Annotated in this window: 54 protein-coding genes and 1 riboswitch (2 of these 55 running past the window's edge); of the genes, 38 read left to right on the forward strand and 16 right to left on the reverse strand. The window is 67.5% G+C overall.

Features of this window, described 5'->3' with window-relative positions:
• The 3 genes in view from ACSFA7_RS23540 to ACSFA7_RS23550 are tightly spaced (at most 9 nt apart) and all read left to right on the forward strand, a layout consistent with a single transcriptional unit that may run on beyond the window.
• A protein-coding gene (locus ACSFA7_RS23540; protein ID WP_435501585.1) for an efflux RND transporter periplasmic adaptor subunit crosses the window boundary here: on the forward strand, positions 1–1,074 show its 3' portion. The gene continues 150 nt to the left of window position 1, outside the view; only the last 1,074 of its 1,224 coding nucleotides appear in the window; its start codon lies beyond the left edge, outside the window; the stop codon is at positions 1,072–1,074.
• Between the two features lie 9 nt (positions 1,075–1,083).
• Positions 1,084–4,263 (forward strand): efflux RND transporter permease subunit, encoded by a 3,180-nt coding sequence (locus tag ACSFA7_RS23545; protein WP_435501586.1) that lies wholly within the window; start codon positions 1,084–1,086, stop codon positions 4,261–4,263.
• On the forward strand, positions 4,263–5,702 hold the full coding sequence (locus ACSFA7_RS23550) for an efflux transporter outer membrane subunit (protein ID WP_435501587.1): 1,440 nt from the start codon (positions 4,263–4,265) through the stop codon (positions 5,700–5,702). Before ACSFA7_RS23545 ends, ACSFA7_RS23550 begins: the two co-directional genes overlap by 1 nt.
• Here the strand turns inward: ACSFA7_RS23550 and ACSFA7_RS23555 are convergent, their stop codons facing one another.
• Together ACSFA7_RS23555 and ACSFA7_RS23560 are read right to left on the reverse strand one after the other, a co-directional pair.
• Positions 5,703–7,010 carry a hypothetical protein gene (locus ACSFA7_RS23555; protein WP_435501588.1) on the reverse strand — a complete coding sequence of 436 codons (1,308 nt, stop codon included), beginning with the start codon at positions 7,008–7,010 and terminating at the stop codon, positions 5,703–5,705.
• 9 nt (positions 7,011–7,019) lie between these two features.
• Positions 7,020–7,559 (reverse strand): hypothetical protein, encoded by a 540-nt coding sequence (locus tag ACSFA7_RS23560; RefSeq protein ID WP_435501589.1) that lies wholly within the window; start codon positions 7,557–7,559, stop codon positions 7,020–7,022.
• 168 nt (positions 7,560–7,727) lie between these two features.
• Here ACSFA7_RS23560 and ACSFA7_RS23565 point away from each other — a divergent pair, with 168 nt between their 5' ends.
• From ACSFA7_RS23565 to ACSFA7_RS23575, 3 genes are read left to right on the forward strand one after another with little or no spacing between them, the layout of a single operon-like run.
• Positions 7,728–8,303 (forward strand): RNA polymerase sigma factor, encoded by a 576-nt coding sequence (locus ACSFA7_RS23565; protein WP_435501590.1) that lies wholly within the window; start codon positions 7,728–7,730, stop codon positions 8,301–8,303.
• A gap of 22 nt (positions 8,304–8,325) precedes the next feature.
• Positions 8,326–9,084 carry an anti-sigma factor gene (locus tag ACSFA7_RS23570; protein ID WP_435501591.1) on the forward strand — a complete coding sequence of 253 codons (759 nt, stop codon included), beginning with the start codon at positions 8,326–8,328 and terminating at the stop codon, positions 9,082–9,084.
• A 31-nt stretch (positions 9,085–9,115) separates the two neighbouring features.
• Positions 9,116–9,889: an SGNH/GDSL hydrolase family protein gene (locus tag ACSFA7_RS23575; protein ID WP_435501806.1), complete on the forward strand. Its 774-nt coding sequence runs from the start codon at positions 9,116–9,118 to the stop codon at positions 9,887–9,889.
• Between the two features lie 6 nt (positions 9,890–9,895).
• On the opposite strand, the gene ACSFA7_RS23580 is transcribed toward ACSFA7_RS23575, so the two are convergent.
• Together ACSFA7_RS23580 and opgC are read right to left on the reverse strand one after the other, a co-directional pair.
• On the reverse strand, positions 9,896–10,714 hold the full coding sequence (locus ACSFA7_RS23580; RefSeq protein WP_435501592.1) for an SEL1-like repeat protein: 819 nt from the start codon (positions 10,712–10,714) through the stop codon (positions 9,896–9,898).
• Positions 10,715–10,743: 29 nt separating this feature from the next.
• On the reverse strand, positions 10,744–11,886 hold the full coding sequence (gene opgC / locus ACSFA7_RS23585) for an OpgC domain-containing protein (RefSeq protein ID WP_435501593.1): 1,143 nt from the start codon (positions 11,884–11,886) through the stop codon (positions 10,744–10,746).
• A 181-nt stretch (positions 11,887–12,067) separates the two neighbouring features.
• Here opgC and ACSFA7_RS23590 point away from each other — a divergent pair, with 181 nt between their 5' ends.
• The 19 genes from ACSFA7_RS23590 (at position 12,068) to ACSFA7_RS23680 (ending at position 30,331) form a co-directional block, all read left to right on the forward strand.
• The gene (locus tag ACSFA7_RS23590) at positions 12,068–18,082 is read left to right on the forward strand and encodes an alpha-2-macroglobulin family protein (RefSeq protein WP_435501594.1); all 6,015 of its coding nucleotides are present in this window, start codon (positions 12,068–12,070) and stop codon (positions 18,080–18,082) included.
• A gap of 10 nt (positions 18,083–18,092) precedes the next feature.
• A complete protein-coding gene (locus tag ACSFA7_RS23595) occupies positions 18,093–18,815 on the forward strand; it encodes a hypothetical protein (RefSeq protein WP_435501595.1) in 723 nt (240 codons plus the stop codon).
• A gap of 46 nt (positions 18,816–18,861) precedes the next feature.
• Complete coding sequence (locus ACSFA7_RS23600; RefSeq protein WP_435501596.1) at positions 18,862–19,365, forward strand: hypothetical protein; 504 nt, start codon at positions 18,862–18,864, stop codon at positions 19,363–19,365.
• Positions 19,362–19,766, forward strand: a complete 405-nt coding sequence (locus tag ACSFA7_RS23605) for a VOC family protein (RefSeq protein ID WP_435501597.1) — start codon at positions 19,362–19,364, stop codon at positions 19,764–19,766. The genes ACSFA7_RS23600 and ACSFA7_RS23605 overlap by 4 nt, the downstream gene beginning before the upstream one ends.
• 51 nt (positions 19,767–19,817) lie before the next feature.
• Positions 19,818–20,252 carry a hypothetical protein gene (locus tag ACSFA7_RS23610; RefSeq protein ID WP_435501598.1) on the forward strand — a complete coding sequence of 145 codons (435 nt, stop codon included), beginning with the start codon at positions 19,818–19,820 and terminating at the stop codon, positions 20,250–20,252.
• A 24-nt stretch (positions 20,253–20,276) separates the two neighbouring features.
• A complete protein-coding gene (locus ACSFA7_RS23615) occupies positions 20,277–20,621 on the forward strand; it encodes an NIPSNAP family protein (RefSeq protein ID WP_435501599.1) in 345 nt (114 codons plus the stop codon).
• 89 nt (positions 20,622–20,710) lie between these two features.
• Positions 20,711–21,076 carry a SnoaL-like domain-containing protein gene (locus ACSFA7_RS23620; protein WP_435501600.1) on the forward strand — a complete coding sequence of 122 codons (366 nt, stop codon included), beginning with the start codon at positions 20,711–20,713 and terminating at the stop codon, positions 21,074–21,076.
• 33 nt (positions 21,077–21,109) lie between these two features.
• Positions 21,110–21,541, forward strand: coding sequence for a GNAT family N-acetyltransferase (locus ACSFA7_RS23625; protein WP_435501601.1), 432 nt, complete (start codon positions 21,110–21,112; stop codon positions 21,539–21,541).
• A 115-nt stretch (positions 21,542–21,656) separates the two neighbouring features.
• Positions 21,657–22,535, forward strand: a complete 879-nt coding sequence (gene blaOXA, locus ACSFA7_RS23630) for a class D beta-lactamase (RefSeq protein WP_435501602.1) — start codon at positions 21,657–21,659, stop codon at positions 22,533–22,535.
• A 51-nt stretch (positions 22,536–22,586) separates the two neighbouring features.
• Entirely contained in the window at positions 22,587–23,504 is a 918-nt protein-coding gene (locus ACSFA7_RS23635; protein WP_435501603.1) for a LysR family transcriptional regulator, read from the forward strand.
• A gap of 144 nt (positions 23,505–23,648) precedes the next feature.
• Positions 23,649–24,326, forward strand: a complete 678-nt coding sequence (locus tag ACSFA7_RS23640; protein ID WP_435501604.1) for a hypothetical protein — start codon at positions 23,649–23,651, stop codon at positions 24,324–24,326.
• 46 nt (positions 24,327–24,372) lie between these two features.
• Positions 24,373–25,683, forward strand: coding sequence for an MFS transporter (locus tag ACSFA7_RS23645; RefSeq protein ID WP_435501605.1), 1,311 nt, complete (start codon positions 24,373–24,375; stop codon positions 25,681–25,683).
• A 7-nt stretch (positions 25,684–25,690) separates the two neighbouring features.
• Positions 25,691–26,404 carry a DUF2848 domain-containing protein gene (locus ACSFA7_RS23650; protein WP_435501606.1) on the forward strand — a complete coding sequence of 238 codons (714 nt, stop codon included), beginning with the start codon at positions 25,691–25,693 and terminating at the stop codon, positions 26,402–26,404.
• Positions 26,404–27,747, forward strand: a complete 1,344-nt coding sequence (locus ACSFA7_RS23655) for an amidase (RefSeq protein WP_435501607.1) — start codon at positions 26,404–26,406, stop codon at positions 27,745–27,747. The genes ACSFA7_RS23650 and ACSFA7_RS23655 overlap by 1 nt, the downstream gene beginning before the upstream one ends.
• Before the next feature lie 23 nt (positions 27,748–27,770).
• Complete coding sequence (locus ACSFA7_RS23660) at positions 27,771–28,355, forward strand: GNAT family N-acetyltransferase (protein ID WP_435501608.1); 585 nt, start codon at positions 27,771–27,773, stop codon at positions 28,353–28,355.
• Positions 28,352–28,846, forward strand: coding sequence for a GNAT family N-acetyltransferase (locus ACSFA7_RS23665; protein WP_435501609.1), 495 nt, complete (start codon positions 28,352–28,354; stop codon positions 28,844–28,846). Before ACSFA7_RS23660 ends, ACSFA7_RS23665 begins: the two co-directional genes overlap by 4 nt.
• A 34-nt stretch (positions 28,847–28,880) precedes the next feature.
• Positions 28,881–29,159 carry a DUF2277 domain-containing protein gene (locus tag ACSFA7_RS23670; RefSeq protein WP_013539925.1) on the forward strand — a complete coding sequence of 93 codons (279 nt, stop codon included), beginning with the start codon at positions 28,881–28,883 and terminating at the stop codon, positions 29,157–29,159.
• 87 nt (positions 29,160–29,246) lie between these two features.
• On the forward strand, positions 29,247–29,648 hold the full coding sequence (locus ACSFA7_RS23675; RefSeq protein ID WP_435501610.1) for a GFA family protein: 402 nt from the start codon (positions 29,247–29,249) through the stop codon (positions 29,646–29,648).
• A gap of 56 nt (positions 29,649–29,704) precedes the next feature.
• Positions 29,705–30,331, forward strand: coding sequence for a LysE family translocator (locus tag ACSFA7_RS23680; protein WP_435501611.1), 627 nt, complete (start codon positions 29,705–29,707; stop codon positions 30,329–30,331).
• Positions 30,332–30,389: 58 nt separating this feature from the next.
• Here ACSFA7_RS23680 and ACSFA7_RS23685 read toward each other — a convergent pair whose 3' ends face one another.
• On the reverse strand, positions 30,390–30,593 hold the full coding sequence (locus ACSFA7_RS23685; protein ID WP_013539922.1) for a thrombospondin type 3 repeat-containing protein: 204 nt from the start codon (positions 30,591–30,593) through the stop codon (positions 30,390–30,392).
• Between the two features lie 263 nt (positions 30,594–30,856).
• Between ACSFA7_RS23685 and pbpC the strand changes: the two genes are divergently transcribed.
• The 5 genes from pbpC to ACSFA7_RS23710 all read left to right on the forward strand — a co-directional run bounded on the left by pbpC (position 30,857) and on the right by ACSFA7_RS23710 (position 37,729).
• Positions 30,857–33,106, forward strand: coding sequence for a penicillin-binding protein 1C (gene pbpC, locus ACSFA7_RS23690; protein ID WP_435501612.1), 2,250 nt, complete (start codon positions 30,857–30,859; stop codon positions 33,104–33,106).
• Positions 33,107–33,162: 56 nt separating this feature from the next.
• The gene (locus ACSFA7_RS23695; protein WP_435501613.1) at positions 33,163–34,629 is read left to right on the forward strand and encodes a TPM domain-containing protein; all 1,467 of its coding nucleotides are present in this window, start codon (positions 33,163–33,165) and stop codon (positions 34,627–34,629) included.
• Positions 34,630–34,717: 88 nt separating this feature from the next.
• Positions 34,718–35,638: a hypothetical protein gene (locus ACSFA7_RS23700; protein WP_435501614.1), complete on the forward strand. Its 921-nt coding sequence runs from the start codon at positions 34,718–34,720 to the stop codon at positions 35,636–35,638.
• Between the two features lie 103 nt (positions 35,639–35,741).
• Positions 35,742–36,422, forward strand: a complete 681-nt coding sequence (locus ACSFA7_RS23705) for a FadR/GntR family transcriptional regulator (protein ID WP_435501615.1) — start codon at positions 35,742–35,744, stop codon at positions 36,420–36,422.
• Entirely contained in the window at positions 36,419–37,729 is a 1,311-nt protein-coding gene (locus ACSFA7_RS23710; protein ID WP_435501616.1) for a CynX/NimT family MFS transporter, read from the forward strand. Before ACSFA7_RS23705 ends, ACSFA7_RS23710 begins: the two co-directional genes overlap by 4 nt.
• A 19-nt stretch (positions 37,730–37,748) precedes the next feature.
• Here the strand turns inward: ACSFA7_RS23710 and ACSFA7_RS23715 are convergent, their stop codons facing one another.
• From ACSFA7_RS23715 to ACSFA7_RS23740, 6 genes are read right to left on the reverse strand one after another with little or no spacing between them, the layout of a single operon-like run.
• The gene (locus ACSFA7_RS23715; protein ID WP_435501617.1) at positions 37,749–38,933 is read right to left on the reverse strand and encodes a M20 aminoacylase family protein; all 1,185 of its coding nucleotides are present in this window, start codon (positions 38,931–38,933) and stop codon (positions 37,749–37,751) included.
• A gap of 40 nt (positions 38,934–38,973) precedes the next feature.
• Positions 38,974–40,476, reverse strand: a complete 1,503-nt coding sequence (locus tag ACSFA7_RS23720; RefSeq protein WP_435501618.1) for a M81 family metallopeptidase — start codon at positions 40,474–40,476, stop codon at positions 38,974–38,976.
• 38 nt (positions 40,477–40,514) lie between these two features.
• On the reverse strand, positions 40,515–42,137 hold the full coding sequence (locus ACSFA7_RS23725; protein ID WP_435501619.1) for an ABC transporter ATP-binding protein: 1,623 nt from the start codon (positions 42,135–42,137) through the stop codon (positions 40,515–40,517).
• Between the two features lie 2 nt (positions 42,138–42,139).
• Positions 42,140–43,096, reverse strand: a complete 957-nt coding sequence (locus ACSFA7_RS23730) for an ABC transporter permease (protein WP_435501620.1) — start codon at positions 43,094–43,096, stop codon at positions 42,140–42,142.
• A 20-nt stretch (positions 43,097–43,116) separates the two neighbouring features.
• On the reverse strand, positions 43,117–44,058 hold the full coding sequence (locus tag ACSFA7_RS23735; protein ID WP_435501621.1) for an ABC transporter permease: 942 nt from the start codon (positions 44,056–44,058) through the stop codon (positions 43,117–43,119).
• Between the two features lie 25 nt (positions 44,059–44,083).
• Positions 44,084–45,670, reverse strand: coding sequence for an ABC transporter substrate-binding protein (locus ACSFA7_RS23740; RefSeq protein WP_435501622.1), 1,587 nt, complete (start codon positions 45,668–45,670; stop codon positions 44,084–44,086).
• Between the two features lie 162 nt (positions 45,671–45,832).
• Positions 45,833–45,957, reverse strand: a riboswitch (glycine riboswitch).
• Positions 45,958–46,107: 150 nt separating this feature from the next.
• Between ACSFA7_RS23740 and ACSFA7_RS23745 the strand changes: the two genes are divergently transcribed.
• The 5 genes from ACSFA7_RS23745 (at position 46,108) to ACSFA7_RS23765 (ending at position 50,664) form a co-directional block, all read left to right on the forward strand.
• Positions 46,108–46,752 (forward strand): ABC transporter ATP-binding protein, encoded by a 645-nt coding sequence (locus tag ACSFA7_RS23745; protein ID WP_435501623.1) that lies wholly within the window; start codon positions 46,108–46,110, stop codon positions 46,750–46,752.
• Between the two features lie 149 nt (positions 46,753–46,901).
• Positions 46,902–49,139, forward strand: a complete 2,238-nt coding sequence (locus ACSFA7_RS23750) for an NADP-dependent isocitrate dehydrogenase (RefSeq protein ID WP_435501624.1) — start codon at positions 46,902–46,904, stop codon at positions 49,137–49,139.
• Positions 49,140–49,278: 139 nt separating this feature from the next.
• A complete protein-coding gene (locus tag ACSFA7_RS23755) occupies positions 49,279–49,677 on the forward strand; it encodes a GNAT family N-acetyltransferase (protein ID WP_435501625.1) in 399 nt (132 codons plus the stop codon).
• 41 nt (positions 49,678–49,718) lie between these two features.
• Entirely contained in the window at positions 49,719–50,054 is a 336-nt protein-coding gene (locus tag ACSFA7_RS23760) for a DUF1161 domain-containing protein (RefSeq protein WP_435501626.1), read from the forward strand.
• Positions 50,055–50,073: 19 nt separating this feature from the next.
• A complete protein-coding gene (locus tag ACSFA7_RS23765; protein ID WP_435501627.1) occupies positions 50,074–50,664 on the forward strand; it encodes an NADPH-dependent FMN reductase in 591 nt (196 codons plus the stop codon).
• On the opposite strand, the gene ACSFA7_RS23770 is transcribed toward ACSFA7_RS23765, so the two are convergent.
• Both ACSFA7_RS23770 and ACSFA7_RS23775 read right to left on the reverse strand, forming a co-directional pair.
• Positions 50,658–51,200, reverse strand: a complete 543-nt coding sequence (locus ACSFA7_RS23770; protein ID WP_435501628.1) for a nucleoside 2-deoxyribosyltransferase — start codon at positions 51,198–51,200, stop codon at positions 50,658–50,660. The two genes, ACSFA7_RS23765 and ACSFA7_RS23770, sit on opposite strands and share 7 nt — an antisense overlap.
• Before the next feature lie 64 nt (positions 51,201–51,264).
• Complete coding sequence (locus ACSFA7_RS23775) at positions 51,265–51,666, reverse strand: YbaN family protein (protein ID WP_435501629.1); 402 nt, start codon at positions 51,664–51,666, stop codon at positions 51,265–51,267.
• 201 nt (positions 51,667–51,867) lie between these two features.
• Between ACSFA7_RS23775 and ACSFA7_RS23780 the strand changes: the two genes are divergently transcribed.
• The 3 genes from ACSFA7_RS23780 (at position 51,868) to ACSFA7_RS23790 (ending at position 53,628) form a co-directional block, all read left to right on the forward strand.
• Positions 51,868–52,218, forward strand: coding sequence for an Atu4866 domain-containing protein (locus ACSFA7_RS23780; protein ID WP_435501630.1), 351 nt, complete (start codon positions 51,868–51,870; stop codon positions 52,216–52,218).
• An 82-nt stretch (positions 52,219–52,300) separates the two neighbouring features.
• Entirely contained in the window at positions 52,301–52,666 is a 366-nt protein-coding gene (locus tag ACSFA7_RS23785; RefSeq protein ID WP_435501631.1) for a glutaredoxin domain-containing protein, read from the forward strand.
• Positions 52,667–52,878: 212 nt separating this feature from the next.
• The gene (locus tag ACSFA7_RS23790; protein ID WP_435501632.1) at positions 52,879–53,628 is read left to right on the forward strand and encodes an SDR family oxidoreductase; all 750 of its coding nucleotides are present in this window, start codon (positions 52,879–52,881) and stop codon (positions 53,626–53,628) included.
• Between the two features lie 28 nt (positions 53,629–53,656).
• Here ACSFA7_RS23790 and cynS read toward each other — a convergent pair whose 3' ends face one another.
• The 3 genes in view from cynS to ntrB are tightly spaced (at most 50 nt apart) and all read right to left on the reverse strand, a layout consistent with a single transcriptional unit that may run on beyond the window.
• Positions 53,657–54,100 (reverse strand): cyanase, encoded by a 444-nt coding sequence (gene cynS / locus ACSFA7_RS23795; RefSeq protein ID WP_093440303.1) that lies wholly within the window; start codon positions 54,098–54,100, stop codon positions 53,657–53,659.
• 50 nt (positions 54,101–54,150) lie between these two features.
• The gene (locus tag ACSFA7_RS23800; protein WP_435501633.1) at positions 54,151–54,978 is read right to left on the reverse strand and encodes an ABC transporter ATP-binding protein; all 828 of its coding nucleotides are present in this window, start codon (positions 54,976–54,978) and stop codon (positions 54,151–54,153) included.
• Positions 54,979–55,000: 22 nt separating this feature from the next.
• On the reverse strand, positions 55,001–55,386 hold the 3' portion of the coding sequence (gene ntrB / locus ACSFA7_RS23805; protein WP_435501634.1) for a nitrate ABC transporter permease. The gene runs 487 nt beyond the window's last position; the window shows 386 of its 873 coding nt (coding positions 488–873); its start codon lies beyond the right edge, outside the window — the gene reads right to left on this strand; its stop codon occupies positions 55,001–55,003.

Here is a 55,386-nt window from a genome sequence, read left to right on the forward strand (position 1 = left end):
AAGCATGAAACCCTCGCCCTGAGCACCGAGCTCCCTGGCCGCACCGCCGCGCCGGTGATCGCCGAGATCCGCCCGCAGGTCGGCGGCATCCTGAAGGAACGGCTCTTTACAGAAGGCTCGCAGGTCAAGGCCGGACAGGTGCTCTACCAGCTCGACCCGGCCTCGCTGCAGGCGGCCCATGCGAGCGCACAAGCCAGCGTGCGCAAGGCCGAGTCCGCCCTGGCCACGGCCCGCACGGTGGCGAAGCGCAACGCCGAGCTGGTGAAGATCGATGCCATCAGCCGCCAGGTGTTCGACGAATCGCAGGCCGCCGAGCAGCAGGCCGAAGCCGACCTCGGCGTGGCCCGCGCGGCCGAGCAGACCGCGCGCATCCAGCTGGGCTACACGCGCATCACCTCGCCGATCACCGGCTGGGCCGAACTCTCGACCGTGACCCCGGGCGCGCTGGTCACCGCCAACCAGGCGGCGGCCATGACCACCGTGCAGCAGCTCGACCCGATCCACGTGCATGTCACGCAATCGAGCAGCGAACTGCTGCGCCTGAAGCGCGAACTGGCCAGCGGCCGGCTGCAGCGCGCGAGCGGCGCCGAGGCGAGCATCCAGCTGCTGCTGGAGGACGGCAGCAAGTACCCGCATGCCGGGCGCCTGACCTTCAGCGGCGTCACGGTCGATGCCGGCACCGGCAGCGTCACGCTGCGCGCGGTGGTGCCCAACCCCGACCGGCTGCTGATGCCCGGCATGTACGTGCGCGCGGTGCTGCAGGAAGGCGTGAACCAGGCCGCGCTGCTGGTGCCGCAGCAGGCCGTCACGCGCTCGCCGGACGGCAGCGCCTCGGCGCTGGTGATCGACACCGAGAACAAGGTGGCGAAGCGGCCGATCAGCGTGGGCCGCGCGGTCGGCACGCAGTGGCAGGTGATCGACGGCCTGGCCGCGGGCGACCGCGTGATGATGGAAGGCTCGCAGCGCGTGAAGGTCGGCGACAAGGTGCGCGTGGTCGACCTCGGCGCGAAGCCGGTGACAAGCCCCGTGGCGGCTGCAACGCCCGACGCCGCCTCCGCCACCGTCGCGCGCTGAGGCCCCGCCATGGCCCAGTTCTTCATCGACCGCCCCATCTTCGCGTGGGTGCTTTCCATCGTCATCATGCTCGCCGGGCTGATGGCCATCCGCACGCTGCCGCTGGAGCAGTACCCCGATATCGCGCCGCCGCGCGTGTCGATCAACGCCACCTACACCGGCGCCTCGGCCAAGACGGTCGAAGACTCGGTCACCCAGGTCATCGAGCAGCAGATGAAGGGGCTGGACAACCTGCTCTACATGCAGTCGACCAGCAACTCCTCAGGCGTGGCGCGCCTGTCGCTCACCTTCAACGCGGGCACCAACATCGACGTGGCCCAGATGCAGGTGCAGAACAAGCTGCAGCAGGCCATGTCGCGCCTGCCGCAGCAGGTGCAGAGCCGCGGCGTCACGGTCACCAAGGGCGGCAACGACTTCTTGCTGATCGTCTCGATGTACTCGGGCGACGGCAGCGCCTCCGCGGTGGACGTGGGCGACTACATCAGCAGCAACCTGGTCGACGTGATCAGCCGCATCGACGGCGTGGGCGAAGTGCAGACACTCGGCACCGGCTACGCGATGCGCCTCTGGCTCGACCCCGACAAGCTGCGCAAGTACGCGCTCATGCCCTCGGACGTGGGCAGCGCCATCACCGCGCAGAACGCGCAGGTCTCGGCCGGCCAACTGGGCGCGCTGCCGGCCGGGGCGCAGCAGCAGCTCAACGCCACCATCACCGCCCGCAGCAAGCTGCAGACCGTCGAGCAGTTCGAGAACGTGGTGCTGCGCGCCACGCCCGACGGCGCCGTAGTGCGCCTGCGCGACGTGGCGCGCGTGGAGCTGGGCGCCGAGAACCTCACGGTGCGCTCGCAGCTGGGCGGCCGCCCCGGCGCAGGCCTGGGCGTGGTGCTGGCCGACGGCGCCAACGCGGTGCAGGTGGCCGAGGCGGTAAAGGCCAAGGTGGCCGAGCTGCAGCCGCTCTTTCCGAACCAGCTGCAGACCTTCGTGAGCTACGACACCACGCCCTTCGTGAGCGCGTCGATCGACGAGGTGGTCAAGGCGCTGGCCGAAGCGATGCTGCTGGTCGTGCTGGTGATGTACATCTTCCTGCAGAACTTCCGCGCGACGCTGATCCCGGCCATCGCAGTGCCGGTGGTGCTCCTGGGCACCTTCGGCGTGCTCTCCATTGCGGGCTACTCGATCAACACGCTCACCATGTTCGGCATGGTGCTGGCCATCGGCCTGCTGGTGGACGATGCCATCGTGGTGGTCGAGAACGTCGAGCGCGTGATGCATGAAGAGGGCCTCTCGCCCAAGGAAGCCACGCGCAAGTCGATGGCCGAGATCACGCCCGCGCTGGTGGGCATTGCGCTGGTGCTGTCGGCGGTGTTCATCCCGATGGCCTTCTTCGGCGGCTCGACCGGCGTGATCTACCGGCAGTTCTCGATCACCATCGTCTCGGCGATGGCGCTGTCGGTTCTCGTGGCGCTCACGCTCACGCCGGCGCTGTGCGCGACGCTGCTCAAGCCTGTTGCCAAGGGCCAGCACGCGGTGCCGCGGAAGGGCATGCTGGGAGCAGTCGACCGTTTCTTCGCAGGCTTCAACCGCAACTTCGACAAGGGCGCCGACCGCTACCAGGGCATCGTGGGCGGCATCGTGCGGCGCGGCAAGCGCAGCCTCGTGGTGTACCTGCTGATCGCGGCCGCGATGGCGGTGCTGTTCATGCGCCTGCCCACCTCCTTCCTGCCCGACGAGGACCAGGCCTTCCTGCAGGTGCAGGTGACGCTGCCGCCGGGCGCTTCGGACGCGCGGCTGCAGCCGGTGGTCACGCAGATGCAGGACTACTTCACCAGGCAGCCCGAGGTGGTGAGCGTGAACGTCATCACCGGGCAGAACGGCGACCAGAGTTCGGCGCGCGCCTTCGTCAAGCTCAAGGACTGGGCCGAGCGCGAAGGCGACGGGCAATCGGCCGCCGCGCTCGCGCGCCGCGCCAACAAGGACCTGTCGACCATCCGCGATGCGCGCGTGTTCGTGCTGCTGCCGCCGGCGGTGCGCGGGCTGGGTGCCAACGCGGGCTTCAACTTCCACCTGAAGGACGTCAACGGCCTCGGCCACGACGCGCTGGTGAAGGCGCGCGACCAGGTCATCGAACTGCTCTCCAAGCGCTCCGACGCGGTCGTGAACGTGCGCAGCAACAACCTGGACGACACGCCGCAGTTCGCGGTGGACATCGACGACGCCCGCGCCGGCGCGGCGAGCCTGGCCACCGCCGACATCGACAGCACGCTCTCGAGCGCGATGGGCGGCACCTACATCAACGACTTCCTGGACAACGGCCGCGTCAAGCGCGTGTACATGCAGGGCGACACCGCCTTTCGCATGCTGCCCGCCGACATCGACCGCTGGAGCGTGCGCAACAGCCTGGGGCAGATGGTGTCGTTCCCGGCGTTCTCGAGTTCGCGCTGGACGTATGGCTCGCCGCAGCTTCAGCGCTACAACGGCAGCCCGAGCTACGAGTTCGTGGGCGATGCCGCACCGGGCGTGAGTTCGGGTGACGCCATGGCCGCGGTGGACGAAGTGATGAAGCAGATGCCGCCCGGCATCGGCTACGAATGGACCGGCGCGTCGTTCCAGGAACGGCTCTCGGGCGCGCAGGCGCCGGTGCTCTACGCGATCTCGATCCTGTTCGTGTTCCTGTGCCTGGCGGCGCTCTACGAGAGCTGGTCGGTGCCGTTCTCGGTGATCCTGGTGGTGCCACTGGGCATCGTGGGGGCGCTGCTGTTCACCAGCTTCCGGGGCCTGAGCAACGACGTGTACTTCCAGGTCGGCCTGCTGACGACGGTGGGGCTCTCGTCGAAGAACGCGATCCTGATCGTGGAGTTCGCCAAGCAGTTGCAGGAGCAGGGCAAGGGCGTGATCGAGGCGACGCTGGAAGCGGTGCGCCTGCGGCTGCGCCCGATCCTGATGACCTCGCTGGCCTTCGGCTTCGGCGTGCTGCCGCTGGCCATCGGCACCGGCGCGGGCGCGGGTGGCCGCCAGTCGATCGGCACCGCGGTGCTGGGCGGCATGGTGGTGGGCACCGCGCTCGGCATCTTCTTCGTGCCGTTGTTCTTCGCGCTGATCCGCGGGTGGCTGGAGGGCAGGCGCAAGCCGGCCAAGGCCGAATCGACGGACGCATTGCCTGCGTCCACGGTGGAACAGGGAGGCCACTGATGCGACGCACATCCCTTTCCCGCTTTCCGCTGCGCACGCTGGCCTGCGCGGCCATGGCTTCGGTGGTGCTCTCGGGCTGCATCAGCCTCGCGCCAGCGTATGAAACGCCGGCCTCGCCCGTACCGCAGGCCTTGCCTTCGGGCGGCGTCGCCACGGCCACGCCGCTCGACGTCAACTGGCGCGATTTCTTCGTCGACAAGCAGCTGCAGGGCGTGATCGAACTCGCGCTCGCCAACAACCGCGACCTGCGCGTGGCGGCGCTCAACATCGAGCGCGCACGCGCCCAGTACGGCATTGCGCGCGCGGGCCTGTTCCCGACCATCGAGGCCGGCGCGGGCGGCAGCCGCTCGCGCACGCCGGGCAGCCTCTCGACCAGCGGCGAGGCACGCATCTCTTCGCAGTACAGCGCCGACCTCGGCATGACGGCCTACGAGCTCGACCTGTTCGGCCGCGTGCGCAACCTCGGCGAATCGGCGTTGCAGAGCTACTTCCAGACCGAGGAAACCCGGCGCAGCACGCAGATCAGCCTGGTGGCTTCCGTGGCCACGGCCTGGCTGCAGCTGGCCGCGGACGAGCAGCGCCTGGCGCTCGCGCGCAGCACGCTCGAGAGCCAACGCAAGTCCTATGACCTGATCCAGCGCAGCCATGCGCTGGGTTCGCAATCGGGCCTGGCGCTCGCGCAGTCGCAGAGCACGGTGGATGCCGCGCGGGCGGACGCCGCCGCGTTCGACAGTCTGGTGGAACAGGACCGCAACGCACTCGCCCTGCTGGTAGGCACCACGCCACCGGCAGAGCTGCTGCCGACCACGGCGACGGCCGAAGCCGCGCAACTGCTCGTGCCCCCGGCAGGCCTCTCGTCGAACGTGCTGCAGCAGCGCCCCGACGTGCGCGCCGCCGAGCACGCCCTGCGCGCAAGCAACGCCGACATCGGCGCGGCGCGCGCGGCCTTCTTTCCGCGCATCGCGCTCACGGCTTCGGCGGGTACGGCGAGCAGCACGCTCTCGGGCCTGTTCACGAGCGGCAGCAAGGCGTGGAGCTTTGCGCCATCGATCAGCGTGCCGATCTTCGACGGCGGTGCGAACCGCTCGAACCTGAAAGTGGCCGAGGCGCAGCAGAAGATCCAGCTCGCGACCTACGAGAAGACGGTGCAGACCGCCTTCCGCGAAGTGGCCGATGCGCTGGCCGAGCGCCGCACGCTGGCCGAACGGCTCGATGCGCAGCGCTCGCTGTTGGGTGCGACCTCGCGCAGCTTCGAGCTGTCGCAGTCGCTCTTCAGGAGCGGCGCGAGCAGCTTCCTCGATGTGCTGGACGCGCAGCGCGCCCACTACGCGGCGCAGCAGACGCTGATCGGCCTGCAGCTCACCGAGCAGACCAACCGGCTCACGATCTACAGGACGCTGGGTGGCGGCTGGAGCGAAGGCGCGGACGGGAACGGCTGACTAGGCTGCTGCGGCCGGCCGCAGCAGCCAGCGCACTTCCTGCGTCTGCTCGCTGTCGGGGTAGCGCGACTCCATCGTGGTGAGGATGGGCTGCGCCATGTCGGCGCGTCCCAGGCCCTGCACAAGCGCGCGCGCCGCGAGTTCATAAGCTTGCGGAATCGCCTCGTGCCCACGGAAGCGCCGGTCGAACCCCGACAGCAGCGCCAGCGTGGCGTGCGCATCGCCGTTGCGCCATTCGGCGCGCGCCATCGCGATCACCATGACAGCGTCGTCGAGCGAGAAGGCCTTGTCCTTTTCGCGGCAGGCCTTGAAGACCTTGAGTGCTTCGGACGACAGATCGCGCCGCATCAGCAGCGGAATGAAGCGCTTGGCCTGGTCGAGCATCGTGCTCTGCTTGTCCGGCATCATCGACAGTACCCGGTAATAGCGGCGCTGCGCGGCCAGGTCGTCGATGGGGGCGGTGCGCTGCGCCTCGTAGGCGGTGCCCAGCGCCGCGGGCAGGTCGCCTTCGGTGATGAACTGCGCCACCTCGGCATCGATGCGCTGCGCGGCGATCTGCGCGGGCGTGCGGCGGTCCACCGGCATGCCATCGCCCACGCCGCCGCCGGGCACCACGTCGATGCCGAAGGCGTCGTGGTGCTGGTACATCACGTAGCCCAGCAGGCTCGCCATGACCCAGCCGAAGTAGATGAACGCGAAGTTGACGATCGGCAGGATGATGCGGCCGTCGAACATCGGCACCACCATCGAAATGGCGATCTGCGCACCCGTGCTCAGCATGAACAGGAACAGGCACAGCAGCGCATAGGGCCAGCCGACGGTGCGGATCGCATCCCACACATGCCCGGGGTTCATCGCCTGGAAGAAGCTGCCCGACTGCACCAGCACCAGCACCGCGGCCGGGAAGCTGAACGACATGACGAACAGCGCGACGGTGCCCAGCACCGGCTCGTACCACGCGAGCCAGCCGATCAGGAAACCCTGCACCAGCGAGATGGCGAAGAGCTTCCACGGCAGGTAGGTCCACTCGTCGCTCGATTCGCGCGCGAAGTCGGCCGACTGCCAGATGCCGCGCGCACCGAGCGCGGTGATCTTGAAGCCGTAGCGGCTGGCCGCCAGCATGATGCCGATCTCGATGACGATGAACGCCAGCGCGTCGGGCAGGAAGAACACCGCCTCGAAAAGCAGGCTGCAGAACGACAGCACGAGGCCATAGGCCAGCGGCCGCAACTGGAGCGGAAAGGCGAAGAAGCTGTTGAGGCGGTGCCAGAACGGCGGCGGGGGTGGCAGTGAATCCTGGACGATCATGGCCGACCCTTATTTGCGGAAGAAGTCGCTCTGGCTCATGGCGCCGCGGCCGCCCACGCGCACCACGGTGGCCTCGTCGGCATGCACGAGGCGCACCTGGCCCAGCTCGCGCTCCAGGCGCTGGGTGAAGCTGGTCTTGAACTGGAGGATCGACTCGCCCATCTTGAGCACGCTGGTGCCCTGGACGGTGGCGCTCTTGCGGTCTGGCGCAAGCTCGACGCTGTCGATGTGGTAGTCGTACTCGATGGCGAGGATGCTGCCGACCTGGTCGCTGATCCCGCGCAGCTTCTCGAAGGTCCGGTGCTGGGCCTCGCAGGCCTCGTCACGGTTGTGCGTGGTCTCCACCGTCTTGCCCATCATCGTGGTCTTGCTCTCGATGACGGCCTTGCGGCTGAGCTGCTTGCACAGCTTGTCGGCGTCGTTGGCGGAAATGGCGCGCGCTTCCTTGTAGTAGTAGTCGCGCACCATCGGCTCGTCGAGCTTGCGGCCGCCGACAAAGAAGTACCACGCGCCCACGCAGAGCACGATGACGATCGCAATTTGCTTCATTCCGCCTCCCGCGCATGCGCGGCCCCGCTCCGATTTTGCGGGGCAGTATACGTTAACGAATGTTTCCAAAACCGGGGTTGGCTGGGGTTCTGGAGGTCTGTTGTTTGAATCCGGCGACCCGGCGGGGCCGTACCTTGTCCATGCCCAGCGATGCCCGACAATCCGCCGATGACAGCACCCAGCCCCGACGCCGAACTGATGGCGCTGATCGATCGGATCGGCCATCGCGACGAAGCCGCCCTGCGCCAGCTCTACGACCGCACTGCGCCCAAGCTCATGGGCCTGGCGATGCGCGTGGTCCGGCAGCGCGAGTGGGCCGAGGATGTGCTGCAAGAGGCTTTTCTGACGGTCTGGCGCGTGGCCGGCGACTACCGCGCCACGCTGAGCCCGCCGCTCGCCTGGCTGGGCCTGATCGTGCGCAGCCGTGCGCTCGACCTCTTGCGCCGCCGCACCGCCGACCGCGCCCAGCTCACGCAGGAGTTCGACGAGCTGATGGCCGACACCCTCGAATCGGATGCGCCCAACCCCGCCGACACGGCCGATGCGAGCGAACAGGCCTGGGCGCTGCACCAGTGCCTTCGCCAGCTCGAAGGCAAGCAGCGCGAAGTGGTCAGCCTGGCCTACCTGCGCGAGATGAGCCACGGCGAACTGGCCGAGCAGCTCAAGCTGCCGCTGGGCACGGTCAAGACCTGGATCCGGCGCGGCCTGGAAAAACTGCGCGTCTGCATGGGACGCTTTGCGTGACGGTGAAGAAAGCAGCCCCCTCATGAACCTCACCGCCCACCCCGAACTGCTCGAACTGCTGGCCGCGAGCCATGCGCTCGGCACCCTGCGCGGCGGCGCCCGCCGCCGTTTCGAAGCCCTGGCGCGCGAACAGGCGCCGGTGCGCGCCGCGGCGCTGGTCTGGCAGAGCCGGCTCGCGAGCATGACCGAGCTGCAGAGCCCGATCGTTCCCGACGCCGCCGTCTGGACCCGCATCCGCAACATCATCGATGCCGAGAAGGCGCAGCACGCCATCGAGCGGCAGCGCGACGATGCCAATGCCCGGGACGCCGCCAAGCCGCAAGGCGGATGGCTCAGCAGCCTGGCGCTCTGGCGCGGCGCCACGGCCGCCGGCGCGCTGGCCACCGTGCTGGCGGTGGTGGTGGGCCTGAACCTGCGCGACCAATTGATCAACGCGCCGGCCGTGCAGTACGTGGCCGTGCTGTCCGACGACCAGGCCGCCGCCTCGCTGCTGGTGACCTTCGATCCGAAGAAGAAGCAGCTGGTGCTGCAGCGCGTGGGCAGCTACAGCGAAGGCACCGACAAGTCGCTGCAGCTCTGGGCCCTGCCGCCCGGCGGCGCGCCGCGTTCGCTCGGCGTGCTCGACAACGCACCGGCCCTGCGGCTGGCTGCGTCAGAATCCGATGTGCACCAGGTGCCGACCCTGGCCGTTACCCTGGAAGCCAAGGGCGGCGTGCCACCGGGCAGCGCTCCGAAGGGTCCCGTCGTGTTCAAGGGCGCCCTGATCGAAAAAACAATCTGATTTGCTTTCTTCCGTCTTTCCGATGCCTTCGATGAAATCCGCGCTGGCCGCGGCCGCGCTGCTGATGGCGGCGCTTGCCTCCCACGCCCAGACCGCCTCGGCCGCCTTCCCCTACGAGGCGGACGGCGCCACCGCCGCGGACGCCACCTCCGACTACCTCGCCGCCAAGGCCCGCTGGCACAACGAGCTCGCGGCCTTCGCACGCGCCGACCAGGAGCGCCTGCCGCCCCCGGGCGGCGTGGTGTTCGTGGGCAGCTCCACCGTGCGCATGTGGACCCGCCTTGCGCAGGACTTTGCCCGCGTGCCCGGCGGCGTCGTCAACCGCGGCTTCGGCGGCTCGACGCTGGCCGACTGCAGCCTGTTCGCCCGCGAACTGGTGGTGCGCTACAAGCCGCGGCAGGTGGTGGTGTATGCCGGCGACAACGACCTGGCCGAGGGCCGCACGCCGCTGCAGGTGCTCGACAGCTTCGCGCGCTTTGCCAACGCGGTGCGCGCCGAGCTCCCGGATGCGCGCATCAGCTTCATCTCGGTCAAGCCCAGCCCGTCGCGCGAGCAGCTGATGCCGCAGATCCGCGAGACCAACCACGTGATCTCGGCCTACCTCAACCTGCTGCCCAACAGCGAGTTCATCGACATCTACACGCCGATGCTCGGCGCCGACGGCCGGCCGCGGATGGAGTTGTTCCGCGGGGACAGGCTGCACATGACGGATGCGGGCTACCGGCTGTGGCACTCGGTGATTGCGTCGCACCTGCCAGGTGCCGACGTACCGGTCACGGGAACGCCCGCCTCCAGCCTGCCTTGAACGCCATCAGGGCGGCGGCAGGAGATCCTGGTATTCGGGGAGCGTGAGCAGCTCCAGGTCCGGAAATTTTTGCGCCGCTTCCCGGATGTTCTTCAGCGTCTGAACCATGCGTGCGCGCACTTCCCTGCGCACCTCGACCTGCTCGGCAGCGGGCAAGCTACCCAGGTAGTAGGTGCCCGGCACGCAGCCGCGCAGGAAGTTTGCTGCTTTCGATTCAGCTTCCCGCAGAAGCACCGCGTGCCTCTGCGCCACCGTCTGCGCAAAGTCCACGCTCGGTGACGCCTTGCGCGCCTCGTACAGCCTGAACGTCATGTGGCCACCGGTATCGAACGAGGCCGGGTGACAGGAAATCCAGGAAAGGAACATGCGATCGGCCACCGACTTCCGGTCCCGGCCGTCAAGGCCGATGCGCCCGCCCAGCTGTTTCGCCGCATCTGCGATGCCATGCTCGGCCGCGAGCCAGCGCCAACGAAGGCTCTCGCTTCTGTCGGAACCTCGCTCGAGATGGATTGCGAGGGCTTCATAGGCGGGGGGATAGCCTTGCGCCGCCGCGAAGCGGAAGTCTTCCATCGCGCGCGCACGGACAGTCGCATCGACCTTCGAACTCAGCATGAGCGCATGACCGCGATAGACACGCCCGAACGGTGTGCCACTGTCGCCAAGCGCGATTTCGCACGCGCCCTGATCGGCGGTGCCGTAACAGGCCAGGCGTTGCTGCACTTCCTGCTGAACCGCGTCCGACAGGGCTGACTGCGCCATTCCACCCCAAGCCAGTACCCACGCGGCCAGCACATATCTGGAGAAAGCAGAATCGATCATCGTCATCACGCCCCCGAAAAAAGTTACCGCGATGGCTAGACCCGCACCGGCTCGGTCGGCACGTCATCCGCCGGCGGCGGCACATCGGCACCGCGCGTGAACCGCGCCACGAAGTACATCCCCGCGTACACCGCGAGCAGCAGCAGCCCGTCGCCCCACCAGGGCCGCGCGGTCTGGCTGTCGCCGTAGAAGGCCAGCACCAGCAGCACCGCCACCAAGTGCGCGCAGAACACCGGGAGCGACGCCGAACCCATCGCCTCCAGCCAATGCAGCCGCGGAATCCTGCGCATCAGCCAGGGCCCGAAGCGCACCGCCAGGATGCCCAACGCCACGAGGTTCACGAGCCGCAGCGGGCCGAGTTGCCACTTGTCGAACAGCAGGTTCAGCTCCACGTCGCCGCCGAACGGCGCCTGGCCATTGATGCCTGTGTGGCGCCAGTAGACCCCGTAGAGCGCGATGCCGGCCGCCAGCACCAGCAGCCACCACGGAAAGCGCAGCGGCCGCGCCTGCGGTCCGTTGCGGGTGGCGCCGATGCACAGGCCCGCGAACCAGAGGAACTGCCAGGCGTAGGTGTTGAAAGCACCCATCTCGTGGAACGGCACCGGAATGTGCAGGTAGTGCACGGCGAGGCCGTAGATCCATTCGCTGATGCCGAATTGCGCCGCCGCCCACACGGCCACGCTCGCAACCATCACCAGCGTCCAGCCGTGGCGCATGGCGAAGGCCAGCACCCACGGGCTCATGAGCATGAAGAAGATGTACATCGGCAGGATGTCGAGCAGCGCCGGCTCGTAGATGAGCAGCAGGCCGAAGAAGAAACCGTCGCGCGGCTCCGCCAGGTAGTACGACACCAGGTTCTTCACCGCCGGCTGGTCGATGTGCAGCCCAAGCGCCGCAATCACGGTGAACAGGAACAAAAGGATCGCCGCCTGGCACAGGTAGACCTTGACCACGCGCCGCCAGAACGCGACGCGCATCGACTCGACCCCACGGACATGGCCGATGCGGCTGTAGACCAGCCCCGCCACGAAGGCCGAGAGCAGCACGAAGCCCTCGGCGGCCGAGACGAACCCGAAAGGCTGGCCCAGCGGATCGGTCAGCCGCGTGGGAAGGTGGGTGACGGTCATCAGCACGAGCATCAGCCCGCGCAAGGCGTCTATTTCCCAGTAGCGTTTCATCGGTCGGCGGCGAGGTCTTGGTGGCGGTCTGCGCGGCGCACGCACGACGGGATGGATTGTAAGAAGGCTGATGTAAACCGCGCCTGACCAGGGCCCGGCCGCGAACGACATATGACGGTTGGCACTGCCGTACTGACGCGCAAATCGGCTACGCTGCGCGCTGCCCCAAGGAGGAGATTCCGTGACCCGTTTCGTTCCCTCGTTGCTCCTGGCCGCAGGTACCCTGCTGGCCGGTCCGAGCCTTGCACTCCAGATCACCAGCCTGACCCCGCAAGGCGAAGTGGCCCGCGTGCGCCAGATCGTCGCCAAGTTCGACCAGGCCGCCGTCAACTTCGGCGACCCCAAGGCGCCCGCCCCGCTCTCGGTGAGCTGCTCCGATGCACAGGCCGGCAAGGGCACCGGCCGCTGGACCGACGCCAAGGCCTGGGTCTACGACTTCGAGAACGACCTGCCACCCGGCGTGCGCTGCACCGTCACCCGCATTCCCACCTTCAAGCCCAGCGCGGGCGGCGAGCTGACCGGCCCGGAGCGCTACCAATTCAATAGCGGCGGCCCGTTCGTGCGCAGCTACATGCCGGGCACCTATTCCCGCATCGACGAGCAGCAGATGTTCGTGCTGGAGCTCAACGGCGCGGCCACGCTGGAGAGCGTGCGCCAGAACGTCTGGTGCGCGGCCGACGGGGTGGGCGAGCGCATTCCCGTCAAGCTGCTCGACGGCGAGCAGCGCGCGGGCGTGCTCAAGGCCTTCAACCGCGACAAGGCGGCCGAGAAGGAGCCGCTGCGCTTCATCACGATGCAGTGCAACCGCACGCTGACGCCGGGCGCCAAGGTGCAGGTCGTCTACGGCAAGGGCGTGGCCACGCCGTCGGGCGTTGCCAACAACGTCGAGCGCCGGCTCGATTACCAGGTGCGCGAACCCTTCGCGGTGTCCTTCAGCTGCGAGCGCGAGAACGCACAGGCCGCCTGCCTGCCGCTGCGCCCGATGGAGCTGCGCTTCAACGCGCCGGTGTCGCGCCACCTGGCTTCCCAGATCAAGCTGGACACCGCCAAGGAAATGTTCAGCCCCGAGATCGACGGCAACCTGGCCAATCCGGACACGGTGATCGAGTCCGTCACGTTCAAGCCGCCTTTTGCCGAGCAGACGGAGTTCTCCATCAGGCTGCCGGCGGACTTCCAGGACGCCTCGGGCCGGCCGCTGGCGTCGCCCGGCAACTTTCCGATGAAGGTGGCGACCGGCGCGATGCCGCCGCTCGCCAAGTTCGCCGCCTCGCCCTTCGGCGTGGTCGAGCGTCTCGCCGAGCCCGGCACCCCGGCCATGATGCCGGTGACCGTGCGCCGCGTGGAGCCGCAGCTGATGGTGCAGGCGCTCACGCCCGGCAAGGTCAGCGACATGAACCCGAAGACCGACGCGGAAATCATCGCGTGGTTCCGCAAGGTGCGGCGCTACGACAGCTACACCGTCTCGCGCGAACAGGCACGCAAGGACGTCAAGGGTCCGCTGCCCCCCGTCATCGACAAGGACAACCGCACCAGCCTGCAGACCCGCATGCTGTCGCTGCTGGCGGGCCAGCCGGGCGTGAAGGCGCTCGACATGCCGAAATCCGACGCGGGCGATCCGCGCCCCTTCGAAGTCATCGGCATTCCGCTGACGCCCGGCTTCCATGTGCTGGAAATCGCCTCGCAGAAACTGGGCGAAACCCTGCTCGACGAGCGCTACCCCGACGGCCGCACGATGTACGTGCGCACCACCGCGCTGGCCACCAACCTGGCCGTGCACTTCAAGCTGGGCCGCGAGAACTCGATGGCCTGGGTCACCACGCTGGACAAGGGCAAGGTCGTCGCGGGCGCCGAAGTGCGCGTCTCCAGCTGCGACGGCAAGGCCGTGGCCACCGGCACCACCGACGCCAACGGCATCGTCACGCTGCAGGGCGTGTCGCCGCAGGCACCCAGCTGCAACGGCCCGAACGAATACGACAGCGGCGCCTGGTTCGTGAGCGCCCGCGCCAAGGACGACAAGGGCGTGGAAGACCTCGCCTTCACTTTCAGCGACTGGCAGCGCGGCATCGAGCCCTGGCGCTTCAACGTACCCACCAACCTGCAGCCCGAGCCCGACCGCATCGCCCACACCATCTTCGACCGCACGCTCCTGCGCGCCGGCGAAACGGTGTCGATGAAGAGCCTGATCCGCACGCAGACCAGCAAGGGCTTCGGCCTGCCGGAGAGCCGGCCCGACACGCTCGTCGTCACCCACACCGGCAGCGGCCAGCGCTTCACGCAGCCGCTCACCTGGCGCAAGACAGCCACCGGCGGCCTGAGCGCGGAGAACAGCTTTGCCATTCCGCCCGCCGCCAAGCTCGGCGTGTACGAGGTGATGCTGCGCAGCGGCGGCGGCAAGGACGCCAACGGCGACGGTGAAGATGGCGACGAAGGCGGCGGCAGCCGCAGCTTCAGCACCGGCACGTTCCGCGTCGAGGAATTCCGCCTGCCCGTGCTCGAAGGCCGCATCGCGCCCACCGAGAAGAAACCGCTGGTGGCCGCAACGAGCGTGCCGACCGACGTGCAGATCAACTACGTGGCCGGCGGCGGCGCCGCCAACCTGCCGGTGCGGGTGTCGGCGATGGTGCGCGGCAAAGCCTTAAGCTTTTCCGACTACGACGCCTTCAGCTTCAACCCGCCGCGCGCCGACCAGGGCGACGGCACACAGGCAGCCGCCGCAGCCGATACCGCGGGCGCCGACGAAGACATCAACAGCGCCAGCGACACCCGCGTCATCGCCGACAAGCTGCCGCTCACCCTGAACAAGGATGGCGCCGGCAAGGTCACGATCGACAAGGTGCCGAAGGTGAAGTCCGCGCGCGAGCTGCTGCTCGAAGCCACCTACGCCGACCCGAACGGCGAGGTGCAGACCATCCGCAGCACGCAGACGCTGTGGCCCGCATCGGTCATCGCCGGCATCAAGACCGAAGGCTGGGTCTCCACCAGCCAGAAGCTCAAGTTCCAGGCGCTCGCGCTCGACCTCACGGGCAAGCCCCAGGCCGGCGTGACGCTCAACGTGCGCGCCGTGGCGCGCATCACCACCACCAGCCGCAAGCGCATGGTGGGCGGCTTCTACACCTACGACAACAAGACCGAGACCAAGGACATCGGCACCGTCTGCAGCGGCAAGAGCGATGCGCGCGGGCTGCTGCTGTGCGAATCGGAGCTGAAGGAAGCCGGCGAAGTCGAACTCGTGGCGAGCGCCACCGACAGCGACGGCCGCGACAGCAAGGCCGTGAGCTCCGTCTACGTGACCAAGCAGGGCGAACTCTGGTTCGGCGGCGAGGACAACGACCGCATCGACGTGCTGCCCGAGAAGAAGAGCTACCAACCCGGCGAGGTCGCCAAGTTCCAGGTGCGCAGCCCCTTCCGCTTCGCGACCGCGCTGGTCTCGGTGGAACGCGAAGGCATCATCGAAACCCATGTCGTGCAGCTCGACGGCAAGGACCCGACGGTCACCCTGCAGGTCAAGCCCGAATGGGGGCCGAACGCGTACATCAGCGTGCTCGCGCTGCGCGGCCGTTTGCGCGAAGTGCCGTGGTACAGCTTCTTCACCTGGGGCTTCAAGGCCCCGCGCGAGTGGTGGACCGCCTTCTGGTACGAAGGCAAGGAATACGTCGCGCCCACCGCGATGGTCGACCTGAGCAAACCCGCCTATCGCCTGGGCATGGCCGAGATCCGTGTCGGCACGCGCGCCCACCAACTGGACGTGACAGTCACCAGCGACAAGCCCAGCTACCCGATCCGCAGCAAGGCGCAGGTCACCATCACCGCCAAGCTGCCCGACGGCAAGCCGGCCGCCGGCGCCGAAGTGGCGCTGGCCGCGGTCGACCAGGCGCTGCTGGAGCTGATGCCCAACGACAGCTGGAACCTGCTGAACGCGATGCTGCAACGCCGCAGCTGGGGCGTGAGCACCTCCACCGCGCAGATGGAAATCGTCGGCCGGCGCCACTACGGCCGCAAGGCCGTGCCCGCGGGCGGCGGCGGCGGCAAGGGCCAGACGCGCGAACTGCTCGACACCCTGCTCGTGTGGAACCCGAAGGTGGTGCTCGACGCCAACGGCCAGGCCGTGGTGACGGTGCCGCTGAACGACGCGCTCACCACCTTCAAGATCGTGGCGGTGGCCGATTCGGGCACGAGCCTCTTCGGCACCGGCCAGGCGAGCATCCAGGCCACGCAGGACCTGCAGATCATCAGCGGCCTGCCGCCGCTGGTGCGCGAGGACGACCAGTTCCGCGCCCAGATCACGCTGCGCAACACCACGCAGAAGCCGATGAAGGTCGAGGCCACGCCGCGCGCCACCCTGCTCACGCTGGAGACGCAGACCGTGGACATCCCGGCCGGCGAAGCGCGTGAAGTCGCATGGACCGTGACCGCGCCCGCGCAGCTCGCGCAGACGCGTGCCGAAGCCATCCTGTGGGAGATCGAGGCGAAAGACACCCTCGGCGGCGCGCGCGACGCGCTCAAGGTGCGCCAGCGCATCGTGCCTGCGGTGCCGCTCACGGTGCAGCAGGCCACGCTGGTGCAGATCGACGGTCCGTTCACGCTCGACGTGGCGCCGCCCGCCGACGCCCTCCCCGGCCGCGGCGGCCTCAAGCTCTCTCTGCAGCCCAAGCTCGCCGAAGGCCTGCCGGGCGTGCGGGACTGGTTCGCGAACTACCCCTTCATCTGCCTCGAACAGAAGGCCAGCAAGTCTGTGGGCCTGCGCGACGCGAAGATGTGGCAGGGCGTGCTGGCGACGTTGCCGACATACCTCGACGGCGACGGCCTGGCCAACTACTTCCCGCCGCGCGACGGCGAAGCCAACCGCGGCAGCGACATCCTCACCTCGTACCTGCTCGCAGCGACGAACGAGGCCGCGCAGCTCAACCCCGCCTTCGCGCTCGCCGACGACGTGCGCGCGCCGATGGAGTCGGGCTTGATCGCGTTTGTCGAAGGCCGCATCACGCGCGAGTTCTGGAGCCCGCGCAAGGACCTGGACGTGCGCAAGCTCGCCGCGCTCGAAGCGCTCTCGCGCTACGGCAAGGCCAAGGGAAGCATGCTGGGCAGCATCACCATCGCGCCGGACCAGTGGCCCACCAGCGCGGTGATCGACTGGCTCAATATCCTGAAGCGCGTGAACGACGTGCCGCAGCGCCAGCAGCGCCTGGACGAGGCCAACAACGTGCTGAAGGCGCGACTGTCGTACCAGGGCACCAAGCTCATCTTCAGCACCGAGCAGGACGACTACTGGTGGTGGCTCATGACCAACGGCGACGTCAACACCGCCCGCCTGCTGCTCAGCGTGATGGACGACCCGAGCTGGAAGGACGACATCGGCAAGCTCGCCAACGGCTTCATCGGCCGCCAGCAGAACGGCGCCTGGCACACCACCACCGCCAACCTGTGGGGCGGGCTTGCGCTGGAGAAATTCAGCAAGGTGTTCGAGAGCACGCCGGTGGCAGGCGTCACGGCCGCCACGCTCGGCGCGGTGAAGGCGCAGGTCGACTGGAGCAAGGTCGAGCGCGTAAAGACCACCGACGCCGCCGGTGCACCGAACCAGACCACGATGTTCGGCGCGCCCGCATCGCCGGGCAACCTGAAGAACAACACGATGTTCCTGCCGTGGGCTGCATCGCCTTCGGGCGCGCCGGTGCGCGACACCCTGCTGGTGACCCAGCAAGGCACCGGCAAGCCGTGGCTCACGCTGCAATCGCTTGCCGCCGTGCAGCTGAAGGCACCGTTCGCGGCCGGCTATGCGATCAAGAAGACCATCACCCCGGTCGAGCAGGCCACAGCCGGCAAATACACCCGCGGCGACGTGCTGCGCGTGACGCTGGAAGTGAACGCCAGCGCCGACATGACCTGGGTGGTGATCAGCGACCCGATTCCTGGCGGCGCGACCATCCTCGGCGGCGGCCTCGGCCGCGACTCGCAGATCGCCACGCAGGGCGAGAAGAAGTCCGGCGCCGGCTGGGCCGCTTTCGAGGAACGCAGCTTCGAGGCCTTCCGCAGCTACTACGAGTACCTGCCCAAGGGCGTAGTGAAGATGGAATACACGGTGCGCCTGAACAACGTCGGCGACTTCGCGCTGCCGCCCAGCCGCGTCGAGGCGATGTATGCACCCGAGATGTTCGGCGAGACGCCGAATGCGCGGGTGAAGGTGGAGGCGGCGAAGTAACGACGCAACGGTGAAGGTCGGCCGTCATGCCGCCTTCACCGGCTCTCGCCACCATCGCAGCGAATCCGCCAACAAACTGGAGAACCCCATGGGCCTGGCCGTTTCCGTCGGCATCCTCGCCGACCTGATCGAAAACGATCCCGAGAGCGTCGAGCAGTTCGATGAAGACTTTGCGGTCGTGAACCGCAAGCTCGCCGAGGCGGGCCTGCCGCCGCACGTGGAGCCCCGCGTGTTGCCGCCGCTCGATTCGCGCGCACCGATCGACGGCCTGCCCTACTCGTTCATCCACTACCTGCGCCGCGCCTATGCGCATCGCGTGACGACGCCCGGATGGATAGCAACGCCCCTGCCGGAGGACACCGATCCCACGGAAGACGAGACGCTCGAAGACGTGGCCAGCACCTTCGAGAGCCACCTGCTCTGCCATTCGGACGCGGAAGGCTTCTATGTACCGGTCGACTTCGAGGAGGTGATCTTTGCCGAAGAAGACGAGACCGACCTGCCCGGCGGCATGCTCGGCTCGTCGTACCGGCTGCTCGAGGAGCTGGTGCTGGTCGCGCCCGCCCTGGGCATCGCGCTCACGGACGGCCAGCTGTCGGACGAGGAAGCTGCGCGGCTGAGCGACGGCATGGGCGACGACGAAGGCCTCTACCGGGAAATCGAATCGTGGCTGCTGCTCTATGAAGCGGCTCGCTTGAGCATTGCGCACAAGACGGCGATTGTTTTCACCTGATCGGAATCGCCGTTTCGAGTCGCAGGCTGCGCACCGAATTTCCCGCATGAGCATGTCGCCCGCATTGATCCGGCACCTTGTCGAGGCGGAGGTGTGCCGCATCCGCGATGCGCGTGTCCAGGCGCACATCCGAAGCCTCCTCGTGGAGCCGGTGGCGATCATGCGTCATTGGGACTACGGATTACCGGATGAAGCGTATCTGTGCTGGGCTGTGCTGGACCACGCGACATCGAACACCGGCATCGCGTACTGCGAATCCGGCTTCGGACCTCGAACCCCGTGGGGGCTTGTCGCTCTCTCGGGCGCGCAGATGTCCATCGGCATGGACTCCGAGTGGTTGCCTTCGTTTGTCGAGGCCTATTTCGGATCTCATGCCTCCACCGGTCTTCCAATTTGGCGGGTTTTCAGACAAGCCGGAGAAGAGACTTACCCTGGTACCGCGCTGACCCCGGAGTCAGACTGGGCCTCCACCTGGGAGGAGATCTATCGGTTGCGCGCCGCCGATCCAGCCACTCGCTACCACTGCGACCACAGCGTGATCTATCGATGACCCAGCCTTTCGTGCCACGCCACCTCGCCACTATCACCCTCCTCGTCCACGACTACGACGAAGCCATCCGCTTCTTCACCGAGGCGCTGCGCTTCGACCTCCTCGAAGACACGCCGCGCGGCCCGGGCAAGCGCTGGGTGGTGGTCGCGCCTTCGCGCAACGCGGGTGCCACGCTGCTGCTCGCCAAGGCCGCGAACGACGAACAGCAGGCGGCGGTCGGCAACCAGGCCGGTGGCCGCGTCTTCCTGTTCCTGCACACGCGGGACTTCGCCGCCGACCACGCACACATGAAGGCGCACGGCGTCCGCTTTCTCGAAGAACCAAGGCACGAGCCGCATGGCACGGTGGCGGTCTTCCAGGACCTCTGCGGGAACAGGTGGGACCTCCTCCAACCCGCGTGATCATTCAAAAGAATTACCTTGCTCTCAGTAGTTTTTGCAAACTGGCTCGAAATGGCCAAGGATCAGGTCATCACAGTGGACCCGGGAGACATTCGCGCAGAAGCGATCGACAACATGTGGTGTTTTTCACCACGCGATGACGAAATGAACGCGATATCGGAGCCAGGGCTCGTAGAACTGCTGGAGCGCCTGATCGAGGCTCGGCGGCAATGGCTGCTCCACCATCGGTCATCGCCCATGACCTTTTATTGCTGGCATGACCCCGCAGCGCGTCAACTTCGTTTGAGCCTTGTTTCTTCATCGCATGGACGGTTGCCATTCGAATGCGCTCTGGACACAAGTCACAGCCTGCAGAGCATTGCAAGACAAGTCGTTGCAGCAGACTGGTTGAACGACATGTACTTCTCCACTGAAAACCTCGGCGGCAAGGATGCGGCTGAAGAATTCGCGTATATCTGCAATGTTTCAGTCGTCCAGCTGCCATAGCAATTTCGGCAGGGCAAGTCCACCATGAACCGCCTCATCGAAATCCGCACCTACCGCCTGAAGCCCGGCACGCTCGACGCGTTCCACGCCGCCATGCACGAACGCGCCGTGCCGATGCTGCGCAGCAAGGGCATGGACGTGGTGACCTACGGGAAATCGGACCACGAGGAAGCCAGCTACCACCTCGTTCGCGCCTATGACAGCCGCGAGGCGCTGGAGACCGAACAGGCCGCGTTCTACGGTTCTTCGGAGTGGCGCGACGGCCCGCGCGGCGCGCTGGTGGACCGCATCGAGACCTATCTCAACACCCTCCTCTGGCTGTCGCCCGAAGGCGTCAACAGCATGCGCGCCCTCAACGGCACGCCCTGAAACACGCCGAGGTAGCGCGCGACACGGGTGCGGGCCTACACTCCCGCCTCGGTCATCACCTCACCCTGCGTTCGTACATAGGAGAACCCATGAACACCCTGGAAATCGCCAACAAGCTCGTGGCGTTGTGCAAGGAAGGGAAATTCGACGAGGCCCAGGTGCTGTACGCACCCGAAGCCGTGAGCGTCGAGGCCGGCGGCCCTCCCGGCCAGTCGCGCGAAGCGGTCGGCCTTGCGGCCATCAAGGCAAAGGGCGAGTGGTGGGTGGAGAACCACGAGGTGCATTCCATGCAGGTCGCCGGCCCGTGGCCCCTCGACGACCGCTTCATCGTCGGCTTCAAGTTCGACGTGACTATGAAGCCCACCAAGCAACGCTTCACGATGGAAGAAATGGCGCTCTACACCGTCAAGGACGGCAAGATCGTGCGGGAAGAGTTCTTCTACTCGATGGGCTGAATAAGAAAGATGGACGGCAGGAGCGCGGCTGCGATGTCTCTCGAATGGCGCCACACGCTCGAAGCGCTCGACTGGAACGAGCTGTCCCGCCTCTACGAGATCGCCCCGCTCGGCACCAAGAAGCCGGCCGACCTGCAGGTCGTGTTCTCGAACAGTCTCTTCAAATGCCTCGTCTATGAAGATGGCCGGCTGGTCGGCGCGGGCCGCGCAGTGGCCGACGGCTTGGACTGCTCCTACATCTGCGACGTGGCGGTGCATCCGGACTGCCAGGGTATCGGCCTCGGCAAGGCGATCGTCGCGAAGCTCGTGGAGTTCTCGCGCGGGCACCGCAAGATCATCCTGTACGCGGTGGCGGGCAAGGAGCCCTTCTACAAGAAGCTGGGCTTCAAGCGCATGCGCACCGCGATGGCGATCTTCGGCAACGAGCAGCAGGCGCGCGAGCGCGGGCTGATCGACGACAGCTGAACCATCCAATGGCGTGACAGCCGTTACGCCCGTGACGAAGCGCAGGGCCGCCTGCGTTGTGAATGACCGACCTGCACCAGATGATCGGCAGGTTCCATCACACGCAGCACACGACATGCCCCTGCTTCCCCCGCCTTTCACGACCCGCACGCCCCGTGCCGACGCCCGTGCCCGCCGCACCTTTCTCGCCCAGAGCGGCTGCGGCCTGCTCGCCGCACTCGGCGCCGCGCGCTTTGCCGACGCGGCCACGCCTGTCGCGCACGTCGAGGAACGCCCCGACCTCGCCACCCACTTCAAGGACGTCGACGTGCGCGGAACCTGGGTGGTGCTCGACAGCGCCACTGCGAAGCTCACCGTGGTCGACCGCCGGCGCGCCCAGAAGCGCTACAGCCCCGCATCGACCTTCAAGATTCCCAACAGCCTGATCGCGCTGGAGACCGGTGCGGTGAAGGACATCGACGAAATCCTCCCCTACGGCGGCGGCACCTACAAGCGCAAGGAATGGGAGCGCGACATGAACCTGCGCGACGCGATCCGCGTCTCGCACCTGCCGATCTACCGCGAAGTGGCGCGCCGCATCGGCCTCGCGCGCATGAACGAGTGGATCGCGAAGCTGCACTACGGCAACGAGACGCTGGGCACCGAGGTCGACCAGTTCTGGGTCAACAACAAGCTGCAGATCTCCGCCGCCGAGCAGGTGCGCTTCCTGATGCGGCTCGCGCAGCGCAGCCTGCCGATGTCGATGCGCACGCAGGACATGGTCCACGAGATCACGCTGCTGGAGAAGACGCCCACGCAGGCCCTGCACGGCAAGACCGGCTGGTACGAAACGCCCAGCTTCTCGCTCGGCTGGTGGGTCGGCTGGGTCGCGCAGGCGAACGGCAGCGTGCAGAGCTTTGCGCTGAACATCGACATGCACGGCGAGGCCGACGTGGCCAAGCGCATCCCGCTCGGGCGCAAGCTGCTCGCGCAGATGAACCTGCTTCCAGCCTAGGGACACCCATCGCCGGGCGCGTTGCGGGCAAAATGCCCCGCAGGTGCCCTCATGAATACAAGATTTGTCGAAGCCTTCCTCTGGGCCGCGCGGCTGGGCAGCTTTCGCGCGGCAAGCGACCGGCTCCACATCACGCAGGCGGCCGTGTCCAACCGCGTGGCTTCGCTGGAAGAAGACATCGGTGCGCGCCTCTTCGAGCGCGACGCGCGCGAGCTGCGGCTCACGCCGGTGGGCGTGCGGCTCATGGACTACGGCGAGCGGCTGCTCGAGCTGCGCCGCGAGATCGTCTCGCTCGGCCGCCCGCGCGGCGACATCCTCGGGCTGGTGCGCATCGGCGCCATCGAAACCGTCGTGCACACCTGGCTGCTGGGCTTTCTGACCAACCTGCGCTCCACCTACCCGGGCATCGAGGTGCAGCTCACCTCCGAAACCACGCTCGCGCTGCACCGGGGCCTGCGCGAAGGGGCGCTGGACATCGCGCTGCAGACCGACCACATCGCCGGCGCAGGCATCGTGAGCACGCCGTGCCTGCCGATGCCGATGGGCTGGGTCGGCCCGGTCGGCGCCGAGGGCACACAGACCGTCGAGCAGTTGCTGCGCCAGCCCGTGCTCACCATGAGCCCCGGCTCGCAGCCGCACGAGGCGCTCAAGAACCTGTTTCGCGCAGCCGGCATTCCGCTGGGCAAGGTGCACTGCGTGAGCTCGATCTCGGCGCTCGCGCGCCTGGTGAAGGCGGGCTTCGGCAATGCGCTGGTGCCGCTGCCGCCCTGCTACGAATACGTGGCCATCGGCGACGTGCGGATCATCGAGTGCGATGCGCTCATCTCGCCGCAGCGCATCGTGGTGAGCCATCTGGAAGCGGCCGACTCCGACGCCATCCGGCTCGTGGCCGAACTGGCCTGCCGGGCCTCGGACCAGTTCACGACCTCGGCAATCGCACCAACCTGGAGCGCAGCTTCAGAGGGTTAACCCTCAAATTGGCGCATTCCGGCCCCGAAAAGGGGCCAGTAATTCTTGTGGCTGTCGCCCAAAAAAACTCGTTTGTGACAGTCCGACCCCGCGACGGAAGATCGCGCCTTCATTTTTCGAAGGCCCGCCTCCTCTTCCGCCGCCATGAACACACCTGACTCTTCCTCCCCCGCAGCGATCGCGAACGGCATGCTCTTCGTCGCCTCCGACGTGGAGCCGGCCGACGAGGCCGACTTCAACCGCTGGTACGACAGGGAGCATGTGGAAGAGCGCGTGCGCATCCCCGGTTTTCTGTCGGGCGCACGCTATTTCTCGCTCGAAGGCGGGCGCAAGTACCTGGGGCTGTACCGCACCGAATCGCTGGCCGTGTTCGGCTCGCCGGGCTACCGCGCCGCGTTCGAGAAGCAGACGCCGTGGTCTATTGCCAACCTCGACCGCATGCGCCAGCCGATCCGCCGTGTGTGCGCCGTGCGGGCGGTGACGGGCTTCGGCAGCGGCAGCCATGCGGTCGTGCTGCCGCTTGCAGTCACCGGCGACGTGGAAGCGCTGGTCGCACACGCCGCCGCAGCCGGCCGCCAGCTCGCCGGGCAGGCAGGCTTCGTGCAGTCGTACCTGCTCGCACCCGACACCACGCTCAGCACGCCGCTGCCGCGCGAATCCACCGAAGGCCGCGTGCTGCAGCCGATGCTGGTGATCGAAGCCAGCAGCGCCGATGCCGCGCGCGCCGCACGCACCGCCGCAGCCGCCGCGCTCGATGCCGACCCGGCCACCGGCTGGCTGCTCGCACTCGGCTGGAAGCTGAGCGCGGCCGAGCTGAACTGATCACGCCTCCCCGTTTTCCATCTCTCCATTGAACAAGGGCATTCCCATGACCGAACACGTTCTCACCGCCCCGGCCACCGCCGCGGCACCGCCCAAGATGGGCCGGCTCGCAATGGCCAGCTCCATCGGCACCACGCTGGAGTGGTACGACTTCACCGTCTACAACATCATGGCCGCGCTGGTCTTCAACGCGGTGTTCTTCCCGTCGTTCGACCCGCTGACGGGCACCATCCTCGCGTTCTCGACCTACGCGGTCGGCTACATCTCGCGGCCGCTCGGCGGTGTGGTGTTCGGCCACCTGGGCGACCGGCTCGGCCGGCGCTTCGTGCTGGTGGCCACGCTGGTCATCATGGGTGTGTCCACCGGCCTCATGGGCCTGTTGCCCACGTATGCGACCTGGGGCATCTGGGCGCCGGTCGCGCTGGTCGCGCTGCGCTTCGTGCAGGGTGTGGCACTCGGCGGCGAATGGGCCGGCGCGGTGCTGTTGTCGATGGAACACGGCAAGCCCAACCAGCGCGGCCGCAACGCCTCGTTCACGCAGATCGGCCCGTCGTTCGGCACGCTGATCGGCACCGGCTTCATCGCCGCGGTCTCTGCATGGCTGAGCCCGGAAGACTTCATGGCCTGGGGCTGGCGCATTCCGTTCATCTCGAGCGTGGCGCTGGTGCTGTTCGGCCTGTGGCTGCGCCGCGGCGTGGACGAGACCCCGGTCTTCCTCGAAATGGAAGAGAAGAAGGCCACCGCCAAGACGCCCGTGAAGGAAGTATTCACGCAGCACTGGCGGCGCCTGCTGGTGGCCGGCGGTTCGCGCATCGGTTCGGACGTGCTCTATGCGCTGGTGGTGGTGTTCACCCTCACCTACGTGACGACGGTGCTGCACCTGTCGCGGCCGCTCGCGCTCACCGCGACGATGATCGGCGCGGCCTGCAATGCGATCGCGGTGCCGTACTTCGGCAGCTTGTCGGACCGCATCGGCAGGAAGCCCGTGTACATCGCCGGCGCACTGCTGGGCATCGTCTGGGCCTTCGTGTTCTTCGTGTTGATGAACAGCGCACAGCCCATCGCGATCTGCGCGGCGGTGGTGGTCGGCCTGATCATCCACGCGATCATGTACGGCCCGCAGGCCGCCTTCGTGACCGAGCAGTTCCCAGGCCGCGTGCGCTATGCCGGCTCGTCGCTGGCCTACACGCTGGCCGGCATCCTGGGCGGCGGCTTCGCACCACTGATCATCGCCAGCCTCTACAAGTCGTGGGGCACCACGGTGGCCGTGTCGCTGTACGTGACGGCGGCCCTGTGCATCACGCTGGTCGCGCTCTTCATTGCCCGCGAAACCGCCAAGAAACCCCTGGAAGCCTGAGACCGACATGCATCTGCGTTTTGCCTGCGAAACCGTGAGCGCCGACGGCGCCCGCGCCATCGAGCTGCGTTCCGTCGAACCCACCGCGCTGGTGGTGGCGGGATGGACCGGCCGCGACGTCGCGGCCATCGAACACCACATCGAGGAGCTGGCCGCCATCGGCGTGCCGCGCCCGTCGAGCGTGCCGCTGTACTACCGGGTGGCGTCCCAGTTGCTGACCCAGTCGAGCGCCATCGAGGCCCTGGGCGACCAGAGCTCCGGCGAGGCCGAGCCCGTGTTCTTCTTCTCGCAGGGCGAGTGGTGGCTGAGCGTGGCCTCGGACCACACCGACCGCCAGGTCGAGAGCTATTCCGTCGCCGTCTCCAAGCAGATGTGCGCCAAGCCCGTGGCCCAGGTGGCCTGGGGCTGGCGCGATGTGCAGGCGCATCAGGACGAAATCCAACTTCACTCGCGCATCTTCGAGGACGGCCGCTGGGTGGACTACCAGCGCGGCACGCTCGCGTCGATCCGGCCGCTGGCCGCGCTGCGCGACGGCATGCCCGGCACGACCGCCGCGCCCGAGGGCCTGTTCATGACCTGCGGCACGCTCGGCGCACTGCCCAATGCGAAGGGCGAAGGCATCCGCCCGGCCGCGCAGATGGAAATCGAACTGCGCGACCCGCGCCTGCAGCGGCGCATCGTGCATCGCTATGCGGTGAACGCACTGCCGGTGGTGGCGTGATGCGCGGCACCGGCAACCTCACCATCACCGCCCTGCGCGAACGCATCGCGCGCGGCGAGCTGTCGCACGAAGCGCTGATCGGGCAGGTGCTCGAAGCGGCCGCGCTGCCTTCGGCGCAGCATGTGTTCACGAAGACCTACGCCGATGCGGCGCTCGCGGCCGCCCGGCATGCGGATGCGGCGCAGAAAGCCGGCGTTCAGATCGGCGCGCTCGCGGGCCTGCCGGTGTCGGTCAAGGACCTGTACGACGTCGCGGGCGAGACCACGATGGCCGGCTCGGCCGTCTGTAAGGGCGAACCGCCGGCCGCGCGCGATGCGGTGGCCGTGGCGCGGCTGCGCACGCAGGGCGCGGCCATCGTCGGCAAGACCAACATGACCGAGTTCGCGTTCTCGGGCGTGGGCATCAACCCGCACTACGGCACGCCGCACAACCCGGCCGATGCGGGCACGCCGCGCATTCCGGGCGGCTCGTCCTCGGGCGCGGCCGTGTCGGTGGCGCTGGGCCTCGCGGTCGCGGGGCTGGGGTCGGACACGGGCGGCTCGATCCGCATTCCGGCGGCGCTCTGCGGGCTCGTGGGTTTCAAGAGCACGCAGTCGCGCGTGCCGCGCACGGGCGCCTTCGAGCTCGCGCGTTCGCTCGACACCGTCTGCGCGATGGCGCGCAGCGTCGAAGACTGCCTCGTCGCCGATGCGGCCATTGCCGATGCGCCGCTGGTGGTGCGCCGGCGCCCGCTCCAGGGCCTGCGTCTCGCGGTGCCGCGCACGCTGATGTTCGACGGCATCGAGCCGGCGGTCGCGCGCGCCTTCGAGCGCTCGGTGCGGGCGCTGTCGGCGGCGGGTGCGCAGGTGGTGGACATCACGCTGGCCGAGTTGGCGGAGATCGCTTCGATCAACGCGCCCGGCGGCTTCTCGCCGGTCGAAGCCTCGGCCGTTCACCGCGAACGCTTCGCCGCAAAGCGCGAGGGTTTCGATTCGCGCGTGGCCGCCCGCATCGCCCTCGGCACCGAGGTGCGCGCCGCCGACTACATCGTCATGCAGGACCGCCGTCGCGACTGGATCGGCCGTGTCGAACACGTGCTCGAAGGCTTCGACGCGCTCATCTGCCCGACCGTGCCGATCGTCGCGCCGCCCATCGCGTCGCTGGCCGAGGACGCCGCGTTCTTCCAGGCCAACGGCCTGCTGCTGCGCAACACCTTCGCGATCAACTTCCTCGACGGGTGTGCGTTCAGCCTGCCGTGCCATGCGCCGGATGAACTGCCGGTGGGGCTGATGCTCTCGTCGGTGCGCGGCGACGATGCGCGGCTCGCGGCCGTGGCGCTGGCGGTGGAGCAAGCGCTGCGCTGATGGTCTTGCGCTATCTTCAGCGCATGCCCCCGTCTCACCAGCCCCTCGTCGGTCGCCGCATCACCCTGCGGCCCCTCCAGGCCTCCGACGCCTCCGCCCTCGTGGCGGCCGCCGCCGACGGCGAGCTCTGGAACCTGCCCTTCACCGTCGTCCCCTCGGCCCAGACCATCGACGCCTACTTGCGCACCCCGCTCGAAGGTCAGGCAGCCGGCCATGTGATGGCCTATGTCACCGTGCTGCGCGAGACCGACCAGGTCATCGGCTCCACACGCTTCTGGAAGATCGACCGCATCAACCGCAAGCTCGAGATCGGCAGCACCTGGATCTCGGCGTCGTGGCAGAAGAGCTTCGTCAACACCGAGGCCAAGTACCTGATGCTGTGCCACGCCTTCGAAGAGATGGCCTGCGTGCGCGTGCAGTTCACCACCGACGAGATCAACGCGAAATCGCGTGCGGCCATCCTGCGGCTCGGCGCGAAACAGGAGGGCATCGTGCGCCACGAGCGGATCATGCCGGACGGCCGCAAGCGCAACTCGGTGCGCTTCAGCATCATCGACGACGAGTGGCCGGCGGTGAAACAGCAACTGGAAGCGAGGCTTCGCGCATGACCCATTCCGTCGTCTCCACCGAAGAGCGCCACTTCGAGAGCCTGTACCAGGCGCTCGATGTCGTGGCGCGCGAAAAGAAGTACCTCGCCCAGACCCAGGCGCCGCCGTGGGAGAACTCGCTCGCCTTCTACCGCAGCGTGCTGGCCCAAGGCTTTCCGCATGTCGTCGCGGTCGACGCCGATGACAAGGTGGTGGGCTGGTGCGACGTGTCGCCGGTCTTCGGGCATTCGCGCGCGCACATCGGCATCCTGGGCATCGCCCTCTTGCCCGAGGCGCGCGGCCGAGGTCTCGGCACGCAGCTGCTGCAGGCGGCCATCGACAGGTCGTGGGCGCGCGGACTGACCCGCATCGAGCTCTCTGTCCGCGCGGACAACCTGAATGCCAAGGCGCTGTACGAGCGGCTGGGCTTCGAGCACGAAGGGCTCGCGCGGCGCGCCAGCCTGATCGACGGCACCTACCACGATGCTTTCAGGATGGCCCTGCTTCGCTAGACTGGAATGTCCCCTGCAATCGGAGAACCCGCCCATGTGCAGAAGCATCAAGACCCTCTACAACTTCGAGCCCCCCGCCACCGAGCAGGAGATCCGCGCCGCCGCGCTGCAGTTCGTGCGCAAGCTCAGCGGTTTCAGCGTGCCGTCCAAGGCCAACGAAGAGGCCTTCGAGCGCGCGGTCGACGAGGTGGCCGCGACCGCGGCGCGTCTGATCGACTCGCTCGTCACCACGGCCGAACCGAAGGACCGCGCGGTCGAGGCCGAGCGCGCCAAGGCCCGGTCGGCCGCCCGGTTCGGCACCGCACCCGCCTGAAAAACCCTCGCCGATGCCTGTTGGCACGGCCTTTGATATCGTGTTTGCCGGCCGCTCCCATCGATCTGCGGAGCACCGAACAAGCACATGAAAAAGACCTACACCGGCGGCTGCCACTGCGACGCCGTGCGATTCGAAGCCGACATCGACCTGAGCCTGGGCACCCTGCGGTGCAACTGCGCGATCTGCACCCAGACGCGCTTCTGGCCCGCCATCGTCGCGCCCGACGCCTTCCGGCTGCTCGCAGGCGAGTCCGAACTCAGCGAGCAGATGCTCGACACCAGCAACAGCCACTACATCGTGTGCAAGCGCTGCGGCGTGCGCGCCTTCGGCGTGGGCCATTCGCCGGAAACCGGCGCAAGCGCCTACGGGGTGAACGTGACCTGCCTGGACGATGCGGACCTGGACGACCTGGCCAATTCGCCGATCAGCTACGTGGACGGCCATCGCGGCGCCTGGCATGTCTCGCGCACGGCCATCGGCACCTGACGAACACATTTCGCTTTCCGCCAACATCAATACCAACACCACCAGGAGACAACCTCATGCCCATCGAACTCTGGCTCGCCTTCGTCGCGGCCTCCGCCGTGCTGCTGATCATCCCGGGGCCGACCATCCTCACGGTGATCAGCTACTCGATGTCGCACGGCCGCCGCGCCAACGTGCCGCTCGTCGCCGCGGTGGCGCTGGGTGACTCGACCGCGCTGGTGGTGTCGCTGTTGGGGCTGGGCGCGCTGCTGGCGACCTCGGCCTTCTGGTTCACGGTGGTGAAGTGGATCGGTGGCCTTTACCTGCTGTACCTGGGCATCCGGCTGATGCGCGCGGGGATCCTGTCCACCGAGATGGCCGCGCCCGCGGCGCCGGCCTCGCGCTGGAAGCTCTTCGCCAACACCTACCTGGTGACGGCGCTGAACCCCAAGGGCATCGTGTTCTTCGTGGCGTTCCTGCCGCAGTTCATCAGCCCTGCCGCCGACGTGACGCGGCAGATGTGGGTGCTGGCCGTGACCTTCGTGGCGATGGCCGCGCTGAACGCGACGCTGTATGCGGTGTTCGCGAGCTCGGCGCGCAAGCTGCTCTCGTCGCCGCGCGCGCAGCGGCGTTTCAATCTCACGGGAGGATCGCTGCTGAGCGCGGCGGGCATCTGGGCGCTGATGGCGCGCCGACCGGGATAAAACGCCCCGGCATAAAAAAAAAGCCGCGAAGCTCAAAGCTTCGCGGCCTTTTCTACTGTCAGCGGTTCGGGTTGTTCGGCGCGCGGTCGTAGCGGTTGGGGACGCCGTCGCCATCGCGATCGCGGTCGGCGCGGTTCGGTATGCCGTCGCGATCCCGGTCGCGCTGGGCGCGCGGCGGCGGGTTGTTGTCGTACGGTGCGACCACGCAACCGGCCAGGGCGGCCGATGCGGCCAGCACGATCGTCAGTGTCTTCATCATCATGATGCGTTCTCCTAGGAGTGGTTATGAAACCGGGCTCGCCTCCAGCGAGCCGGTAGGGCATTGAAGACCACGCCGGTACGCGTTGGGTTTCCCCATTGAAGCCTTCGCGTGAAGTTCGTTACCGGATGTGGAATCTGCTGTCACTCTGGGCCGAAGCGCCCGCACCGGCAAGGCGGCAACCCGCCCGTCCCCGAGTAGGCGAGGTTCCCGTGGTGCATCGCAGAGAATGCGAGGCAGATCGTCCTCCACCCCCTCGCCTCTCGATGCAGTTGCTGCTTGCGCATTTCACGCCCACCCGCCGGGCCCTTGCCGTGGTCCTGCTGGCCGCGGCCTGCGCGCACCCGGCCTGGGCGCTCGTCACCTTCGATGAAGTGAAGCGCGATTTCCGCTCTTCCGACACCGCCGTGCTCGACCGCAACGGCGAACTGCTGCAGCGCGTGCGCACCGATGCCACCGTGCGGCGCGGCCAGTGGATCGCGCTGGCCGACGTGTCGCCGGCGCTGCGCACAGCCATGGTGCTGAGCGAGGACCGGCGCTTCTACGAACACAGCGGCATCGACTGGCGCGCGGTGTCGTCCGCGGCCTGGGGCAATCTCTGGAACACGCGCACCCGCGGCGCATCGACCATCACGATGCAGCTGTCGGGCCTGCTCGACGAGGACCTGCGCCGCGCGTCCGGCGGGCGCAGCTTCACGCAGAAGATCGGCCAGACCGTGGCCGCCGCGCAGCTGGAGCGCAACTGGCGCAAGGACCAGATCCTGGAGGCCTACCTCAACACCGTGCCCTTCCGCGGCGAGATCGTGGGCATCGATGCGCTCTCGCGCACCTTGTTCAGCAAGGCGCCGAGCGGCCTCGATGCGCGCGAGGCAGCCGTGGCCTCGGCGCTGGTGCGCGCGCCCAATGCCAAGCCCGCGCTCGTCGCGCAGCGCGCCTGCGAGGTGCTGCGCACAATGGAGCCCGGGCAGAAGGTCGATTGCGATGCGATCGACATGTTCACCAGCGCGGCGGTGCAGCGGCGCGCCTTCGATGCGAACGAAGGCATCGCGCCCCATGCCGCACGGCGGGTGCTGCGCGAGATGCGCGATGCGGCAGCCACCACCGCTGCGGCTCCAACTCCGAAGGCAAAGGAAACCAGCGTCCGCACCACGCTGCGCGCGCCCTTGCAGCGCTTCGCACTCGATTCTCTGCAGCGCCACCTGCGCGAGCTGCGCGACCGGCACGTGGAGGACGGCGCGCTCGTGGTGCTCGACAACGCGAGCGGCGAAGTGCTCGCATGGGTCGGCTCTTCCGGCCCGCTGAGCCAGGCGGCCGAGGTCGATGGCGTGACCGCGCTGCGCCAGCCGGGCTCCACGCTCAAGCCGCTGCTCTACGGCCAGGCGATTGCCGAGAAGCGGATCACCGCGGCCTCGTTGATCGAGGACTCGTCGGCGCAGATCAGCACCGCGAGCGGCCTCTACATTCCGCAGAACTACGACCGCCAGTTCAAGGGCCCCGTCTCCGCGCGCACCGCGCTGGCGGCGTCGCTCAACGTGCCGGCGGTGCGCACGCTGGTGATGGTGTCGCCCGAATCGTTCGCGCGCAGCCTGCGCGCGGCCGGCCTGCCGCTGCGCGAGAGCGGCGACTACTACGGCTACAGCCTCGCACTCGGCAGCGCCGAGGTGTCGCTGCTGTCGCTCGCCAACGCCTACCGCATGGTGGCCAACGGCGGCCGCTACGGCACGACGACGCTGACCGTGCGACCGCCGGCATCCGCCGCAGACAAGACCAAGGCCGCGAACGCCCCGCCGCTGCTCGATCCGCGCGCCGCCTTCATCGTCGGTGACATCCTCTCGGACCCGAACGCGCGCACCCGCACCTTCGGCCTCGACAGCATCCTCTCGACCCGCTTCTGGACCGCCGTGAAGACCGGCACCAGCAAGGACATGCGCGACAACTGGGCCGTGGGCTGGTCGCAGCGCTACACGGTCGGCGTGTGGGTCGGCAACGCGAGCGGCGCGTCGATGTGGGACGTGAGCGGCACCAGCGGGGCCGCCCCTGTGTGGGCCGAGGTCATGCGCTTTCTGCACGCGCGCGAGCCGAGCCGCGCACCCGCGCCGCCCGCCGGCCTGGTCGAGGCGCGCGTGGAATTCGGCCCCGCGGCCGACGGCAACGCCATCGAGGCGGCGCGCAGCGAGTGGTTCCTGCAGGGCACCGAGCAGCCGCTCTTCGCGCTCGACACCGGCATGGCGACCGATGCTTTCGCCGCGCGCATCACCGCGCCCTCGGACGGCACCATCATCGCGCTCGACCCCGACATTCCGCCACTGCGCCAGCGCGTGCGCTTCGAGTCGGAAGGGCGCGGCGTGCAATGGCGCATCGACGGCAAGTTCTTTGCGCGCGGCAACAGCGCGCAGTGGCTGCCCTGGCCGGGGCGCCATGTGATCGAGCTGGTCGATGCTTCCGGCAAGGTGGTCGACCAGCGCAAGCTCGAAGTGCGCGGCGCGGGCGTGGTGACGAAGAGCGCGCGCCGATGAGGATGCACGGCGCCACGACGACAACAACAACCATCGCAACTGGAGGACCGATTCCGATGCAGTGCCGCAAGGGACAGAAGACAGCCTGGCCATGGCTGCTGTGGATGGGGCTTTTCTTCCTCGCCATGCTGGCCTGGCACGGCAGCGCACAAGCCAAGCCGGTCCCCGTGCCCGCGATGGACTCGCACGTGGTGGATCTCACGAAGACGCTGGGCGCGCGCGAGGCCGACGCGCTTCGCAGCGACATCCGTGGCCTCGAGCAGAACACGCAGGCCCAGCTGGCGGTGCTGATCGTGCCGACCACGGGCGAAGACTCCATCGAGCACTACGCCACCCGCGTCTTCGCAGAGTGGCAGCTCGGCCGCGAGGGCGAAGACGACGGCGTGCTGCTGCTGGTGGCGCTGAAAGACCGCAGGATGCGCATCGAAGTCGGCACGGGCCTGGAAGGCCGGATCACCGACATCCAGGCCTCCCGCATCATCGACCAGCAGATGAAGCCGCGCTTTCGCGAGAACGACTACGCCGGCGGCATTCAGGCGGCCGTGCAGTCGCTGTCGGAGCTGATCGATGCGCCCACGGCGGTGCAGCCGATCGAATCCGAAGCGCCCGCGCCGGCGGAAGAGAAGCAACACCCGCTCGCGGCGTTCATGCAGCCTCTCGAAGACATGCAGGTGAACTGGGCCGTGCTCGGCGCGATGCTCTGGACGCTGGCCATCGGCATCTGGTACGGGCGTAGCGCGCCCGCCGACGGAACCGGGCCACGCGTGGTGGTGCGCGGCACGGGCAAGCGGGTCCGCAAGGCGCGCCGCGCCGCCGAGCGTGAAGCCGCGGTGGGCTCAGCGCTGTGGGCCGACCTGCAGACCCAGGAAACGCCGCCTCGCAAGCGGCCGAGCCGGCTCGCGGTGCTGGGGCTGGTGGTCGCTGGCCAGGCGGCGGCGGCGCTGGCGGTGATGAATCTCGCGCTGCCGCTCTTTCTCCTCACGCCCACCGGCCTGGTCTACGGCGTCGGCTACCTGTCGGGCCGGTTCAAGGGCGCGCGCCGGTTCTTCATCGGCCTGGCGGCGCTGATCGCGGGCCTTGTCGCCCTCGGCGTCTACCTCGGCGCGGACCGCTTCTTCTGGGGCCTGCTCTGGGTCATGTGCGGCGGCGGTGTGCTGCTGTTCGCGAGCCTCATCGCCATCGGCATGCGAAAGAGCTGGCAACGCAGCCAGCTCGGCTTCTTCATCCGATGGTTCATCGTGCTGGGCATCCTCGGCTTCATGCTGATGGAGACGAATCCGGGCCCGGTGCCCGACGAGAGCTGGATCCCCGCCGGGCTGGCGACCTTTCTTGCGCTGCTGTTCGCCTTCCTGCCGTTCGAGGGCGGCGGCGGGGGTGGCGATGACAACGACAGCAGTGACAGCGGATGGAGCAGCAGCAGTTCTTCAAGCAGCAGCAGTTCCTCGGACAGCTCGTCCTCTTCGTCTTCCGACAGCGGAGGGGGCGGCTCCAGCAGCGGCGGTGGGGCGTCGGGCAGCTGGTGACAGGGTACCCACCCCGGTCAAACGCCAGCTATCCACCGCCGCGCGAGTGCCTTAGGATGGCGCCGCCTCCCACTCCCACGGCCTCCTTATGGATTCATTGACCGCACTCTGGGGTGACTTCCTCGTCTTCGCGGGTGTCATCTTCGGCATCCTGCGGAAAGTGCCCGATGTCTTCTGGGCCGCCCTGATCGCGGCGGCGCTGGCCCTGTGGGGCGTGAAGGTGGCCAACCGCGACAACGCGCGGCACTTCATGCGGCAGTTGCGGCACGACAAGGACGAGAAGGCCGCCCAGCGGCTGGCGGACCTGCGCCGCGACGTGTACCTGCACGCGATCGACCAGTTCGTGCATGCCAGCTCTTACCTGAGCTCGCTGCCGACCGCGGACCTCAACAAGGCCGACGCGGCGCAGCCGCTGCAGGGCTTCTTCGCGGCGGCGGCCAAGCTGCAGATGGTGTCGGAAAGCAAGACCTCCGCGCTGGTGTCCGACCTCATCGGCACCTTCAGCGCGCTGCATTTCAAGCTGATCGGCGCGGCCCAGCCGATCCAGCAGGTGCTCAGCGAAATCGACTTCTACACGACGCTCTGCGAAGGCGCGCTGGCCGAACAGAAGCGCGCGCTCTCGGCCATCGACCAGTTCGTTCCGTCCGGCAACGCCGAAAGCGACGAGGCGAAACGCAAGGCGCTCGACCTTGCGCTCGACACCCAGACCAAGTTCCTGCGCGACCACAGCGAGACGCGCCAGGCCCTGCACGTCGAGCGGCATGCGCTGCACGGCGAGTTCGTGAAAAGCCTGATGCTGGGACTGCAGGCCATCAACACGAAGATGCAGCCGATCATGGTGGCGATCCGGCGCGAGCTGAACATCGACAGCCAGATCGATGTCTACGCGGACGCCGTGTCCGAGCAGCAGGACCGCGTGGCGGGCGCGGTTGCCGAGCTGATGGCGCAGCTGGACGACCCCCGGCAGGCGCCGCCGCGGACGAAGCCCGCCAGCCTCGAGAACCGCTGACCCCAGAAGGTGGGCCGAAGGGCGAAGAGCCCATGAGGCCGACTGCGGCTTTTCGCGGGTGCCAAAATTCATCCAATGATTCAATGAATAGGCACTCTGAGACATGCTCGCCCAAGCCCCCCGAACCTCCCTGGCGGACACCGCCGCCGACAGCATCCGCAACGAAATCTCCGCGGGCCGCTGGGCCATCGGCGCGCGGATTCCCATCGAGCCGCAGCTCGCGCAACTGCTGGGCGTGAGTCGCGGCACGGTGCGCGAAGCGGTCAAGACGCTGGTCTCGCGCGGGCTGCTCGAAGTGCGCCAGGGTTCGGGCACCTATGTGCGCTCGGGCTACGACCCCTCGGCCAGCCTGCAGAAGATGCGCCTGGCCAGCCTGCGCGACCAGTTCGAGGTGCGCCGCGCACTCGAGGTCGAGGCCGCCCGGCTCGCCGCGGTGCGCCACACCGCTCGCGACCTGCGCCGCCTGCACACCCTGCTCGACAAGCGCGGCGTGCCCGATGCGGACGACGACGGCGCGGGCTTCATCGAACGCGACCTCGCCTTCCACCTGGCCATCGTCGACATCTCGGGCAACCTCGCGTTGGCCGAGACCTGCCGCTTCATCACCGGCTACATCAAGGAAACGATCGCCAGCACCATGGGCACCAGCCTGCCCGAGCCCGACGAGGCCGCGCACCGCGCCGTCGTCGAAGCCATCGCGAGCCGCGACCCCGAGAGAGCCGCTACCGCCGTGCGCGACTTCATGGCACCGATGCTCGACATGCTGGCGCTGAGGACGGCATGAGCGCAATTCCATTGAACGCCGGCACGGTGCACCGCACCCAGCCCTCGCACGGCAACACCACCGAGGAGTTGTTGATCGACGCCGAGGTCGACAGCCAGCCTCCGCCGCGCCCCACACCCGCCCCCAGCCTCGCCCGTCGCATCCTGCTCGGCGCGAGCGTGGTGCTGATTGCGTTCAACCTGCGGCCGGTGTTCGCAAGCCTCTCGGTCGTGCTGCCCGAGATCATTCAGGCCACCGGCCTCTCGGCCACGGCCGCGAGCCTGTTGACCACGCTGCCGATCCTGTGCCTGGGCGTCTTCGCGCCGCTCGCGCCCTGGCTCGGCCGCCGCTTCGGCACCGAGCGCACGCTGCTCGGATGCATGGTGCTGATCCTGGTCGGCACGGTGCTGCGCGGCACGGGCAACATCCCGCTGCTGTTCCTGGCCTCGGCCATCGCGGGCAGCGGCATCGCGGTGTCGAACGTGCTGCTGTCGGGCCTCGTGAAGCGCGACTTCGCGAAGCAGGCGGCGCTGATGATGGGGCTCTACACCATGGCCGTGTGCGGCGGCGCCGCGAGCGCCGCCGGCCTCACCGTGCCGCTCGAACATGCGCTGGGCGGCGGTTGGACCTACGCGCTGGCCATGTGGGCCGTACCGGCCTTGCTGGTCACGCTGATCTGGGCGCCGCAGGCGCTGCCGCTGAAGCCGGTGGCGAGCGAGTCGGGCTTCACCGTGCAGGGCCTCTGGCGCGACCGGCTCGCGTGGCAGGTCACGCTCTTCATGGGGCTGCAGTCCGCCCTCGCCTACATCGTGATGGGTTGGCTCGCGCCGATCCTGCGCGAGCGCGGGCTCGGCGGCGAGACGGCCGGCTACGTGGTGTCGCTGTCGGTCATGACGCAGGTGGTGACCTGCCTCGTGGTGCCGGCGCTGGCGGTGAAGCTGCGCAACCAGCGCGGGCTGGGCGTGGTGCTGTCGCTGCTCACGGTGTGCGCGATGCTGGCGATGCTGTTCGCGCCGCTGGGCGGGGTGTGGCTCTGGGCCGTGATGCTGGGCATTGCGCAGGGCGGCACCTTCGCGCTGGCGCTCACGATGATCGTGCTGCGCTCGCGCGATTCGCACATCGCCGCGCACCTCTCGGGCATGGCGCAGGGCGTGGGCTACATGGTGGCCGCCTGCGGGCCGCTGCTGGCCGGGCTGCTGCACGGGTGGACGGGCAGCTTCCGCGCCTCGGCATGGCTCTTCGTCGGACTGGGCATCGCGCTGGTGATCGCGGGACTGGGCGCAGGGCGCACGCTGTATGTAGGTGCGGTGACGGTGCCCAGACACTGAGCGCGTCACCGCGGCGCGCTTACTGCAGATAGCTTTCCGCGAGCAACGCCCAGTAGGCCGCGCCGATCGGCAGGTTGCTGTCGTTGAAGTCGTAGCCGGGGTTGTGCACCATGCAACCGCCGTGCTGGCCCGGCGCGCCGTTGCCGATGAACAGGTAGCAGCCGGGCTTCTTCTCCAGCATGAAGGCGAAGTCCTCGCTGCCCGTGACGGCCGCAGCCTGCGCCTCGACGTGCGCCTCGCCCACCAGTTCATAACCGATGCGACGCGCAAACTCTGTTTCTTCGGGCGTGTTGACCAGCACCGCATAGCCTCTGCGGTAGTCGACGTGCGCCTTCACGCCAAAGCTCTCGGCCTGTGCATTCACGATGGCCTTCAGCCGCTTTTCGAGCAACTCGCGCACCTCGCGATCGAGCGAGCGCACGCTGATCTCCAGCACGCAGGTTTCGGGAATCACGTTGTTCGCCTTGCCGGCATGGATGGCACCGACGGTGACGATCGACATCTCCTGCGGATCGGCGTTGCGCGAGACGATGGTCTGCAGCGCCATCACGATGCTCGACGCTGCCACGATGGGGTCGGCCGTGCGATGCGGCATGGCGCCGTGCCCGCCCACGCCTGTCAGCGTGACGGTGGCGTAGTCCGACGAGGCCATGGCCGCGCCTTCGCGAAACGCGAGACTGCCCTGAGGGCGGCCGGGCATGTTGTGCATGGCGTACACCGCGTCACACGGGTATTTGTCGAACAGGCCATCGTCCATCATCTTCACGGCGCCGCCCATGCCCTCTTCGGCCGGCTGGAAGATCAGGTTGAGCGTGCCCGAGAACTCGCCGTGCTGCGCGAGGTACTTGGCCGCGCCGAGCAGCATCGCGGTGTGACCGTCGTGGCCGCAGGCGTGCATGATGCCGGGCCTTCCGCTGCGGTAGGCCAGGCCGGTTTTCTCTTCGATGGGCAGCGCGTCCATGTCGGCACGGATGCCGATGGCGCGCGTTCCGCCGCCGCGCTTCAGGCGCCCGACCAGACCCGTCACGCCGAGCCCGCGCTCGACTTCGTAGCCCCAGGCCGTGAGACGCTCGGCCACCAGGTCGCTGGTGCCGAACTCTTCGAAGCCAAGCTCGGGGTTCTGGTGGATCTGCTGGCGCACCGTGACGAACTCGGCGGCGTTCTTTCTCATGTACTCAAGGTAGTGCTGTGCGTTCTGCGGCATCGTGTTCTCTGAGGTTGGAGGGGAAGAATTTCTGGGTCGATCAGGGTTGGAGCGCCATCGTGGCGGGCAGCCGCGTCCACGGCAGATCGGCCGGATCGGCAGCCATCGGGCCTGGCGCCTTGGCGACGAGGATGGTGCTGGCAATGGGCGCGAAGTCGGCGCGGAAATGCACCGAACTCTTGTTGACCAGCAGCTTCATCGCTTCGGGCTCGATGCCCAGGTAGCGGAAGAACTCGCGGTCGAGCATCTGGCTCTTGCCGCTGGCCACGGCGATCCGCACGCCGTCGATCTCCAGGCAGGCACTGAGGCCGAGCGACACCGTGCCGCCGCGCGACATCGGACCCTTGCCCTGCACCTGCCCGTCGCTGAGCGCGGTCACGGTGAACAGGCCTTCGACGGGCGCATCGCTGAACTGGCCGCCCCACGTGGGCACCGAGGTGCCGAGCGCGATGCGGATCTGCGCGCCAACGCCGGCTTCATGCGCGGCAGCCGCGGCCGCCGGATCGAACATCAGCCCGAGCGCGACTTTCCCCGGAAAACGCTTGCCCGCGCCTTCGGCCAGCAGCGCACGCAGCATGCCGGTGGTGTTGCTGTCGGCGCCCGCGCCGGGGTTGTCCTGCGTGTCGGCAATGACGACCGGCTGGCTCGCGCCTTCCGCCAGCTCCAACGCCCGTGCCACGGCCACGCGCGGCGCCAGCACGTCGAGCCGCCATTGCGAGCGCGGCTGGTCGATGCGCTCGTACAGCGTGGCCACGGCCGCGCCAGCATCGTCGCCGTAGCCCCACACCACCGGGCCGCACTCGGCAATGTCGGCGGCAGGGAAGCCCGTGGCAAAGCTCAGCACCGCGCCGTGCTTGCCGTCGAGTTCCTTCAGCAGCCCGTACACCGAGGCGGCCGGCTCGATCATGGTCGACTGCACGTTCAACGGCAGCAGGAAGCTGAGCCGCCGCGCATGCAGCGGCTCGCGCGAACCGCGCGCCATGCGGCGCTCCAGCAGCGTTGCTGCGAGCCGGCCCGTGTCGGCCATGTCGATGTGCGGGTAGGTGCGGTAGGTTGCCAGCGCATCGGCCTCGGCCAGCATTTGCGCGGTGATGTTGCCGTGCAGGTCCAGGCTCGCGACGATGGGCACGTCGGGCCCGACCAGCAGGCGAATGCGCGCGATCAGTTCGCCCTCGGGGTCTTCCAGGTGCTCGGTCACGGCCGCACCGTGCAAGTCGAGGTAGACCGCGTCGATGCCGCCATCGGCCAGCGCGGCGGCAAGGTCTTCGGTGATGGCGGCCGAAATGCGCTCGAAGGCGTCTTCGGTCACGTGCGCCGAGGGCGTGGCGCCGGCCCAGGCCGATGGCACCAGCGACCAGCCCTTCTCGCGCGCCGCGTCGATGAAGCCGCCGACGGGAATGTTCCTGCCCGCATAGGCCTCGACGATCGCGGCGCCGCGCCGGTACGGCGGGAAGCTCGCACCCGCGTTGAACGCGGCCCAGTCCGCCTTGCTAGGTGCGAAGGTGTTGGTCTCGTGCTGGAAACCGGCGATGAAGACTTTCATGGATTCCTTCTTGGATGTGACGTGGGAACGAACAAATTTCAGCTGCGCGCAAATGCAAAATCGCGCCCCGGCGCTGCCGCCAGCAGCTTGCGCGTGTAGTCGTGCCGGGGAGCGAAGAACACGTCCTTCACCTCACCACGCTCCACGATCTCGCCCTTGCTCATGACGATCACGCTGTCGCAGATCTGGCTGGCCACGCGCAGGTCGTGGGTGATGAAAAGGATGCCTATCTTCAGGCGCTGCTGGATCTCGTCGAGCAGCCTCAATATCTGCGCCTGCACCGACACGTCGAGCGCCGACACCGCCTCGTCGGCGATCAGCACCTGCGGGTCGCAGGCCAGCGCGCGCGCAATCGAGATGCGCTGGCGCTGCCCGCCCGAGAACTCGCTCGGGTAGCGCCGCAACGCATCGGGCGACAGCCGCACCAGCCGCATCAGCTCTTCGGCGCGCGCCCAGGCCTTGTCGTGCGGCATGCCGAAATTGACCGGCCCTTCGATGATCGACGCACCCACGGTCTGGCGCGGGTTGAGCGAGCGGTACGGGTCCTGGAAGATCACCTGCACCGTGCGCCGGAACGGCGACAGCGCGCGCCCCTTGGCATGCGCGACCGAACGGCCATCGGCAAAGATGTCGCCCGAGGTCGGGTCGATCAGCCGCGCGATGCAGCGCGCCACCGTCGACTTGCCTGAGCCCGATTCGCCGACGATGCCCACGGTTTCGCCGGGCCGCACCGCGAGCGACACGTCGCGCGCCGCCTTCACCGTGCGGCGCTTGCCGGGCCAACTGCCCGTGACATAGGTCTTGCAGATGTTCACGGCGCTGAGCAACGGGTAGGCATCCGCGACCGGCGGGCGCTTGTGCGCGGAAAGCTCGGGCACCGCATCGAGCAGCATCTTCGTGTAGGGCTCGCGCGGCGCAGTGAGCACCGCCATCTTGTCGCCCTTCTCGATCATGGCACCGAGCTGCAGCACCACCACCTCGTCGGCAATCTCGGCCACCACGCCGAAGTCGTGCGTGATGAAGAGCACGGCCATGCCGTTCTCGGTCTGCAGCTCGAGGATGAGCTTGAGGATCTCCGCCTGCGTCGTCACGTCGAGCGCGGTGGTCGGCTCGTCGCAGATCAGCAGCGCGGGCTTGAGGATCAGCGCCATCGCGATCACGATGCGCTGGCGTTGCCCGCCCGAGAGCTGGTGCGGGTACGAGGCAAAGATGCGCTCGGGCTCCGGCAGCCGCACGCGCCCCATGATGGCCAGGATCTTCTGCCGCCGTTCGGCCGCGCCCATGCGCATGTGCTGCGCCAGCATTTCGTCGATCTGCGCGCCGCAGGTCATGACGGGGTTGAGCGCGGTCATCGGCTCCTGGAACACCATCGCCATCGACGGGCCGCGCAACTGCCGCAGGCGTGACGTCGGCGCGGCAAGCAGGTTCTCGCCATGCAACTCGATGGTGCCGCGCACCGGCACGAGGCCCGAGGGCAGCAGCCCCATCACCGCATTGGCAATGACCGACTTGCCCGAGCCCGATTCGCCGAGCAGGCAGACGATCTTGCCGGGCGGCACGTCGAAGGAAACCTTGTCGACCGCATGCGGTCGGTCGCCGCCACGCGGCAATGCGATGGCGAGGTCGCGAACTGAAAGTACGGGGGCCTGCGTCATGGTCATGGTCAGCCTCCGCGCTTGTTGAACTTGGGGTCGAGCGTGTCGCGCAGCCCGTCGCCCAGGATGTTCACGGCCAGCACGGTGAGCGCCAGGAAGATGCCCGGGAACAGCACGTTGTGCGGGTACTGGTTGAACTGCGCGCGGCCCTCCGCCATGATGTTTCCCCAGGTCGCCATGTCCGCCGGCAGGCCCACGCCGAGGAAGGACAGGATGGCCTCCACCAGGATCGCCGAGGCACACACGTAGGTCGCCTGGATGATCAGCGGCGCAATGGCATTGGGCAGGATGTGCCGCGTGAGAATCTTCCAGGTGGGTGTGTCGAGCGCAATGGCCGCCTCCACATACGGCTCTTCGCGCACTGTGAGCACCACCGAGCGCACCAGCCGCGCCACGCGCGGAATCTCGGGCACCGCGATGGCCACCACCACGGTGAGCAGCGTGCCGCCGAACAGCGCCACGAGACTGATCGCGAACAGGATGCCGGGAATGGCCATCACGCCGTCCATCAGCCGCATGATCACGCCGTCGATGCGGCGAAAGTACCCGCCCAGCAGCCCGACGAGCATGCCGAGCGCCACGGCGAGCGCGGCCACCGCGATGCCGACCGTGAGCGACACGCGCGCGCCGTAGAGCGTGCGACTCCAGATGTCGCGCCCGAGGCTGTCCGTGCCCATGACGAACAGATGCTCGAAGGTGTCGCCGGCCAGGCTGTTGAACTCGCCGCGCGTGCCGGGCAGGAGGTTGCCGCTGCCGGGATCGATGGCCGTGGGGTCGATGGTGCCCAGCCACGGCGCCAAGAGCGACATCAGGACCAGGAAGAGCAGCACGCTGCCGCCCACGCGCACCGACCAGTCGGCCAGGATGCGCTTGAGCAGCGAGCGGCGCCTGGGCGGCGCCAGCGGCTCGATGACGATGTCCGCCGCAGCTGTTGCGACCGCAAGCGGAAGGGTTGAATCGGTCATGGTGTCTTCGTTCACTTCGTTCAATAGCGGATGCGCGGATCGAACACCAGGTAGCTCACATCGATCAGCAGATTGATGAGCACGTAGATGACGGAGAAGAACAGCGTGATGCCCTGGATCAACGGAAAGTCGCGCGACAGCACCGCATCGACCGTGAGCTGCCCCAGCCCCGGAATGGCGAACACCGTTTCGGTGACCACCACGCCGCCGATCAGGAGCGCGATGCCGATGCCGATGACCGTGACGATGGGAATCGCCGCGTTGGCGAGCGCGTGGCGCATCAGCAGTCGTGTTTCCGAGATGCCCTTGGCGCGCGCGGTGCGGATGTAGTCCTCGGTCATCGCCTCGGCCACGGCCGCGCGCGTGACGCGCGCGATCAGCGCCACGTAGATGATCGACAGCGTGATCGACGGCAGGATCAGGTGCTTGATCCACAACAAAGGCCCCTGGCTCAGCCGCTGGTAGCCCTGCACCGGGAGCCACTGCAGGTGCAGCGCGAATATCCAGATGAGCACGTAGCCGATCACGAAGGCCGGTATGGAAAAGCCCATGACCGAGAAGCCCATGAGCATGCGGTCGAGCCAGCCGCCGTGGCGCCACGCGGCGATCACGCCGAGCGGCACCGCGATGAGGATGGTCGCCACCAGCGTCACCGCCGCGAGCGACACGGTGGCCTCGATGCGCTGGCCGATCAGCTCCACCACCGTTTTCTTCATGAAGTACGACTCGCCCAGGTTGCCCTGCAGCAGTTGCACGCTCCAGTGGAAGAACTGCACCGGCAGCGACTGGTTGAGCCCCAGTTGCTCGCGCACCCGGGCGATGTTCTCGCTGGTGCCGCTGTCGCCCACGATGGCGGCAGCCGGGTCGCCGGGCGCGAGCCGCAGCATCAGGAACACGATCAGCGCGACGATGACGAGCACCGGAACGGTCGAGAGAATGCGACGTGCAAGAAAGAGCAGCATGGGTGACTCCCTGATTCCAGCTGTCTCAGTTCTTCTTCAGGTTCCAGAACACGCCGACCGGCGAGCGCACCACGCCGCTCACCACGCCCTTGCGGTAGGCCGTGAGCGGCTTGTATTCGCCGATGGGCGCATAGATGCCGGTGTCGTACACGCGCTGCTGGATGGCCGTGGCCAGTTCCTTGCGCTTCGGTTCGTCGGCGCTCGCGAGGAAGTCGGACTTGAGTTGTTCCAGCTTGTCGTCGGTGGCCCAGCCGAACCAACCCTTCTCGCCATTGCCGGTCAGCGGCGCGAAGAACATCGGGTTCATGTTGTCGGCAATGCCCCAGCCGGTGATGAAGAGGTTCCAGCCGCCCTTGTCGACCGGGTCTTTCTTGGCGCGGCGCGTGACCAGCGTGGGCCAGTCCATCGACTGCATGTCGACGTTGAAGCCGGCCTGTTTGAGCAGTTGCGCCATCACCGGCGGAAACTTGTTGAGCACCGCGAAGTCGGCCGGGTACATCAGCACCACGGGCTTGCCGTCGTAGCCTGCCTCCTTGAGCAGCGCCTTGGCTTTCTCGAACTGCGGCTTGCCGGTGAAGTAGCCGGTCTTGTCGGACGCGAAGGCCGAGCCGCAGGGGTAGATGGAGGCGCAGCTGTTGTACAGTTCCTTGTGCACCAACTGGGCGCGCATCAGCGCCTCCTGGTTGATGGCCATGAAGGCGGCCTGCGCGATCTTCGGGTTGTCGAAGGGCGGAATCAGGTGGTTCAGGTGCAGCGCGAACGAGCCCTTCGAGACGGGGCTGTCGAGCGTGACGGCGGGGTTGTTCTTGAGCGCGGTGTACTGCTCGGAGGGCACCCACTCGATCATGTCGACCTCGCCGTTGGCCAGCGCATTGGCTTGCGTCTGCGCGTCCTTCAGCACGATCCACTCCATGCGGTCGACGTACACGTTCTTGCCCCCGGCCGTGCCGGAAGGCGCCTCGGTGCGCGGCACGTACTTGGTGTTCTTCAGGTAGACGATCTTTTCGCCGGGGCGGTATTCGTCCTTCTTGAAGATGTAGGGGCCAGAGCCGGTGGCGTCGTCGATCTGCTTGTCGGCCGGCGTGGCGGCCACGCGCGCCGGCATGATGAAAGGCGGGTTCGACGAAGGCTTGCTCAGCGCATCGAGCACCATGCCGAAGGGCTCCTTGAAGACCAGCCTGAAGCTGTTGGCGTCGACGGTCTCGGCCTTGTCGAGCGCGGTGAACATCTTCTGGCCCAGGCCGTCGCGCTGGCCCCATCGCTTGAGGGAGGCGAGCACGTCGTCCGAGGTGACGGGCTTGCCGTCATGGAAGGCAAGGCCCTTGCGCAGCGTGAAGTTCCAGGTCTTGCCGTCGGCGCTGGTCGTGTATTTGTCGACCATCTGCGGCAGCACCTTGCCCCGCTCGTCCACGCCGAAGAGCGTGTCATAGACCATGTAGCCGTGGTTGCGCGTGACGAAGGCGGTGGTCCAGATCGGGTCGAGGATCTTCAGGTCGGACTGCGGCACCAGGCGCAGCACCTTGCCCGCATCCTGCGCAAGGCTCGATGCCGCAGCGGCCGCGAACACCGCGCCTGCGAGGATGGTTTTCATCAGGTTTCTCTTGGACAGCATGTCGGTTCTCCGGTTGAAAAAAGAAAGAAGGAATGCAAGGCTTCGGCCACGCGCATGCACTGCCATGGCAAAGCCGATGACCGTGGTGCACGAGGCGTTCGAAATGGAAGTCATGACAACAAGGCTCCAGAAGCGAACAAGGGCAGCCCGCGCCGTAGCGCGAGTGCCCTTGCTGTCCTTTGGCCTGAGAGATTCACCATGCGCGCCCATCGCGCATGGCTTGCCCCTTCGGCGGCTGCCCTCGGAACCTCTACCGGCTCCGGGCAACGCTCTCCAGCGTTAGTAAATATCCAGTCTTGGGACCTGAGCGTTCTGGGCTATCGCCTTCGGTAATGCACTAACTCGAAGCATCGAGCCGGCATTTCTCCTGGATGACTTTCCTTCAAGCAGATTACGTGCCACTCGGCCACGCATTCGATGAGGTAAAACCTCGCCTCGTGAACAATGCACCCTCGCCCCTACCCGTCCTCCGTCTTCAGGACATCGGCTTCGCCTACCCCGACCAGCCCGCGATTGCCGCCGGCTGGAACGCCTCCATCGGCCCCGGCGTCACCCTGCTGTACGGCGACACCGGCGCCGGCAAGTCGGCGCTGCTCCAGGTGATCGCGGGCGTGCTGCCGGCGACCAAAGGCCAATTGACGGTCGGAGGCACGAGCCTCCACGCCTCGCCCGAGGGCTACCGCCGCAACGTGTTCTTCGTCGACCCGGCCACCGACCGCTTCGACCAGGTCACCGCGCGAGCCTGCACCGCAACCCTCCGCGAAAGCGACGCCGACTTCGACGAAGACCTCTGGCAGGCCCTGGTAGAGGGCTTTTCGCTGCCCCCGCACCTCGACAAGCCGATGTACATGCTCTCCACGGGTTCGAAGCGCAAGGTGTGGCTGGCCGTCGCCCTCGCCTCGGGCCGCCCGCTGGTGCTGCTGGACGAGCCGACCGCGGCGCTGGACGCCGGCTCGGTGCGCTGCCTCTGGAGCGCACTGGCCGACCTGGCAGGCCAGCCGGGCCGTGCCCTCCTCGTCGCCAGCGCCGCGCGGATCGACGAGGTTCCGCTGGCCGCCACGATCGAGCTGCCCCTCCATTGACAGAGCCTTGCGCGGGGAGATAACCCCGCCGGCTGTCCGGGCGGGTCGCCGCCCGGCGACAATCGCGGATTCCGGCGGTCAGATCCCGCCGGAGTCTTCGGCGGGAGTTCCCGCCACCCCGACCCCCTCAGCTTTACGGAAGCAAGCGCATGAGCACGAAGCAACCCACCATCGTCTACACCCTGACCGACGAGGCGCCCCTCCTGGCGACCTACGCGTTCCTCCCCATCGTGCGCGCCTTCACGGCCCCGGCCGGCATCGACGTCACCACGAGCGACATCTCGGTGGCCGCCCGCGTCCTGGGCGAATTCCCCGAATTCCTGAGCGACGCGCAGAAGGTGCCCGACAACCTGGCCGAACTGGGCAAGCTCACGCTCAAGCCCGAAGCCAACATCATCAAGCTGCCCAACATCAGCGCCTCGGTGTCCCAGCTCAAGTCGGCCATCAAGGAGCTGCAGGACAAGGGCTACAAGATCCCCGATTACCCCGAGAACCCGACCACCGACGAGGACAAGGACATCCGCGCGCGCTACAACAAGTGCACCGGCAGCGCGGTGAACCCGGTGCTGCGCGAGGGCAACTCCGACCGCCGCGCGCCCAACGCGGTGAAGGAATACGCCCGCAAGAACCCGCACAGCATGGCCGACTGGAGCCAGGCCTCGCGCTCGCACGTCTCGCACATGCACGGCGGCGACTTCTATCACGGCGAAAAGTCCATGACCCTGGACCGCGCGCGCAACGTCAAGATGGAACTCTTGACCAAGAGCGGCAAGACCGTCGTGCTCAAGTCCAAGGTCGCGCTGCTCGACCGCGAAGTCATCGACTCCATGTTCATGAGCAAGAAGGCACTCCTGGCCTTCTATGAAAAGGAAATCGAGGACGCGCACAAGACCGGCGTCATGTTCTCGCTGCACGTCAAGGCCACCATGATGAAGGTCTCGCACCCCATCGTGTTCGGCCACTGCGTGAAGATCTTCTACAAGGAAGCCTTCGAGAAACACGGCAAGCTGTTCGACGAGCTGGGCATCAACGTCAACAACGGCATGGTCGATCTGTACAACAAGATCGCCACGCTGCCGCAGAGCACGCAGGACGAGATCAAGCGCGACCTGCACGCCTGCCACGAGCACCGCCCCGAACTGGCCATGGTCGACTCGGCCAAGGGCATCACCAATTTCCATTCGCCCAACGACGTGATCGTGGACGCCTCGATGCCCGCGATGATCCGCAACGGCGGCAAGATGTGGGGCGCCGACGGCCGCCTGAAGGACGTCAAGGCGGTGATGCCCGAATCGACCTTCGCCCGCATCTACCAGGAGATCATCAACTTCTGCAAGTGGCACGGCGCCTTCGATCCCAAGACCATGGGCACCGTGCCCAACGTCGGCCTGATGGCGCAGAAGGCCGAGGAGTACGGCTCGCACGACAAGACCTTCGAGATCCCCGAAGACGGCGTTGCCAACATCACCGACCTGGACACCGGCGAAGTGCTGATGAGCGAGGACGTGGAGCAAGGCGACATCTGGCGCATGTGCCAGGTCAAGGACGCCGCGATCCGCGACTGGGTGAAGCTGGCCGTCACGCGCGCGCGCAACTCCGGCATGCCGGTGGTGTTCTGGCTCGACGCCTACCGCCCGCACGAGGCGCAGCTGATCACCAAGGTCAAGATGTACCTGCACGAGCACAACACCTCGGGCCTGGACATCCAGATCATGAGCCAGGTGCGCGCCATGCGTTACACGCTGGAGCGCGTCGTGCGCGGCCTGGACACCATCAGCGCCACCGGCAACATCCTGCGCGACTACCTCACCGACCTGTTCCCCATCATGGAACTGGGCACCTCGGCCAAGATGCTGTCGATCGTGCCGCTCATGGCCGGCGGCGGCCTGTACGAGACCGGCGCGGGCGGCTCGGCCCCCAAGCACGTGCAGCAGCTGGTCGAAGAGAACCACCTGCGCTGGGATTCGCTGGGCGAATTCCTCGCGCTGGCCGTGAGCCTGGAAGACCTGGGCCTGAAGACCGGCAACGCGCAGGCCAAGATCCTGGCCAAGACGCTCGACGCCGCCACCGGCAAGCTGCTGGACAACAACAAGAACCCGTCGCCCAAGACCGGCCAGTTGGACAACCGCGGCAGCCAGTTCTACCTGGCCATGTATTGGGCACAGGAACTGGCCGCGCAGACCGACGACACGGCGCTGCAATCCAAGTTCAAGAAGCTGGCCGAGACGCTGAGCGCCAATGAAAAGAAGATCGTCGACGAACTCGCGGCCGTGCAGGGCAAGCCGGTCGACATCGGCGGCTACTACCTGGCCGACCCGGTCAAGTTCGAGACGGTGATGCGCCCGAGCGCGACGCTGAACTCGGTGCTGGCCGCGGCGCAAGCCTGATGACGAGATAGAAGGCCGCGTCCTCGCTTCACTGAAGTCGGATGCATGCCTCGATAACGGCCTGCCGCACACGCGGCAGGCCGTTGTCGCTTGTGGGGCTCATCGCTGGCGCCCCGGAAACCCGGACCGAGGAGACGAAATGCAAATCCGCGAAATCACCGCTTCGGACCTCGACGCTGTCTATCGACTGCTGGCGGCCAACGGATGGGCGCACCGGATTCCGGACGAGGCCTATCTCGCCAGGCTGGTGGCCGCATCGCAGCACGCGTGGGTCGCCGTGCTCGATGGAGAAATCGCCGGATTCGCCCGCGCCCTCACCGATGGCCTCTCGAACGGCTACCTGTCGATGGTGGTCGTCGCGGCGCCGTTTCGCGGGCGTGGCATCGGCCGTGCGCTCGTCGAGCACATCGTGGGCGCCGAGGAGAACATCACGTGGGTCTTGCGCGCAGGCAGGGACGGCGCGCCGGCGTTCTTCGCCAGGCTAGGCTTCGTGAACTCGACGCTCGCGATGGAGCAGCCGCGCACGACACGGGGCTAGACTGCTCGTCCGTCAACCACGCTGCGAAAGGCAGGCCATTCATGAAACTCTGGTTGATTTCCATCGCGTGCATCGCAACGGCCGGGGCAGCCCACGCCGCCGAGAGCTGTGAAGCCCTGCGCGCGCAGATCGAAGCGAAGATCGGCGCAGCGGGTGTCACGCGGTTCGCGGTGCTCGTCGTCGACGCCAACGCGCCGGCGGCTGGCCAGGTGGTGGGCAGTTGCGAACTGGGCACCAGGAAGATCGTCTACCAGCGCGAGGGCGGAGGATCGGCCCCCGCGGCGGTTCCGGCGCCCGCCCAATCGCCTGAAGACGACGACATCCTGACCGAATGCAGGGACGGCACGGTGTCCGTCGGTGGCGACTGCAAGCGCTGACGACTCAAGAGGCTCAACGATGGCTGACAGGATCCTGGTGTTCTATGGCTCGTACCGCTCCGACCGCATGGGTGTGCGGCTCGCCGACTACATCGTGAGGGGCCTCGCTGCACGAGGCGACGAGGCGGAGCTGATCGATGCCAAGGCCGTCGACCTGCCGATGCTCGACCGCATGTACAAGGAATATCCGAAGGGCACGGCGCCCGCGGCCATGGAAGCGCTGGCGGAAAAGATCCGCACGGCGGACGCCTTCATCTTCGTGACCGGCGAATACAACTGGGGGCCGCAGCCCGGCCTTAAGAACCTGACGGACCACTTTCTCGAAGAGTGGTTCTGGCGGCCCGCTGCGGTCGCGAGCTATTCGGCGGGACGGTTCTCCGGCGTGCGCTCGGGGACGATCTGGCACTCGATCCTGTCGGAAATGGGGATGGTGGTGGTGTCGAGCACGCTGGCGGTGGGGCCGATTTCGCAGACGCTGGATGAAGGCGGCCAACCGACCGGCAAGGCGGGCGAAGCGCTGGAGCGCGCCTTCCCTCGATTTGCGGATGATCTGGCGTGGTGGACCGAGGCTGCGCGTGCACAGCGGGCGCGCAAGGCGCCGCCTTACTGACGCAGCGCGGCCAGCACCAAGGCCATCTTCTGCAGCGCCGCCTCGGGCGTCGCCTCGATGTGGATCGAGCAAGCCAGCATGAGATTCAATGGCTGGCCGAAGTCTTCGACCGCGATGCCGGTGCCGCTCTCGCGCAGCACACCGTTCGCGTCATGCGTGCAGGGCAACGTGGCACGCGCACGGTCCGCGTAGCTGCCCTCAGGCACGCCATAAGCCACGACGGGAATCCCCAGCGCCACCGCCGCGCCAACCTCGAACACCGTGCCCGAATCCGGCTCCAGGCCCCTGAAGGACGAGAGGTTCGCCACCACACCGTCTGCGCCGCGAAGGCGCTGCATGTTGGCTTCGTAGATGCGCTTCTCCAGCGCGTCGGGCGAAGGCTCTTCTTCGCCGTCGGCGGGCAGCAGTGCCGCCAGGCCCAATGCGTCGCACGCGACCTTGAGCCGCACGAAATGGTCCCTGGCATCCGGACGGAAAACGTCCGGGCCTGCGAGATAGATCCGGGGGCGCGTCGGGGGGGCGGTGGGCTCGTCCATTGCAACAGCTTCGTCGATTTCGGAGCTCAACTCAATATGCGACGAAGCACTGCATCGCCGCCATTCACTGTGGCGGCGATGGCGGCAACGGCCTCGACCAGAGCCACGTCAGCACCACCGCCATGCAGCCGATGGCCAACACGGCCATCCACACGCGATGGGCCGTGAACGAGACGATGACTGCGCAGGCGGCCATGGTGATGGTCGCGCTCCACTTCGCACGTCGGCTCACGGTGCGGCCGTTCTCCCAGTTGCGCAGCAGCGGGCCGAAGATGCGGTGATTGCGCAGCCACGCATGCAGGCGCGGCGAGCTGCGCGCGGCGGCCCACGCAGCCATCAGGATGAACACGGTGGTCGGCATGCCGGGCAGCACGACGCCGATGAGCCCGAGGATCAGGCACAGCACTGCAAAGCAGTACAGCAGCACGCGTGCAAGCAAGGACAGGGGCTTGGGGCCAGGGTTCAACGCAACATTCTCGAAAGGGATCGGACGGTGGCGACGGCAGACCGGACCGGTGCCTTCGCCAGAGCCCATTCTTCACCAGCTTGCGGCCCGCGCGCCAGCGAACCGACGTCGCGAGAAACAGGCAAGAACTCCGCAGGAACACGACAACGCCCGGCGACCGCCTTTTCCACAATGAACGCCTTCACACGAAAGGCACACACCATGACCACAGCTATCCGCAGCGGCGCACTCGCCGCCCTCTCGCTGTCCTTCGCGATGGCTTCCACGTCCGCCCAAGCGCAGTCCTCCCCGACCGCATCGACCGACCAGAACCGCTACGTCGGCATGTGGGTCACCAAGGACGGCTACATCCGCCACGAGCTCCTACCCGGCGGCCGTTACGACGAAGCACGCGGCAAGCGCCAGAGCGCCTACCAGGGCCGCTACACGCTCACCGGAGATCACATCGACTACGTCGACGACACCGGCTTCACCGCCGATGGCGACTTCCGCGAAGGCGTGCTGTACCACGCGGGCATGGTGCTCTATCGCGAAGGTGCGGCGCGGCGTTGAGGGCGCCTCGCATCGCGTTCTGCGGAGTCAGGGAGCGGGAGCGCGGGGCCTTTACAGTCACGCGAACCAACGAAAGGTCCCGATGCCCCGTCCCGTTCTCGAAGAAGCCCGCATCCACCCCGCCATCCGCAGCAAGGTGGCCGAGAGCCGTCAGGCCATCGTCCGCGAGGTCATGGCAACGGTTGCGGCCAACGATGTGGTTGTGGTGGGGATGGGCATCAACCCGCATCCGAAGAAGGCTCGGCAAGCGCTCGATGCGATCAAGCAACCGTACAAGTACCTTGAGTACGGCAACTACCTGAGCCAATGGCGCGACCGCAACGCGCTCAAGATGTGGACCGGGTGGCCGACGTTTCCGATGGTGTTCGTGAAGGGCACGCTGGTGGGAGGTGCCACGGATCTGCAGAAGCTCATCGACGGCGGCGAACTGAAAAGTCTTCTGAGCTGATTCTTTGCTGCCGCTCGCCGCAGTGGTCCTGCGGTCCCGAAGGAGCGATGCATTCCCGGTCCATATGTCTCTGTCGAAACAGCTTTTCGCAGAATCAGGCAAGAACCCCGTTCAATCCGGATACCGCTCCAACCCTCATCCGCACGAAACTTCTTCCCATGCCCGGCGCACCTCCAGCGCCATGGTCCACCAACCCGCACGAGGAGTTTTGTATGAGCGCAATCCAGGAAAAAGTCGTCCTCATCACCGGCGCGAGCAGCGGGATCGGTGAAGCCACCGCACGGCTGCTGGCGCGGCGTGGGGCCAGCGTGGTGCTCGGTGCGCGGCGCACCGACAGGCTCGAAGCCCTCGCGGCCGAGATCAACGCCACGGGCGGCTCGGCGAGCTTCCAGCATCTGGACGTGACGCACCGGCCCAGCATGGAAGCCTTCGCCGAATTCGCCTTCGACACGCACGGGCAGATCGACGTGCTGGTCAACGCGGCGGGCGTGATGCCGATGTCGCCGCTGTGGAACCGCAAGATCGAGGAGTGGGAACTCATGATCGATGTGAACCTGCGCGGCGTGCTGCTCGGCGTTGCCGCTGTGCTGCCGACGATGCAGCTGCAGGGCTGGGGCCACATCGTCAATGTGACGCCCGTGGCCGCGCAGGGCGTGACGCCGGAGTCGGCCGTCTACCACGGCACGCAGTACGCGGTGAACGCGATCTCCGAAGGGCTGCGCCAGGAGCATGCGGGCCACCTGCATGTCACGGTGGTGAGCCCCGACGTGACCGGCTTCAGCGACCCGCTGGCCGAGCGCCTCGCGGCGAGCTACAGCTTCGAGCGCATGCGCACCCGGCGACGCCTTGCAACGCCGGCCGAGAGCGTCGCGCGATCGGTTGCCGGCGCCATCGAGGGCTACGGCATCACGATGCCGGTGCGGCCGGGCACGGTGTCGAGGCCAGCCGAGCACGCGTGGTGATCGGCGAGCTCGCCGGGCAGCGGCCGCGTCAGTAGGTCTTGTAGGGCAGGAACTTGCCCGACAGCACCACGTTGACGCGGTCGCCCTTCGGGTCGGCCTGGCGCTGGATGTCCATGCTGAAGTCGATCGCGCTCATGATGCCGTCGCCGAACTCCTCGTGGATCAGTTCCTTGATGGTGGTGCCGTACACGCTCACGATCTCGTACCAGCGGTAGATCAGCGGATCGGTCGGCACCGGCGTGGGCAGCGAGCCCTTGTAGGGCACGACCTGGAGCCATTTCTGCTCCTCGGGCGTGAGGCCGAAGATCTTGCCCACGACCTTGGCCTGCTTGTCGTCGAGCGTCATCTGGCCCAGGCACGCGGCGGTGGTCCACTCCTTCGACTGGCCAACCTTTTTGGCCACGTCGGCCCACTGGATGCCCTTGGACACCTTCACGGTGATGATCTTCTCGGTGACGTCGTTGCGGTTCATGCGGGTTTGCTCCTGATTGAAATTGAGAGTGATTGAGTGCGTGATGGGGGTCACGACGCCTTCGCGCGCGTGACGAGGAAATCGACGATGTGGTTGCGCAGCGCGTAATAGCCGTCCAGGTGGTGCAGCGAGGCGCGGGTGCGCTCGCGCGGCAGCGGGTTGACCACGGTCTCGACGATGTTGCCGGCGCGGTAGCCGCCGCCGGGCTGGTCGGCGCCGTTGGTCATCAGGAGGATGCGGTCGGCCAGGAGAATGGCCTCGTCCACGTCGTGCGTGATCATGAAGACCGTCTGCTGCGTCTGGCGCACGATGGTCATCAGCTCGTCCTGGATGGTGCCGCGCGTGAGCGCATCGAGGGCGCCGAAGGGCTCGTCGAGCAGCAGCATCTTGGGCTGGATGGCAAAGGCGCGCGCAATGCCCACGCGCTGCTTCATGCCGCCCGAGAGCTGCGAGGGTTTCTTGTCGATGGCCGCCTGCAGGCCCACCATGTCCACGAAGCGCTCGACCTGCTTGTCCACGTGCCCGGCCGACCAGTCGGGCCAGCGCGAGGACACGGCGAAGGCGATGTTCTTGCGCACGGTGAGCCAGGGCATGAGCGCGTGGCTCTGGAAGACGACGCCGCGCTCCAGGCTGGGGCCGGCGACCTCGCGGCCGTCCATGAACACATGGCCTGCGCTCGCCTGGTCCAGGCCCGCCAGCACGTTGAGGATGGTCGTCTTGCCGCAGCCCGAGTGGCCGATGATGCAGACGAACTCGCCGCGGTCGAGCTTGAAGGACACGTCGGCGAACACGGGCCGCGCGGGCACGAAGGCCTTGGCCAGGCCCTCGATGCGCAGGAAGCCGCCGGTGGCGGGCGGGGGCGTAGGGGCAGATGTCATGAGGGCGCCTTGTGCCAATCGATCACTCCACATAGGTCACCCTCCGCTGCAGGCCGGCAAAGGCCTGGTCGAGCAGCATGCCGACGACACCGATCACCAGGATCGCGAAGATCACATTGGTGAGCGAGAGGTTGTTCCACTCGTTCCACACGAAGTAGCCGATGCCGGTGCCGCCCACGAGCATCTCGGCCGCCACGATGACGAGCCACGCGATGCTCATGCTGATCCGCATGCCGGTGAGGATGGTGGGCGCGGCCGCCGGCAGGATCACGCGGAACGCGCGGCGCAGCGGCTTCACTTCGAGTGTGCTCGCCACGTTGAGCCATTCGCGCTTGACCGAGGCCACGCCGAAGGCGGTGTTCAGCAGCATCGGCCACACCGAGCAGATGAAGATCACGAAGATGCCGC

The sequence above is a fragment of the Variovorax trehalosi genome (genome assembly GCF_051216415.1).
In the GTDB taxonomy this organism is placed as follows: Bacteria; Pseudomonadota; Gammaproteobacteria; order Burkholderiales; family Burkholderiaceae_C; genus Variovorax.

What these genes read in the sequence shown, in the direction of transcription:
- ACSFA7_RS23545 (WP_435501586.1), top strand. Translation starts at nt 1,084, where the DNA reads ATGGCCCAGTTCTTCATCGACCGCCCCATCTTCGCGTGGGTGCTTTCC.
- ACSFA7_RS23550 (WP_435501587.1), top strand. Translation starts at nt 4,263, where the DNA reads ATGCGACGCACATCCCTTTCCCGCTTTCCGCTGCGCACGCTGGCCTGC.
- ACSFA7_RS23555 (WP_435501588.1), bottom strand. Translation starts at nt 7,010, where the DNA reads ATGATCGTCCAGGATTCACTGCCACCCCCGCCGCCGTTCTGGCACCGC.
- ACSFA7_RS23560 (WP_435501589.1), bottom strand. Translation starts at nt 7,559, where the DNA reads ATGAAGCAAATTGCGATCGTCATCGTGCTCTGCGTGGGCGCGTGGTAC.
- ACSFA7_RS23565 (WP_435501590.1), top strand. Translation starts at nt 7,728, where the DNA reads ATGACAGCACCCAGCCCCGACGCCGAACTGATGGCGCTGATCGATCGG.
- ACSFA7_RS23570 (WP_435501591.1), top strand. Translation starts at nt 8,326, where the DNA reads ATGAACCTCACCGCCCACCCCGAACTGCTCGAACTGCTGGCCGCGAGC.
- ACSFA7_RS23575 (WP_435501806.1), top strand. Translation starts at nt 9,116, where the DNA reads ATGAAATCCGCGCTGGCCGCGGCCGCGCTGCTGATGGCGGCGCTTGCC.
- ACSFA7_RS23580 (WP_435501592.1), bottom strand. Translation starts at nt 10,714, where the DNA reads ATGACGATGATCGATTCTGCTTTCTCCAGATATGTGCTGGCCGCGTGG.
- opgC (WP_435501593.1), bottom strand. Translation starts at nt 11,886, where the DNA reads ATGAAACGCTACTGGGAAATAGACGCCTTGCGCGGGCTGATGCTCGTG.
- ACSFA7_RS23600 (WP_435501596.1), top strand. Translation starts at nt 18,862, where the DNA reads ATGAGCATGTCGCCCGCATTGATCCGGCACCTTGTCGAGGCGGAGGTG.
- ACSFA7_RS23605 (WP_435501597.1), top strand. Translation starts at nt 19,362, where the DNA reads ATGACCCAGCCTTTCGTGCCACGCCACCTCGCCACTATCACCCTCCTC.
- ACSFA7_RS23610 (WP_435501598.1), top strand. Translation starts at nt 19,818, where the DNA reads ATGGCCAAGGATCAGGTCATCACAGTGGACCCGGGAGACATTCGCGCA.
- ACSFA7_RS23615 (WP_435501599.1), top strand. Translation starts at nt 20,277, where the DNA reads ATGAACCGCCTCATCGAAATCCGCACCTACCGCCTGAAGCCCGGCACG.
- ACSFA7_RS23620 (WP_435501600.1), top strand. Translation starts at nt 20,711, where the DNA reads ATGAACACCCTGGAAATCGCCAACAAGCTCGTGGCGTTGTGCAAGGAA.
- ACSFA7_RS23625 (WP_435501601.1), top strand. Translation starts at nt 21,110, where the DNA reads ATGTCTCTCGAATGGCGCCACACGCTCGAAGCGCTCGACTGGAACGAG.
- blaOXA (WP_435501602.1), top strand. Translation starts at nt 21,657, where the DNA reads ATGCCCCTGCTTCCCCCGCCTTTCACGACCCGCACGCCCCGTGCCGAC.
- ACSFA7_RS23635 (WP_435501603.1), top strand. Translation starts at nt 22,587, where the DNA reads ATGAATACAAGATTTGTCGAAGCCTTCCTCTGGGCCGCGCGGCTGGGC.
- ACSFA7_RS23640 (WP_435501604.1), top strand. Translation starts at nt 23,649, where the DNA reads ATGAACACACCTGACTCTTCCTCCCCCGCAGCGATCGCGAACGGCATG.
- ACSFA7_RS23645 (WP_435501605.1), top strand. Translation starts at nt 24,373, where the DNA reads ATGACCGAACACGTTCTCACCGCCCCGGCCACCGCCGCGGCACCGCCC.
- ACSFA7_RS23650 (WP_435501606.1), top strand. Translation starts at nt 25,691, where the DNA reads ATGCATCTGCGTTTTGCCTGCGAAACCGTGAGCGCCGACGGCGCCCGC.
- ACSFA7_RS23655 (WP_435501607.1), top strand. Translation starts at nt 26,404, where the DNA reads ATGCGCGGCACCGGCAACCTCACCATCACCGCCCTGCGCGAACGCATC.
- ACSFA7_RS23660 (WP_435501608.1), top strand. Translation starts at nt 27,771, where the DNA reads ATGCCCCCGTCTCACCAGCCCCTCGTCGGTCGCCGCATCACCCTGCGG.
- ACSFA7_RS23665 (WP_435501609.1), top strand. Translation starts at nt 28,352, where the DNA reads ATGACCCATTCCGTCGTCTCCACCGAAGAGCGCCACTTCGAGAGCCTG.
- ACSFA7_RS23670 (WP_013539925.1), top strand. Translation starts at nt 28,881, where the DNA reads ATGTGCAGAAGCATCAAGACCCTCTACAACTTCGAGCCCCCCGCCACC.
- ACSFA7_RS23675 (WP_435501610.1), top strand. Translation starts at nt 29,247, where the DNA reads ATGAAAAAGACCTACACCGGCGGCTGCCACTGCGACGCCGTGCGATTC.
- ACSFA7_RS23680 (WP_435501611.1), top strand. Translation starts at nt 29,705, where the DNA reads ATGCCCATCGAACTCTGGCTCGCCTTCGTCGCGGCCTCCGCCGTGCTG.
- ACSFA7_RS23685 (WP_013539922.1), bottom strand. Translation starts at nt 30,593, where the DNA reads ATGATGATGAAGACACTGACGATCGTGCTGGCCGCATCGGCCGCCCTG.
- pbpC (WP_435501612.1), top strand. Translation starts at nt 30,857, where the DNA reads ATGCAGTTGCTGCTTGCGCATTTCACGCCCACCCGCCGGGCCCTTGCC.
- ACSFA7_RS23695 (WP_435501613.1), top strand. Translation starts at nt 33,163, where the DNA reads ATGCAGTGCCGCAAGGGACAGAAGACAGCCTGGCCATGGCTGCTGTGG.
- ACSFA7_RS23700 (WP_435501614.1), top strand. Translation starts at nt 34,718, where the DNA reads ATGGATTCATTGACCGCACTCTGGGGTGACTTCCTCGTCTTCGCGGGT.
- ACSFA7_RS23705 (WP_435501615.1), top strand. Translation starts at nt 35,742, where the DNA reads ATGCTCGCCCAAGCCCCCCGAACCTCCCTGGCGGACACCGCCGCCGAC.
- ACSFA7_RS23710 (WP_435501616.1), top strand. Translation starts at nt 36,419, where the DNA reads ATGAGCGCAATTCCATTGAACGCCGGCACGGTGCACCGCACCCAGCCC.
- ACSFA7_RS23715 (WP_435501617.1), bottom strand. Translation starts at nt 38,933, where the DNA reads ATGCCGCAGAACGCACAGCACTACCTTGAGTACATGAGAAAGAACGCC.
- ACSFA7_RS23720 (WP_435501618.1), bottom strand. Translation starts at nt 40,476, where the DNA reads ATGAAAGTCTTCATCGCCGGTTTCCAGCACGAGACCAACACCTTCGCA.
- ACSFA7_RS23725 (WP_435501619.1), bottom strand. Translation starts at nt 42,137, where the DNA reads ATGACCATGACGCAGGCCCCCGTACTTTCAGTTCGCGACCTCGCCATC.
- ACSFA7_RS23730 (WP_435501620.1), bottom strand. Translation starts at nt 43,096, where the DNA reads ATGACCGATTCAACCCTTCCGCTTGCGGTCGCAACAGCTGCGGCGGAC.
- ACSFA7_RS23735 (WP_435501621.1), bottom strand. Translation starts at nt 44,058, where the DNA reads ATGCTGCTCTTTCTTGCACGTCGCATTCTCTCGACCGTTCCGGTGCTC.
- ACSFA7_RS23740 (WP_435501622.1), bottom strand. Translation starts at nt 45,670, where the DNA reads ATGCTGTCCAAGAGAAACCTGATGAAAACCATCCTCGCAGGCGCGGTG.
- ACSFA7_RS23750 (WP_435501624.1), top strand. Translation starts at nt 46,902, where the DNA reads ATGAGCACGAAGCAACCCACCATCGTCTACACCCTGACCGACGAGGCG.
- ACSFA7_RS23755 (WP_435501625.1), top strand. Translation starts at nt 49,279, where the DNA reads ATGCAAATCCGCGAAATCACCGCTTCGGACCTCGACGCTGTCTATCGA.
- ACSFA7_RS23760 (WP_435501626.1), top strand. Translation starts at nt 49,719, where the DNA reads ATGAAACTCTGGTTGATTTCCATCGCGTGCATCGCAACGGCCGGGGCA.
- ACSFA7_RS23765 (WP_435501627.1), top strand. Translation starts at nt 50,074, where the DNA reads ATGGCTGACAGGATCCTGGTGTTCTATGGCTCGTACCGCTCCGACCGC.
- ACSFA7_RS23770 (WP_435501628.1), bottom strand. Translation starts at nt 51,200, where the DNA reads ATGGACGAGCCCACCGCCCCCCCGACGCGCCCCCGGATCTATCTCGCA.
- ACSFA7_RS23780 (WP_435501630.1), top strand. Translation starts at nt 51,868, where the DNA reads ATGACCACAGCTATCCGCAGCGGCGCACTCGCCGCCCTCTCGCTGTCC.
- ACSFA7_RS23785 (WP_435501631.1), top strand. Translation starts at nt 52,301, where the DNA reads ATGCCCCGTCCCGTTCTCGAAGAAGCCCGCATCCACCCCGCCATCCGC.
- ACSFA7_RS23790 (WP_435501632.1), top strand. Translation starts at nt 52,879, where the DNA reads ATGAGCGCAATCCAGGAAAAAGTCGTCCTCATCACCGGCGCGAGCAGC.
- cynS (WP_093440303.1), bottom strand. Translation starts at nt 54,100, where the DNA reads ATGAACCGCAACGACGTCACCGAGAAGATCATCACCGTGAAGGTGTCC.
- ACSFA7_RS23800 (WP_435501633.1), bottom strand. Translation starts at nt 54,978, where the DNA reads ATGACATCTGCCCCTACGCCCCCGCCCGCCACCGGCGGCTTCCTGCGC.